Origin of the sequence: Williamsia muralis NBRC 105860 (genome assembly GCF_001598915.1) — a bacterium.
In the GTDB taxonomy this organism is placed as follows: Bacteria; Actinomycetota; Actinomycetes; order Mycobacteriales; family Mycobacteriaceae; genus Williamsia; species Williamsia muralis.
The window spans coordinates 1-57,671 of sequence record NZ_BDAP01000003.1; the positions used below are offsets into that span (position 1 = coordinate 1).

At 64.8% G+C, this 57,671-nt stretch carries 44 protein-coding genes and 5 tRNA genes (1 of these 49 running past the window's edge); 30 read left to right on the top strand and 19 right to left on the bottom strand.

The genetic code is table 11. The features are described 5' to 3' along the window. Positions 1-8,939, top strand: an 8,939-nt coding sequence (locus WIMU1_RS12070) for a type I polyketide synthase (RefSeq protein ID WP_062797662.1), incomplete at its 5' end; no start/stop codon positions are given. After that, the gene (gene acpS, locus WIMU1_RS12075) at positions 8,936-9,346 is read left to right on the top strand and encodes a holo-ACP synthase AcpS (RefSeq protein ID WP_062797664.1); all 411 of its coding nucleotides are present in this window, start codon (positions 8,936-8,938) and stop codon (positions 9,344-9,346) included. The genes WIMU1_RS12070 and acpS, both read left to right, overlap by 4 nt. Before the next feature lie 16 nt (positions 9,347-9,362). Here acpS and WIMU1_RS12080 read toward each other — a convergent pair whose 3' ends face one another. Together WIMU1_RS12080 and bcp are read right to left on the bottom strand one after the other, a co-directional pair. Then, on the bottom strand, positions 9,363-10,061 hold the full coding sequence (locus WIMU1_RS12080; RefSeq protein WP_084248217.1) for a TetR/AcrR family transcriptional regulator: 699 nt from the start codon (positions 10,059-10,061) through the stop codon (positions 9,363-9,365). Positions 10,062-10,079: 18 nt separating this feature from the next. Further along, positions 10,080-10,553, bottom strand: coding sequence for a thioredoxin-dependent thiol peroxidase (gene bcp / locus WIMU1_RS12085; protein WP_062797666.1), 474 nt, complete (start codon positions 10,551-10,553; stop codon positions 10,080-10,082). Positions 10,554-10,697: 144 nt separating this feature from the next. On the opposite strand from bcp, the gene WIMU1_RS12090 reads away from it, so the two are divergent. Next, positions 10,698-10,919, top strand: a complete 222-nt coding sequence (locus tag WIMU1_RS12090) for a DUF3618 domain-containing protein (RefSeq protein WP_099385042.1) — start codon at positions 10,698-10,700, stop codon at positions 10,917-10,919. Between the two features lie 22 nt (positions 10,920-10,941). Here WIMU1_RS12090 and WIMU1_RS12095 read toward each other — a convergent pair whose 3' ends face one another. Both WIMU1_RS12095 and WIMU1_RS12100 read right to left on the bottom strand, forming a co-directional pair. Next, positions 10,942-12,351 carry a chloride channel protein gene (locus WIMU1_RS12095; RefSeq protein WP_062797668.1) on the bottom strand — a complete coding sequence of 470 codons (1,410 nt, stop codon included), beginning with the start codon at positions 12,349-12,351 and terminating at the stop codon, positions 10,942-10,944. A 148-nt stretch (positions 12,352-12,499) separates the two neighbouring features. After that, positions 12,500-12,572, bottom strand: a tRNA-Lys gene (locus tag WIMU1_RS12100). Positions 12,573-12,808: 236 nt separating this feature from the next. Here WIMU1_RS12100 and WIMU1_RS12105 point away from each other — a divergent pair. Beyond that, positions 12,809-13,987 (top strand): L,D-transpeptidase, encoded by a 1,179-nt coding sequence (locus WIMU1_RS12105; RefSeq protein ID WP_062797670.1) that lies wholly within the window; start codon positions 12,809-12,811, stop codon positions 13,985-13,987. Between the two features lie 462 nt (positions 13,988-14,449). Here WIMU1_RS12105 and WIMU1_RS12110 read toward each other — a convergent pair. The 7 genes from WIMU1_RS12110 to WIMU1_RS12140 form a co-directional block, all read right to left on the bottom strand. Next, a tRNA-His gene (locus WIMU1_RS12110) sits at positions 14,450-14,525 on the bottom strand. A gap of 85 nt (positions 14,526-14,610) precedes the next feature. Next, positions 14,611-15,210 carry an oligoribonuclease gene (gene orn, locus WIMU1_RS12115; protein ID WP_023960479.1) on the bottom strand — a complete coding sequence of 200 codons (600 nt, stop codon included), beginning with the start codon at positions 15,208-15,210 and terminating at the stop codon, positions 14,611-14,613. A gap of 63 nt (positions 15,211-15,273) precedes the next feature. Then, on the bottom strand, positions 15,274-16,077 hold the full coding sequence (cmrA, locus tag WIMU1_RS12120) for a mycolate reductase (RefSeq protein WP_062797671.1): 804 nt from the start codon (positions 16,075-16,077) through the stop codon (positions 15,274-15,276). A 27-nt stretch (positions 16,078-16,104) separates the two neighbouring features. Beyond that, positions 16,105-16,611, bottom strand: coding sequence for a nitroreductase family deazaflavin-dependent oxidoreductase (locus WIMU1_RS12125; protein WP_062797673.1), 507 nt, complete (start codon positions 16,609-16,611; stop codon positions 16,105-16,107). Between the two features lie 24 nt (positions 16,612-16,635). Next, the gene (locus WIMU1_RS12130) at positions 16,636-18,681 is read right to left on the bottom strand and encodes an NADPH-dependent 2,4-dienoyl-CoA reductase (protein WP_084248220.1); all 2,046 of its coding nucleotides are present in this window, start codon (positions 18,679-18,681) and stop codon (positions 16,636-16,638) included. Between the two features lie 41 nt (positions 18,682-18,722). Then, complete coding sequence (locus tag WIMU1_RS12135) at positions 18,723-19,280, bottom strand: PadR family transcriptional regulator (RefSeq protein ID WP_030163788.1); 558 nt, start codon at positions 19,278-19,280, stop codon at positions 18,723-18,725. A 94-nt stretch (positions 19,281-19,374) separates the two neighbouring features. Further along, the gene (locus WIMU1_RS12140) at positions 19,375-19,773 is read right to left on the bottom strand and encodes a DUF6188 family protein (RefSeq protein WP_062797677.1); all 399 of its coding nucleotides are present in this window, start codon (positions 19,771-19,773) and stop codon (positions 19,375-19,377) included. A 101-nt stretch (positions 19,774-19,874) separates the two neighbouring features. Between WIMU1_RS12140 and WIMU1_RS12145 the strand changes: the two genes are divergently transcribed. Continuing rightward, complete coding sequence (locus WIMU1_RS12145) at positions 19,875-21,239, top strand: phenylacetate--CoA ligase family protein (protein WP_062797678.1); 1,365 nt, start codon at positions 19,875-19,877, stop codon at positions 21,237-21,239. A 21-nt stretch (positions 21,240-21,260) separates the two neighbouring features. Here the strand turns inward: WIMU1_RS12145 and WIMU1_RS12150 are convergent. Further along, positions 21,261-21,334, bottom strand: a tRNA-Arg gene (locus WIMU1_RS12150). A gap of 89 nt (positions 21,335-21,423) precedes the next feature. Between WIMU1_RS12150 and WIMU1_RS12155 the strand changes: the two genes are divergently transcribed. The 5 genes from WIMU1_RS12155 to WIMU1_RS12175 all read left to right on the top strand — a co-directional run bounded on the left by WIMU1_RS12155 (position 21,424) and on the right by WIMU1_RS12175 (position 31,548). Continuing rightward, the gene (locus tag WIMU1_RS12155; protein WP_084248221.1) at positions 21,424-23,550 is read left to right on the top strand and encodes a bifunctional copper resistance protein CopD/cytochrome c oxidase assembly protein; all 2,127 of its coding nucleotides are present in this window, start codon (positions 21,424-21,426) and stop codon (positions 23,548-23,550) included. A gap of 141 nt (positions 23,551-23,691) precedes the next feature. Then, complete coding sequence (locus WIMU1_RS12160) at positions 23,692-24,135, top strand: single-stranded DNA-binding protein (protein ID WP_062798492.1); 444 nt, start codon at positions 23,692-23,694, stop codon at positions 24,133-24,135. Between the two features lie 156 nt (positions 24,136-24,291). Then, the gene (gene ettA, locus WIMU1_RS12165) at positions 24,292-25,965 is read left to right on the top strand and encodes an energy-dependent translational throttle protein EttA (protein WP_030163760.1); all 1,674 of its coding nucleotides are present in this window, start codon (positions 24,292-24,294) and stop codon (positions 25,963-25,965) included. 52 nt (positions 25,966-26,017) lie between these two features. Further along, entirely contained in the window at positions 26,018-30,856 is a 4,839-nt protein-coding gene (locus tag WIMU1_RS12170) for an NAD-glutamate dehydrogenase (protein ID WP_062797680.1), read from the top strand. After that, the gene (locus tag WIMU1_RS12175) at positions 30,856-31,548 is read left to right on the top strand and encodes a DUF8185 domain-containing protein (protein ID WP_062797682.1); all 693 of its coding nucleotides are present in this window, start codon (positions 30,856-30,858) and stop codon (positions 31,546-31,548) included. The genes WIMU1_RS12170 and WIMU1_RS12175 overlap by 1 nt, the downstream gene beginning before the upstream one ends. Before the next feature lie 15 nt (positions 31,549-31,563). Here the strand turns inward: WIMU1_RS12175 and WIMU1_RS12180 are convergent, their stop codons facing one another. Both WIMU1_RS12180 and WIMU1_RS12185 read right to left on the bottom strand, forming a co-directional pair. Then, positions 31,564-33,147, bottom strand: a complete 1,584-nt coding sequence (locus tag WIMU1_RS12180) for a glycoside hydrolase family 13 protein (RefSeq protein WP_062798494.1) — start codon at positions 33,145-33,147, stop codon at positions 31,564-31,566. Between the two features lie 129 nt (positions 33,148-33,276). Further along, a complete protein-coding gene (locus tag WIMU1_RS12185) occupies positions 33,277-33,729 on the bottom strand; it encodes a globin (protein ID WP_051721101.1) in 453 nt (150 codons plus the stop codon). A gap of 154 nt (positions 33,730-33,883) precedes the next feature. Between WIMU1_RS12185 and WIMU1_RS12190 the strand changes: the two genes are divergently transcribed. The 3 genes from WIMU1_RS12190 to WIMU1_RS12200 all read left to right on the top strand — a co-directional run bounded on the left by WIMU1_RS12190 (position 33,884) and on the right by WIMU1_RS12200 (position 35,360). Continuing rightward, positions 33,884-34,555, top strand: coding sequence for an HNH endonuclease (locus WIMU1_RS12190; protein WP_030163752.1), 672 nt, complete (start codon positions 33,884-33,886; stop codon positions 34,553-34,555). Between the two features lie 93 nt (positions 34,556-34,648). Next, positions 34,649-34,900 carry an aa3-type cytochrome oxidase subunit CtaJ gene (gene ctaJ, locus WIMU1_RS12195; protein ID WP_023960425.1) on the top strand — a complete coding sequence of 84 codons (252 nt, stop codon included), beginning with the start codon at positions 34,649-34,651 and terminating at the stop codon, positions 34,898-34,900. Beyond that, entirely contained in the window at positions 34,887-35,360 is a 474-nt protein-coding gene (locus tag WIMU1_RS12200) for a DUF5130 family protein (RefSeq protein ID WP_030163749.1), read from the top strand. Before ctaJ ends, WIMU1_RS12200 begins: the two co-directional genes overlap by 14 nt. A 73-nt stretch (positions 35,361-35,433) precedes the next feature. Here the strand turns inward: WIMU1_RS12200 and pepN are convergent, their stop codons facing one another. Then, entirely contained in the window at positions 35,434-38,001 is a 2,568-nt protein-coding gene (gene pepN, locus WIMU1_RS12205; RefSeq protein ID WP_062797684.1) for an aminopeptidase N, read from the bottom strand. A 169-nt stretch (positions 38,002-38,170) separates the two neighbouring features. On the opposite strand from pepN, the gene WIMU1_RS12210 reads away from it, so the two are divergent. After that, positions 38,171-38,782 (top strand): mycothiol-dependent nitroreductase Rv2466c family protein, encoded by a 612-nt coding sequence (locus tag WIMU1_RS12210; protein WP_062797686.1) that lies wholly within the window; start codon positions 38,171-38,173, stop codon positions 38,780-38,782. Here the strand turns inward: WIMU1_RS12210 and WIMU1_RS12215 are convergent. Continuing rightward, positions 38,770-39,816, bottom strand: a complete 1,047-nt coding sequence (locus tag WIMU1_RS12215) for a M48 family metallopeptidase (protein WP_062797688.1) — start codon at positions 39,814-39,816, stop codon at positions 38,770-38,772. The two genes, WIMU1_RS12210 and WIMU1_RS12215, sit on opposite strands and share 13 nt — an antisense overlap. Before the next feature lie 88 nt (positions 39,817-39,904). Here WIMU1_RS12215 and WIMU1_RS12220 point away from each other — a divergent pair, with 88 nt between their 5' ends. From WIMU1_RS12220 to sthA, 4 genes are all read left to right on the top strand, one after another. Beyond that, entirely contained in the window at positions 39,905-40,378 is a 474-nt protein-coding gene (locus WIMU1_RS12220) for a ribose-5-phosphate isomerase (RefSeq protein WP_062798496.1), read from the top strand. Between the two features lie 15 nt (positions 40,379-40,393). Then, positions 40,394-41,191, top strand: a complete 798-nt coding sequence (locus WIMU1_RS12225; RefSeq protein ID WP_062797690.1) for an Fpg/Nei family DNA glycosylase — start codon at positions 40,394-40,396, stop codon at positions 41,189-41,191. A 64-nt stretch (positions 41,192-41,255) separates the two neighbouring features. Then, positions 41,256-42,104 carry a PE-PPE domain-containing protein gene (locus tag WIMU1_RS12230; protein WP_120802752.1) on the top strand — a complete coding sequence of 283 codons (849 nt, stop codon included), beginning with the start codon at positions 41,256-41,258 and terminating at the stop codon, positions 42,102-42,104. Positions 42,105-42,209: 105 nt separating this feature from the next. Continuing rightward, positions 42,210-43,646: a Si-specific NAD(P)(+) transhydrogenase gene (gene sthA / locus WIMU1_RS12235; RefSeq protein ID WP_062797691.1), complete on the top strand. Its 1,437-nt coding sequence runs from the start codon at positions 42,210-42,212 to the stop codon at positions 43,644-43,646. A gap of 67 nt (positions 43,647-43,713) precedes the next feature. On the opposite strand, the gene WIMU1_RS12240 is transcribed toward sthA, so the two are convergent. Beyond that, a complete protein-coding gene (locus WIMU1_RS12240; RefSeq protein ID WP_062797693.1) occupies positions 43,714-44,391 on the bottom strand; it encodes a L,D-transpeptidase in 678 nt (225 codons plus the stop codon). 259 nt (positions 44,392-44,650) lie between these two features. Continuing rightward, a tRNA-Gly gene (locus tag WIMU1_RS12245) sits at positions 44,651-44,724 on the bottom strand. Between the two features lie 180 nt (positions 44,725-44,904). Between WIMU1_RS12245 and WIMU1_RS12250 the strand changes: the two genes are divergently transcribed. From WIMU1_RS12250 to clpX, 5 genes are all read left to right on the top strand, one after another. Beyond that, positions 44,905-44,978: transfer RNA gene (locus WIMU1_RS12250), tRNA-Pro, on the top strand. A gap of 31 nt (positions 44,979-45,009) precedes the next feature. Continuing rightward, positions 45,010-46,374, top strand: coding sequence for a trigger factor (gene tig, locus WIMU1_RS12255; RefSeq protein ID WP_062797694.1), 1,365 nt, complete (start codon positions 45,010-45,012; stop codon positions 46,372-46,374). Positions 46,375-46,535: 161 nt separating this feature from the next. Next, the gene (locus WIMU1_RS12260; protein WP_062798500.1) at positions 46,536-47,141 is read left to right on the top strand and encodes an ATP-dependent Clp protease proteolytic subunit; all 606 of its coding nucleotides are present in this window, start codon (positions 46,536-46,538) and stop codon (positions 47,139-47,141) included. A 73-nt stretch (positions 47,142-47,214) separates the two neighbouring features. Next, positions 47,215-47,844 (top strand): ATP-dependent Clp protease proteolytic subunit, encoded by a 630-nt coding sequence (locus WIMU1_RS12265; RefSeq protein ID WP_030163730.1) that lies wholly within the window; start codon positions 47,215-47,217, stop codon positions 47,842-47,844. Between the two features lie 203 nt (positions 47,845-48,047). Further along, entirely contained in the window at positions 48,048-49,325 is a 1,278-nt protein-coding gene (clpX, locus tag WIMU1_RS12270) for an ATP-dependent Clp protease ATP-binding subunit ClpX (RefSeq protein WP_030163729.1), read from the top strand. 9 nt (positions 49,326-49,334) lie between these two features. On the opposite strand, the gene fdhD is transcribed toward clpX, so the two are convergent. After that, positions 49,335-50,156, bottom strand: coding sequence for a formate dehydrogenase accessory sulfurtransferase FdhD (gene fdhD / locus WIMU1_RS12275; protein ID WP_062797696.1), 822 nt, complete (start codon positions 50,154-50,156; stop codon positions 49,335-49,337). A 67-nt stretch (positions 50,157-50,223) separates the two neighbouring features. Here fdhD and mobA point away from each other — a divergent pair, with 67 nt between their 5' ends. The 7 genes from mobA to WIMU1_RS12310 all read left to right on the top strand — a co-directional run. Then, entirely contained in the window at positions 50,224-50,853 is a 630-nt protein-coding gene (gene mobA / locus WIMU1_RS12280; RefSeq protein WP_062798501.1) for a molybdenum cofactor guanylyltransferase, read from the top strand. A 52-nt stretch (positions 50,854-50,905) separates the two neighbouring features. Next, positions 50,906-53,581, top strand: a complete 2,676-nt coding sequence (locus WIMU1_RS12285; protein WP_062797698.1) for a valine--tRNA ligase — start codon at positions 50,906-50,908, stop codon at positions 53,579-53,581. After that, a complete protein-coding gene (gene folC, locus WIMU1_RS12290; RefSeq protein ID WP_062797699.1) occupies positions 53,578-54,990 on the top strand; it encodes a bifunctional tetrahydrofolate synthase/dihydrofolate synthase in 1,413 nt (470 codons plus the stop codon). The genes WIMU1_RS12285 and folC overlap by 4 nt, the downstream gene beginning before the upstream one ends. Beyond that, positions 54,987-55,403, top strand: coding sequence for a DUF4233 domain-containing protein (locus WIMU1_RS12295; RefSeq protein WP_030163723.1), 417 nt, complete (start codon positions 54,987-54,989; stop codon positions 55,401-55,403). The genes folC and WIMU1_RS12295 overlap by 4 nt, the downstream gene beginning before the upstream one ends. Before the next feature lie 139 nt (positions 55,404-55,542). Continuing rightward, on the top strand, positions 55,543-55,929 hold the full coding sequence (locus WIMU1_RS12300; protein WP_023960389.1) for a hypothetical protein: 387 nt from the start codon (positions 55,543-55,545) through the stop codon (positions 55,927-55,929). A 35-nt stretch (positions 55,930-55,964) separates the two neighbouring features. After that, positions 55,965-56,378 (top strand): nucleoside-diphosphate kinase, encoded by a 414-nt coding sequence (gene ndk, locus WIMU1_RS12305; protein ID WP_030163720.1) that lies wholly within the window; start codon positions 55,965-55,967, stop codon positions 56,376-56,378. Positions 56,379-56,721: 343 nt separating this feature from the next. Then, positions 56,722-57,671, top strand: partial view of a translation initiation factor IF-2 N-terminal domain-containing protein gene (locus WIMU1_RS12310; RefSeq protein ID WP_062797701.1) — the 5' portion only. The gene runs 2,518 nt beyond the window's last position; the window shows 950 of its 3,468 coding nt (coding positions 1-950); its start codon is at positions 56,722-56,724; the stop codon falls past the right edge of the window.

Sequence of the window (57,671 nt, forward strand, 5' to 3'; positions counted from 1 at the left end):
ACGCACACAACGCCGAAGAATCGGTACCTGCCGACCATGCTCTCGCCGCGGCGCCGGTGTCGGTGCCGGGCATCCTGCTTGCTCAGCTGGCGGCCATCAGTGCCACTCGCAAGCAGGGACTCGACCTCGGCGAGCTGACCCCTGTTGCGGCGATCGGACACTCGCAGGGTGTGCTGGGCACCGAGGCGATCAAGGCCGCAGCCGAGGATGGCGGACTGGGCGACGGCGCACTACTGGCCGTAGCGCATCTCATCGGCGCGGCGGGTGCTTTCATCGCCCGTCGGCGAGGCCTCACCTCCGACGCTGCCGGAAGCCCGATGCTGTCGGTCGCGCAGGTCGATCCGGCCCGCATCCAGACACTCGTCGACGACTACGCGCTGACGCTGCGCGAATCGGACCGTGAATCGGCGCCTGTGCTCTCGATCGTCAACGGACGACGCTCCGTGGTCCTCTCAGGAGCTCCGCGCCACCTGTCGGCGTTTGTCAGCCAGTGCGAGACGCTTGCCGCCGCAGAGGCCGCCGAACGCAAGAAGAAGACGACCGGCGGCACCGCCTTCGCGCCGGTCTTCGATCCGCTGTCGGTGTCGATCGCCTTCCACCATCCGGCGCTCGAGGCCGCCTGTGATCTCGTCGCCGACTGGGCTGCCGTGTGCGGCATCGACCCCGTGGCCGCACGACGACTCGCCGCGGCAGTGCTGGTCGACAAGGTCGACTGGGTCGACGCCCTCGACGACGTCGTCAGTGCCGGCGCCAAGTGGATTCTCGACCTGGGCCCCGGCGACGTCGCCACCCGGCTGAGCGTTCCCGTGGTCCGCGGGCAGGGCGTCGGCCTGATCTCGGTGAGCCAACGCGGTGGGCAGCGCAACCTGTTCGCGCCCGGAGGCATCCCCGACGTCCAGCGCCCGTGGAGTACTTACAGCCCCAAGATCGTTCAGCTTCCCAACGGTCGCCACGTGGTGGAGACCGCGTTCACCCGTCTCACCGGGCGATCGCCGATGCTCCTCGCCGGAATGACGCCGACAACGGTCGACCCCGCGATCGTGGCCGCGGCCGCCAATGCCGGACACTGGGCCGAACTGGCCGGTGGCGGGCAGGTGACCGAGGGCATCTTCGCCGACAACGTCGCCAAGCTGACCGAACTCCTCGAGCCGGGCCGTCAGGCGCAGTTCAACACCCTCTTCCTCGACCCCTACCTGTGGAAGCTGCAGATCGGCGGCAAACGCCTCGTGCAGAAGGCACGTGCAAACGGCGCGCCGATCGACGGTGTCATCGTCTCGGCTGGTATCCCGGAGCTCGACGAGGCCGTGGCGCTGGTGTCCGAACTCGCCGACGCGCAGATCCCGTACATCTCGTTCAAGCCCGGCACCATCGGACAGATCCGTTCGGTGATCCGCATTGCTGCCGAGGTACCGCACTACCCGGTGATCGTCCAGATCGAGGGGGGCCGCGCAGGAGGCCATCACTCCTGGGAGGATCTCGACGACCTCCTCCTGGCCACCTACGCCGAGCTGCGCGCCCGCCCCAACGTGGTCATCTGCGTCGGCGGCGGAATCGGGACAGCCGAGCGGGCCAGCGAATACCTCACCGGAGTCTGGTCAGCGGCCCACGACTACCCGCTCATGCCGCTCGACGGCATCCTGATCGGCACCGCCGCCATGGCCACCAAGGAGGCGACCACGTCGCCGGCGGTCAAAGAACTCCTGGTCAACACCCCGGGCTGCGACGAGTGGATCGGCGCAGGCTACGCAACAGCCGGAATGGCCTCGGGCCGAAGCCAGCTCGGCGCCGACATCCACGAGGTCGACAACGCGGCGTCGCGATGTGGCCGACTGCTCGATGAGGTGGCCGGTGACGAAGAGGCCGTGCAGGCTCGTCGCGACGAGATCATCGAGGCGCTCACCGGAACGGCGAAGCCGTACTTTGGCGATGTGGCGCAGATGACCTACCGCCAGTGGCTCGAGCGTTATGTCGAGCTCGCCGTGGGTGAGGCCACCGGGGCAGCGACATGGGCCGACGTCACATGGCGTCAGCGCTTCATCGAGATGCTGCAGCGCGCCGAAGCTCGTCTCAACGATGCCGACCGCGGTCAGATCCCGACGCTGTTCGGTCACACGTCGGCCACCGACAATGCCGGTGCAGCCATTGATGCGCTGGTCGCGGTGTACCCGGCTGCCGACACCGACGTTCTGCACCCGGCCGACCTGATCTTCTTCCTCGACCTGTGCCGTACGCCCGGCAAGCCGGTCAATTTCGTCCCGGTCATCGACAAAGACGTGCGTCGCTGGTGGCGCAGCGACTCCCTGTGGCAGGCCCACGATCCGCGCTACGGCGCAGACGAGGTGTGCATCATCCCGGGACCCGTCGCCGTCGCAGGCATCACCCGCGTCGACGAACCGGTTGGCGAGTTGCTCGACCGCTTCGAAGCCCAGGTGGTCACCGATCTCCACGGCATCGGCGTAGAGCCCTTCCCGGTCAGCGCGCGACTTCGTGCGGGCCTGGTCGACGTGGAAGGCGTGCTCGGCACCGTCGTCGAGTCGCTGAGCGTGCAGTGGTCCGGGCGCCTCGTCGCGAATCCTGTTGCTTTGCTTGGTGACCGGGATGCGTGGGAGTTCCCCTCCACCGAGCGTGGTGAGCACGAACCGACCGGGGCCGTCCTCGAGCGCACCTCCGACGGAGTCGTCCTGACCGTGCCGATCGGCAAGGCCACCGTTGCCATCCCGATGACCGTCGACGAGTCGATCCTCGACGGTGGGTCACCCAAGGTCACCATCGAAGGTGCCGCAGGCGCGATGCGCCAGATCCTGGCTGTCGCAGCCGGTGGATCCCTGGCGTCGGTGACCGATGGCGCGGCCACACGCACCGTCACGTGGGACCCGGACCTGGTCGCCGACCACGCCGCGGTCACCGCGTACACCCTTCCCGAGCATCTGAGTGCTTCGGTCCCGCAGGGCGTCACCGGGTTCGCCAACCCCGACACGCTGGTCGGATTGTGCTGGCCCGCCGTCTTCAGTGTCATCGGATCAGCGACGACCCAGTCCGGCGAGCCTGTGGTCGAAGGCCTACTCGATCTGGTCCACCTCGATCATGTTGCGTCCACCGTCGGCGAACTGCCGCGCGTGGCAACAGATTTGACGGTCACCGCAGCGCTGTCGGGTGTCGTCGACACCGACCTGGGCCGTGTGGTCACCGTGGTGGTCACCATCTCCGACGCCGACCGCCAGATTGCCGAGATGACCGAACGGTTCGCCGTACGCGGACGCACCGGCGACGGCGAATTGACCGATCCGAGCCGGGCCGGTGGTGCACTGAGCGCCAAGTCAGGCGAGGCGACCCGCAAGAAGATCCGCGAAGTCACCATCGCAACCCCGTCGCGGATGCACGGATTCGCCCTCGTCTCAGGCGATCACAACCCTATTCACACCGACATGTCGGCAGCGAAGATGGCCGGTCTGGGCAGCCCTATCGCTCACGGCATGTGGCTGTCCGCGGCTGCACAGCACGTCGTGACCGCCACAGACGCCAAGAACCCCATCCCGGTGCCTCGCGCACTGCTCGGCTGGACCGCTCGTTTCCTGGGCATGGTTCGCCCCGGTGACGAGGTCACCATCCGCGTCGACCGCGTTGGTATGGACGCCGGCCGCGACGTCATCGAGGTCAGCGCGAAGGTCGGCGACCTGCTCGTGATGAACGCCACCGGCCTCCTCGCGCCTGCCAAGACCGTCTACGCGTTCCCCGGGCAGGGCATCCAGAGCAAGGGCATGGGACTCGACGCACGGTCGCGTTCCAAGGCTGCCCGCAAGGTCTGGGACCGGGCGGACAAGCACACCAGGGATGCTCTCGGCTTCTCGATCCTGGCCGTGGTCCGCGACAACCCGACCACACTCTCGGCAGGCGGCACCACCTACCACCACCCTGACGGGGTGCTGTTCCTGACGCAGTTCACACAGGTGGCCATGGCCACTCTGGGCGTCGCGCAGATCGCCGAACTCAAGGAGTCGGGCGGTTTCGTCGAGAACGCCATCACCTGTGGTCACTCGGTGGGCGAGTACAACGCGCTCGCCGCGTGCGCCGGGGTGCTGCCGTTGGAGGCTGTCCTCGAGGTCGTGTTCCAGCGTGGCGAGGCCATGCACCACCTGGTCCCGCGAGATGCGAAGGGCCGCAGCGATTACCGCATGGCCGCGATCCGGCCGAGTCAGTTCGGACTGGCCGACGCCGATGTCATGGACTGGGTCTCGCAGGTCGGCGAACGCGCCGGTGAGTTCCTTGAGGTCGTGAACCTCAACCTGCTCGGCTCGCAATACGCGATCGCAGGCACGGTCCGAGGACTCGAGGTGCTGGAGGAGGAGATAGAAGAACTCCGTGCCAAGGCGGGCGGCAAACGCTCGTTCATCCTGGTTCCCGGGATCGACGTCCCGTTCCACTCCACCGTGTTGCGTGCGGGTGTGCCCGACTTCCGGCATCGTCTGCAGGACCTGCTTCCCGAGCACATCGACCCCGACATCCTCGTGGGCCGATACGTACCGAACCTGGTCCCACGCATGTTCAACCTGGGCCGCGACTTCGTCCAGGAGATCGCCGACCTGGTGCCCTCCGAGCCCCTCGACGATGTGCTGGCCGACTGGGATACGTGGAGTGCCAAGCCCGGTGAGCTGACCCGCGTACTGCTGATCGAGCTGCTCGCGTGGCAGTTCGCCAGCCCGGTGCGCTGGATCGAAACACAGGATCTGCTGTTCACCCCGGTCGAGCGTGGCGGAGCCGGAGTGGAGCGGTTCGTCGAGGTCGGCGTGAAGTCGGCTCCGACACTCAGTGGCCTCGCCGGCAACACCCTCAAGCTGGACGACTACCTTCAGTCCGCCGTTCAGGTGCTCAACATCGAGCGTGACTCCGACGTCATCCTGGCGAAGGACAGCGCACCGGATGTGGAGGAAGACGAAGCACCTGCCGTCGAGGCATCAGCTGCCGCAGCGGCGCCTGCCGCCGAAACAGCGGTCGCGGCACCGGCTCCCGTCGCGGCCCCCGCGGATTCGGGTCCCCGTCCCGAGGACATCTCGTTCGGCCCGTCCGACGCGGTCGACGCTGTCATCGCGCTGTGGACGAAGATCCGCATCGATCAGATCGGCGCTGCGGACACCATCGAGGCACTGTGTGACGGTGTGTCATCCCGGCGCAACCAGTTGCTTCTCGACATCGGCGGAGAACTGGGTCTCGGTGCCATCGACGGCGCCGCAGAGGCCGAGATGCCCGCGCTCGCTTCGACGGTGAACGCGCTGGCCCGCGGCTACAAGCCGCTCGGTTCGGTGCTCACCGACGCCGTCGGCGACCAGATCCGCAAGGTGTTCGGACCGGTTGGCAAGCGCGCGTCGTACATCGAAGACCGCGTCACCTCGGTGTGGCAACTCGGCCCCGGCTGGGCGCTGCACACCAGCGTTGCGGTCGCTCTCGGTAGCCGCGACGGCGTCAGCGTCCGCGGTGGCGACTTGGGTGACCTGGTCTCGGAGGCGCCTTCGAACGCCGACGGTATCGACGCCCTGATCGATGCTGCGGTCGCGAAAGTCGGCTCCAACAAGGGCATCTCGGTGAGCAAGCCTGCCGTCGGCGGGGGCGGCGGAGGCGGAATGGTCGACGCTGCAGCTCTCGGAGAGCTCACCGAGCAGTTCACCGGGCGCACCGGCGCTCTGGCCTCGGCCGCGCAGACCATCCTGCAGAAGCTCGGCCTGGCGGACGAGCCCGAGCTCGCTGCACCTGCCGAGGACAACACCGCGGTGCTCGAACGTGTCAGCGCCGAACTGGGTTCGGATTGGCTGCGTGTGGTGGCCCCGGCATTCGACGAGCGCCGCGCGGTGCTCATCGACGACCGATGGGCCAGTGCTCGCGAGGACCTGGCACGGCTGTGGCTCGAGGACGAGCACGTCATCGACAACGAGTTCTACGACATCAGCGGCAAGTTTGTCGGCGCGGGCGAGACCGTCTGCCATCAGGCCACCTGGTGGCAGGGCAAGGCGCTCGCGAACGGACACCAGGTGCACGCTCGGGTCTACGCGCAGATCGCCCACGCGGCCGAAGATCCGCAGCCCGAGACCTACGCCGACGACATCGCCGTCGTGACCGGAGCCAGCAAGGGTTCGATCGCTGCCGCAGTGGTCGAGCAACTGCTCGCCGGCGGGGCCACCGTGGTCGCGACGACCTCGCGTCTCGACGACAACCGGCTGGCGTTCTTCAAGTCGCTCTACCGTCGCAGTGCCCGCGGAGACGCGGCGCTCTGGGTTGTCCCGGCGAACCTGTCGTCGTACACCGACGTCGACGAGCTGGTCGAGTGGATCGGTAGCGAGCAGACCGAGAACCTCGGCGGCAAGACCGGAGTGCTCAAGCCGGCGCTCAAGCCGACTCTGCTGTTCCCGTTCGCCGCACCGCGGGTCGCCGGCGACCTCACCGACGCGGGCGGCCGCGCCGAACTGGAGATGAAGGTGTTGCTCTGGTCGGTGGAGCGGCTGATCGCCGGTCTCGGCGACATCGCGGCTGACCATCATCTGGCGGCTCGGCTGCATGTGGTGCTGCCAGGCTCGCCGAACCGCGGGATGTTCGGTGGCGACGGCGCTTATGGCGAGTCCAAGGCCGCGCTCGACGCACTGGTGAAGCGCTGGGCCGCGGAGGATTCGTGGAACTCCAAGGTCACCCTGGCGCACGCGTTGATCGGGTGGGTCACGGGCACCGGGCTGATGGGCCACAACGATGGACTCGTCGAGGCTGTCGAGGCCGCAGGTGTGAAGACCTGGTCGACCCACGAGATGGCCACCGAGCTGCTCACGGCGGTGACGCCCGAGAGTCGGGTCCAGGCCAGGACCGAACCGTTGCAACTCGACCTGACCGGTGGACTCGCCGACGCCACGCTCGACATGAAGGCGTTGGCACAGGCCCAGGCGGATGCGCTGGCCGCAGTTGACGACGAGGACGAGTCCGACGAGCCGACACTGGCCGCACTGCCTGCCCCGGCCCGGGCGCCCGAGTCGACCACCCCTGCGTGGGGCAAGATCGACGCGCGCCCGGAGGACCTGGTCGTGATCGTGGGTGCCGGTGAACTCGGACCGTACGGCAGTGCACGGACCCGGTTCGAGATGGAGGTCGAAGACGAACTGTCGGCGGCCGGCGTTCTCGAATTGGCGTGGAGCACAGGCCTGATCACGTGGGAGGCCACACCGAAGCCCGGTTGGTACGACGCCGAGTCGGGCGACCCGGTCGCCGAGTCGGAGATTGCTGATCGCTACCACGACGCCGTGGTCGAACGCTGCGGCATCCGCCGGTACGCCGACGACGGCGACATGATCGACAACTCGTCACCGTTGCTGACCTCGGTGTACCTCGACAACGATCTGACCTTCTCGGTGGCGTCGGAGGGGGAGGCACGCTCCTTCCTCTCGGCTGCGCCGGACAAGACCAAGATCAAGGTCGACCCGGACAGTGGCGAATGGCAGGTGACACGTCAGGCGGGCACCGAGATCCGCGTACCGCGTCGATTCAAGCTCACCCGCACCGTGGGTGGCCAGATCCCGACCGGGTTCGATCCCACCCGCTGGGGTGTGTCGGCCGACATGGCCGAGTCGATCGATCGGGTTGCGCTGTGGAACCTGATCGCCACTGTCGACGCCTTCCTCGCTTCCGGTTTCGAACCGTCGGAATTGATGCGGTGGGTGCACCCAGGCCTGGTTGCCAACACCCAGGGCACCGGCATGGGCGGCATGACGTCGATGCGATCGCTGTACCTCGACACCTTCACCGGTGAGGCCAAGGCGAACGACATCCTGCAGGAGGCACTGCCGAACGTTGTTGCAGCACACGTGGTCCAGTCGTACATCGGTAGCTATGGCGCGATGATCCACCCGGTGGCCGCCTGCGCCACCGCGGCGGTGTCGGTCGAAGAAGGTGTCGACAAGATCAAGCTGGGCAAGGCGTTGTTCGCGGTCGCCGGTGGGTTCGACGACCTCGGTATCGAGGGCATCGTCGGGTTCGGCGACATGTCGGCCACCGCCGAGACGGCCACGATGGAGGCCAAGGGCATCGATGCCCGCAGGTTCTCCCGGGCCAACGACCGTCGTCGCGGCGGATTCGTCGAGTCGCAGGGTGGCGGAACGATTCTGCTGGCCCGCGGTGACGTGGCCGCCGAGATGGGTCTGCCGGTTCTCGGTGTGGTCGGATGGGCGCAGAGCTTCGGTGACGGCGTGCACACGTCCATCCCGGCCCCCGGCATCGGTGCACTCGGAGCCGCTCGCGGACACCAGGATTCGGGTATCGCCCGGTCGCTCCGTCAGCTCGGTGTCAGTCCTGACGACGTGGCTCTGGTGTCCAAGCACGACACGTCCACCAAGGCCAACGACCCCAACGAGGCGAACCTCCATGAGAGGCTCGCCGAGGCGATCGGTCGTAGCGACGGTGCGCCGTTGTTCGTGGTGTCGCAGAAGTCGCTGACGGGCCACTCCAAGGGCGGTGCGGCAGCCTTCCAGCTGATCGGTCTGTGCCAGGTGTTGCGCGACGGCGTCATCCCTCCCAACCGCAGCCTCGACTGCGTCGACGAGGTGATGGCCGAGCACAAGCATCTGGTGTGGCCTACTGAACCGTTGCGATTCGGCGAGAGGTTCGCCCTCAAGGCCGGCCTCTTGACGAGCCTGGGCTTCGGGCACGTGTCCGGTCTCATCGCCGTGGTGCACCCGGAAGCTTTTGTGGCCTCGCTTGATCCGGCTGAGCGTGAGCGTTACCGCGCCGCGGCAACCGAACGTGCGCGGCTGGGCCAGCAGCGTCTGCTCGAGGCCATGTGCGGCGGCAAGCCCGCCTACCAGCGGCCCCCGAACCGCCGGTTCGACGACAGCTCCTACGAGGGCGATCAGGAAGCGGCAATGCTGCTCGACGCGGAGGCTCGTCTGTCGGCGAACGGAACCTACGGCGGATGACGGTCATCGGAGTGGGGATCGACCTCGTGTCGATCCCCGGCTTCGCCGAGCAGTTGAAACAGCCCGGCACCACATTCGCAGATCGGTTCACGGTGGGGGAGCGGCGTGATGCCGCCTCGGGCACCGGGGACGAGGCGAGGCATCTCGCGGCCCGGTGGGCGGCGAAGGAAGCGGTGATCAAGGCATGGTCGGTGAGTCGTTTCGCGCGCTCGCCCCTGCTCCCGCTGATCCGGCATGGCGACATCGAGGTCGTCACGGATGCATGGGGCCGGCCGGCCATTCGACTGGGCGGTGAGATCGGTACGCACCTGGCAGGAACAGTGGTGCACATCTCGCTGACCCATGACGGCGACATGGCGGGTGCGGTCGCGGTGATCGAAGAGGCTCCGCAGTCGCAGACTCAGTAGTTCCTGCGCCTGTGAATCACCGTGCGTTGCGGTTGTTCTCAGGATCTTCCAGGAGCATGTAGCGTCCCAGCATGCGCTTGAGTTCGGTGACCGTCGCGGAGTGGTTCTGACCTTCTTGCACCGAGAAGCTGAGCAGCGAGTACGCCGTGTGCACCAGGAGTTCGGACATCAGCGCCCGACGCCTGCGATCGGGGGTCAGTGGGGCGATGATCCGCGCGACCAATTCCGCCAGCGCACGCTCGTGCACGGTGGCAGTGGCACGAGTGGCAGGCGTCGACTGCACAGCGAGCCACACCGCGCGGCGGGACGGATCGTCGTGCCACAGCTGCGCCAGGTGATCGATGAACTTCTCCAGTAGGCGAGGCCAGTCCAGAGACGGAACCTCCGCGGCGAATCTGGCCAGTTCGCTCTGTACCCCGGCAGCGTCTTCTCGATCGAGTTCGCAGACCACGACGTACTTGTTCGCGAAGTACTGATAAAGCGTCCCGATCGGGACGTCGGCGCGCTGCGCGATGTGCTCACACGTCAGCGACTCGAAGCCCACCTCGATCAGCAGGTCGCGCGCAGCGGCAAGCATCGCATCGAACCGCAGTTGGCTGCGTTGCTGCGTGGGCCGTTTGCGCGGAACGAGTGGTTCGGAACTGAGCAACCGAGAGACACCGGTCTTGAGGGCGCCGGAATCCCCGGTGCCGGTACCGGACTGCCGCTGGGCCATGGCCACAGGTCGCTTCGGCTAGACCGAGAGGTCGCGGCGAAGTTTCGCCACGTGCCCTGTGGCGCGCACGTTGTACTGTGCCACAGCGATTTTGCCCTCGGCATCCACCAGGAAGGTGGATCGGATCACTCCGGTGACGGTTTTGCCGTACATCATCTTCTCACCGAACGCACCCCAGGCCGTGAGGACTGCCTTGTCCGGGTCGGACAGAAGCGGGAACGTCAGCTCCTCCGCGTCGCGGAACTTGGCCAGTTTTGCGGGCTTGTCCGGAGAAATGCCGATGACCTCGACACCCGCGTCGTTCAGCTCGCCCAGGTTGTCACGGAAGTCGCAGGCCTGCTTGGTACAGCCCGGAGTGCTGGCAGCGGGGTAGAAATAGACGATCACCTGACGTCCCCGATAGTCGTCGAGCGAGACGGTGTTCCCGTCGGCGTCCGGCAGGGAAAAGCCTGGGGCCTTGTCGCCCACTGCGAGTCGTGTGTTCTCAGTCATCGGGTTCAGGCTAGCCGAGGACGCAATTCGTGTGGCGGAACACTGGCAACCCGGGCTGTGAACTACCGTAGAGCCCGAGAACTGACCGGCCGCTCCGCGCCTTCGTACGAGCGCGGGGAGTGGACTTCACCGATGGAGGACCTTGTGGGACGCGATACCGACGACATCGAGCGCGAGATCGAACGGGCCCGCGACGAACTCGCCGAGACCCTCGACGCGCTTGCGACCCGTGCCAATCCTCAGCGGCTGGCCGAAGACGCCAAGGCCACTGCGCTCGTGACCCTCCAGAAGCCGGCGGTCGCGGGAACGCTGATCGCGGTCGGAGTCGTCGTGGTCGCGATCGTCATCAAGAAGATCGTCTCCTGAGCATCTGACCGACTGAGCAGCTTCAGTCGAGCGGCCGGGACCCCGACCGCTCGACCGAAGCCGCTTCCCGGTCCTCGCGCTGAGCGCGATAGATCGAGTCCCCGCTCCGCAGCACCAGCAGGTAGGCGATACCCACGGCGACCATCCCGCCGGGGAGCAGGGTGTAACCGCCGGTCATCTCGGCCACCATCAGCATCACCGCTATCGGCACACGGGCGATGGCGCCGAAGCAGGCCATCATCGCGACGATGACAAACGCCGCCGGCGCCTCGGGTACGCCGGGCGCGAACGGCTCCAGCAGTCGCCACAGCGCCGCGCCGACGAATGCGCCGATCACCATGCCCGGACCGAAGATGCCTCCGGCGCCTCCGGACCCGATCGACAACGACGTCGCGAGGATCTTGGCGAAGGGGAGTGCCAGCACGATCCACAGCGGCATCGAGGCCAGTGTCTCCGCGCTCATCGCTTCCTGCACCCAGCCGTACCCGCTGCCCAGTATCTCGGGCATCGCCAGGGCGAGCAGGCCCACCAGGAGACCGCCGACGGCGGGTTTGACGATCCGATTGCCGGGCAACCGGGCGAACACGCTGACCGTGCCGTAGAAGAAGCGGCTGTACAGGATTCCCACGCCGCCCGCGAGTAGTCCGATCACGGCGAACCAGATGAGCTGTGTGGGTGACTCGAGTCTGTAGTCGTCGGCCACGAATCCGAACAGCGGATCGTAGCCCTCGACCGCGCCGAATACGCTGTAGGCGGTGACAGACGAGATCAACCCGGGGATGAGCGTCCGGAACTCGAAGTCGTTGCGGTACAAGATGGCTCCCGACAGCACCGCGCCACCCAGAGGGGCGCCGAAGATTGCCCCGATGCCTGAGCCGATCCCGATCGCTACCGCGATTCGGCCGTCGTCGTCGGTCAGATTCAGCCATCGCGTGAACAGCGACCCGAATCCTGCGGAGATCTGTGCTGCCGGTCCTTCCCGGCCCGCAGATCCGCCGGAGCCGATGGTCAACGCGCTCGCGACCATCTTCACCCCCACCGCCCGCATGCGGATGCTGCGCGGACCGGAATGGACGGCCTCTATCGCGGCATCGGTGCCATGCCCTTCTGCCTCCGGTGCGAACCGTGCGACGAGAACGGCCGAAGCAAGCGCGCCTCCGGCGACGACGAGGGGGATTGCCCAGGGCCGACTGAAACCGTCTGAGTGGCCCGTGTCGCCGTCGCGTCCGGCCTGGGGAGGTTCGTAACCGCCGAGGCCTTCCAGGAGGAGTCGGCCGGCCAGCTCGAGCATCTCGAAGAAGACCACCGCGCCGAGTCCGGCGACCACGCCGATGGAGATGCCCAAGACCAGCCACCTGACGGCATAGCTCGAACGTTCGAGTCGGCTACCGATTCTGGCGCCGAGCGCTACGACAGCAGCCCCTCGCGTCATTGGGATGACAGTAATGGGAAGAGCGTGTCCAGGTGCGACAGTTGATGATCGATCACGTGCGACCGGTCAGGTGGCTGTCGATTGTTCAAATGATCTTTGGCCGTTGCGGCCCGAGCAGGAATTGAAGTGGTGCAGTCAATCCGAGAAGTGCGCCATCAGGGACTCGAACCCCGAACCCGCTGATTAAGAGTCAGCTGCTCTGCCAATTGAGCTAATGGCGCGCGTTGTTGCGACTTGGAACGTTAGCAGGACTCATGCGGAAAACGAAAATCGCGTGGTCGCAGAGGTGAAAACGGTCCGTTTTGACCGCTCGTCGCGTTTCCTGTCCGTCACACATTGCCCGTAGACTCTCCTCAGTTGGTTGGTGCCCACTCGTTGGGCTTTAGGGGATGTTTGGAGTGTGATGGGGTTCACGCAGACCTCGGTAGGACAAGGGGCTCGAAAGTCCACTGTTTTCATGGTTTTCCTGATCGCACTCGCCGCGGTGATGTCGGCGTGTGCCTCCGATGCCCCAACGCCCAAGTACAGCGATCAGGTTGTCAGCACCACACCGTTCGACGATCTCCTGCAGCCGGCGGTGAAGATCACCGGTTTCGCGGACAAGCCCGTGGTCGACGGTGATGTGGGGTTCTCGCCCGGTGCGCCCGTGAAGGTCACCGCGAGCGACGGGCGTCTCACCGACGTCCAGATCACCAACTCGGCGGGCGCACCGGTGCCGGGCACGCTGTCGCCGGACAAGAAGAGCTGGACCGTGGCCCCCGGGTCGTTCGGCTACAACAAGACCTACACGCTGACCGCTGACGCCAAGGGCATCGGTGGAAGCACCAAGGCGACCACCTCGTTCACCACGAGTTCGCCCAACAACCTCACCCAGGCCTACCTACTGCCAGAGGACAATTCGACTGTCGGCGTCGGGATGCCGGTGTCGATCCGATTCGATGAGGCGATCCCCAACCGCAAGGCTGCGCAGGACGCGATCACGGTCCGTACCGACCCACCTACCGAGGGCGGCTTCTACTGGCTCAGTGACACCGAATTACGCTGGCGCCCGGCGCAATTCTGGAAGCCCGGCACCAAGGTCGATGTCGCGGTCAACACTTACGGGATCGACCTGGGTGACGGTCTCTTCGGCCAAGAGAACATGAAGACCAAGTTCACGATCGGTCGCGAGCTCATCGCCACCGCCGATGACAACACCAAGACCATCACCATCACGGAGAACGGCAAGGTCATCAAGACGATGCCGACGTCGATGGGCAAGGATTCCACGCCCACCGACAACGGCACGTACATCATCGGTGATCGTCTCGACCGAATCGTGATGGATTCGTCCACCTACGGTGTCCCCGTCAATTCTCCGGCCGGGTACCGGCTGGACGTCGACTACGCGACCCAGATGTCGTGGAGCGGCATCTACATCCACTCCGCGCCGTGGTCGGTGTACGCGCAGGGCAGCGAGAACACGAGCCACGGATGCCTCAACGTCAGCCCGGAGAACGCGCTGTGGTGGACTCAGAATTCGTTGCGTGGGGACGTCATCACCGTGAAGAACACTGTGGGTCCCGAGCTGTCGGGCACCGACGGCCTCGGTGACTGGAACATTCCGTGGGAGACCTGGAAGCAGGGCAACGCCTGAGGCTTAGCGCGTCCCCGTCATGGGGGCGGCTGGATCGACTCCGAGGCGTGAGCCCGCCTGGTGATCGCTTCGCGCGGGGAGTAGTCCCACCGCGCCTGCGTCGTCGGAGCTGCTAGGTGCACGCCTTGCGGTGGCTCGCACTTGGTGACGGTCGCGTGTGTACCTCGGACCTAAGACGCCGGCCCTGTCCTCCTCAGGGCATTACGTACGTGAGAGGCCGACCTGCGGCCTCCGCGGCCTTCTCCGGGCCCGTATCCGTCGCGCTGTGACGCCGGCGAGGGTCAAGGCAGCCACACGCCACTGAGTTGTCGTGTTGGACATCCTGCTTGGTGAGGCGAGCCGAGAATCAATAGCGCGGCGAAGATATGGCCGCCCGATGGTGCGATGTCGGCAGCGGTCGAGAACTGCTGGAAATACAAAGGCCGGTGCTTGCGCGATCAGCGCTCACACCGGCCCTCGTGTTGGGGTGGACGACGGGACTCGAACCCGCGACAGCCAGAATCACAATCTGGTGCTCTACCAACTGAACTACGCCCACCATCGATTCCGCGTTAGCGGAACCAGGGACTTACTCTAGCGGCTCGCCGGTCCGGAATTCCAATCGGTTACCCGGCCTGTCGCCATCAGGCCGGACCGAGCGTTTTGGTCACTTCCTCGATGGCCGACGATTCGGGCCCAGGAGGGGCGACAAACGCTGTTGCCCGGTAGTACTTGAGCTCCCGGATCGATTCCCGGATGTCGGCCAACGCACGGTGTGCCAGGCCCTTCTCTGGCTGTCCGAAGTAGATGCGCGGGTACCACCGGCGGCACAGCTCTTTGATCGAACTGACGTCGACCATCCGGTAGTGCAGGTACGCGTCGAGTTCGGGCATGTCCCGGGCGATGAAGCCGCGGTCGGTGGCGATCGAGTTGCCGGCAAGGGGGACTGCGCCGGCGGTGTCGATGTGCTTGCGCAGGTAGTCGAGGACCTGCTTCTGCGCCTGCTCGATGGTCACTGTGGACGCACGCACTTCTTCGGTGAGTCCGGATGCTGCATGCATCTTCTTCACCACCGCAGGCATGGCCGCCAGGGCGTCGTCGTCGGCGTGGATGACCACGTCGACTCCGTCACCGATGATGTTGAGTTCGCTGTCGGTGATCAGGGCTGCGATCTCGATGAGCTTGTCGCTGCGCAATTGCAGCCCGGTCATCTCGCAGTCGATCCACACAAGTTTGTCTTGCACCCCACAACCCTAGTTGAGCGGTTCGTGGCGTCATGCCCTGACCTGCGCCCGCCCGGGGCGGACCTAGTCGCCGAGCTTGCGGTAGAACGAGCCGACGATCGGTGCGGTGAACTTTCGGGGGGTGTAGCCACCGGCAACCGACATCGCCTTGGAGAGCGCCCCGGGGACCACGCGCATCTTGTTTCGCTTCAGGGCGTCGAGGCTGAGTTTCGCAACTGACTCGCTCGAGTTCCACATGAAGTCGGGGACCACACGATCGACGATGCTTGCCTCTTCGGGCGTCGGAGTGTGGGTTCGCACAGGTCCCGGCGCCAGCAGAGTCACGTGCACACCTTGGTCTGCCACCTCACCCCGGACCGATTCGGAGAGGGTGTTCACAAACGCCTTGGTTGCCGCATAGGTGGCGTTGTTCGGGATCGGCATGTTGCCCGCCGCCGAACCGACCATGAGGATCCCGCCGGCTTTGCGTTGCACCATCTGCGGCAGAACCGCGAGTGTGAGGTCGTGCACGGCAACGGTATTGAGCCTCACCTGTGCTCGCTCGTATTCTGGGTCCAGCTCGGACAACGGTCCGAAGGTGGCGATGCCCGCGTTGTTGCACAAGATGGAGATCTCACGGTCGCGGAGCTCGTTGCAGAGAGTGTCGGTCGCGGTCGGATCAGAGAGATCGGTGGCACGCACCTCCACCTCGACACCGAACGTCGCGCGCAACTCGGTCGCGGTCGCGATGAGGATTTCCTCGCGGCGGGCAGCCAAGATCAGGGAGTGCCCGCGTCGGGCGAGCTCGGTCGCGAGTGCTGCGCCGATACCCGACGATGCGCCGGTGACGACTGCCCTGGCTGACGGTGTCGGATGGGGGATAGGCATGGCGCCGATCGTATCGGGAGGATGCCTTCAGGTGGCCGACAGCCGGAACATGCGGATGTCTCGCGAGGTCTTGCTGCGATAGATCGCGTAATTGCGCGCCACTTTTTCGAACTCGCGATAGAGGCGTTCCTTTTCGCTGCCCTCGACAAGCGTGGCAGTCGCCGCGATCTCGGTTCCGTCGATGTTCACCGACGCCGAGGGGTTCGCGAGGAGGTTCGCGGTCCAGGCGGGATGGTGGGCCTGTCCGAAGTTGGACCCGACCACGTAGAGGTCGGGGTCCTCGCGGTAGTAGAGAAGGGGCGATACCCGGTGTTGCCCGCTCTTCGCGCCGATGGTCGTCAGCAACATGGTGGGGGCCCCGACCGGACCGGCGATGGTGAACCGTCCTCTGCTACGGATCAGAAGTCGCCGGTCCAGCGGAATCATCCTGCGTGCCAACCACGTTCCGGGTGAGGTGGCCGCCACCGCGAACATGACCCGGTTCAGCGGCGAGCTACTCGAGCCCCAACGCCTGTCGGGAAATGGTGCGGTCACGGCTTCACCCTTCGTGGTTTGGCTTCAGACGATACTTGCGGCGACCTCGGTGCCCTGGCGGATCGCCCGTTTCGCGTCGAGTTCGGCGGCCACGTCGGCGCCGCCGATGACGTGGGTGCTCACACCCGCGACGGTCAGCGGGTCGACGAGCTCGCGCACCGACTCCTGACCGGCACACACCACCACGGTCTCGACGTCGAGCACACGCGTGGTGCGCTCGCCGCCTTCCTCTTTGGGAGCGAAACTCAGGTGCAGACCCGCATCGTCGATCTTGTCGTAACTGGCGCCGGAGATCTGCTCGACGCCTTTCATCTTGACTGTTGCACGGTGCACCCAGCCTGAGGTCTTGCCCAGCGTTTTACCCTGCCGGCCCGGTTTGCGCTGCACGAGATACACCGTGCGGGCAGCAGGGGTGGGACGTGGTTTGCCGACAAACCCCGGCACGCCCAGGTCGTCGGTGATGCCCCACTCTTCTGCCCATTCCTTGACGTTCAGGGTGGGGGAGTCGTCGACGGTGAGGAATTCGGTGAGGTCGAAGCCGATACCGCCGGCTCCGATGACAGCAACGGTCTTTCCGATTGCCTTGTGGCCGAGCACAGCCTCCGCGTACGACATCACCTTGGGGTGGTCGATACCGGGGATGTCGGGCATGCGCGGGGTGACGCCGGTCGCCACGACGACGTCGTCGAACTTCTCGTCGATCAGTTCTTCAGCGCTGACCCAGGTGTTCAGGTGGACCTGCACACCGGTCGCCTCGAGCTGGGCTGTGAAGTATCGGATGGTCTCGGAGAACTCTTCTTTCCCGGGAATCCGCGCTGCGATCGAGAATTGACCGCCGATGTGTTCTCCCGCCTCGTACAGGTGCACCTCATGCCCCCGCTGTGCGGCGGAGACCGCAGCCGACAGTCCGGCCGGTCCAGCACCCACCACGGCGACGCGCTTGGACTTACGGGTGGTGCCGAGCGTCAGCGTTGTCTCGCGTCCTGCGCGGGGATTGACCAGGCATGACACCTTCTTGCCGACGAACGCATGGTCGAGGCACGCCTGATTGCAGGCGATGCACGTGTTGATCTCGGCGGCTCGCCCGGCCTCCGCCTTGTTGGCGAACTCGGGGTCGGCCAGTAGAGGGCGCGCCATCGAGATGGCATCGACTCGTCCACCCTCGAGGATCTGCTCGCCGAGTTCGGGGGTGTTGATGCGGTTGGATGCGATGAGCGGAATCGACACCTCTTCGCGCAGGCGCTCGGTGTAACTGACAAACGCCCCACGAGGAACGGACGTCACGATGGTGGGTACCTGCGCTTCGTGCCAACCGATGTCGGTGTTGATCGCGTCGACACCGTGCTCTTCGAGTTTGCGTGCCAACAGGGCGATCTCATCCCACGTCTGGCCGTCTTTGACGAGGTCGGCAATGGACTGGCGCATGATCACCATGAAGTCGGGGCCGACTCGTTTGCGGATCTCTTTGACGATCTCCACAACGATTCGCTGGCGGTTCTCGGTGCTACCACCCCATTTGTCGGTGCGGTCATTGGTGCGCTTGCACAGGAACGTGTTGAGCAGGTAACCCTCGCCGCCCATGATCTCGATACCGTCGTAACCAGCCTCGCGAGCGAGCTTCGCGCAGCGCCCATAAGACCAGATCGCATGCTTGATGAGGGCGTCGTTCATCTTGATCGGCTGAAACGGGTGCACCGGTGATTTTTCCCAGCTGACACTGAACTTGAACGGTGTGTACCCGTACCGGCCGGCGTACAGCACCTGCATCGCGATTTTGCCGCCCTCTTTATGCACCGCACTGGTGAGGCGTCGGTGGCGGATCACGTCGAGCTTGTTGGTGAGTTTGCCCGCGAACGGCGACAGCAGGCCCGCACGGGTCGGTGCGATTCCGCCGGTGATGATCAGTGCCGCACCGCCTTTGGCTCGTTCGGCGTAGTAGGCGGCGAGCTTGTCGACGTCCCAGAGGCGATCCTCCAGACCGGTGTGCATGGAACCCATGATGACGCGGTTCTTGAGTTCGACCTTGTTGATGGTCAACGGCTCGAACAGTTTTGGGTACGGGTTGGTCACGGGTGGAACCTTTCTTGTCACGGGGGCTGGCCGCGACGCTTTCAGTTGCTGGGTGGTTCGTCGAGCTGAGCGCTCAACGCGCCGATCACTTCGTCACACCACTCGATGAACCCGATCTCGATACGCACTCCACCGCGCAAGACCAGGTATTGCTTGAGCTTGCGGAAGTTGAGGGCGTCGGGGTCGGGGTAGTCGTTTTTCTCGAATTCCTGGTAGAGCCTCAGTCGGCCTTCGTGCAGGTCGCGATGGCGCTTCAGTTCTGCGATGAGTCCGGGTAGGTTGCCGAACTCGGCGGCCCTGATCTTGACGCCCAGTTCGTCGCGTAGCTGCTGAGGTTCGGTGGGGGAGCTGACCCACTCCCTCAGCGCCACACGCCCTTTGGCTGACAGCGTGTAGACCTTCTTGTCCGGTCGGCCGTCCTGCGCAACGGATTCGAAGCTCACCAGACCGTCGGTGTGCAGCTTTTTGAGCGTCCGATAGATCTGCTGATGTGTGGCCGACCAGAAATGGCCGATGGACCGGGTGAACTGTTGCCCGATTTCGTAACCGGTGCCCGGACGCTCGGCGAGCGAGGTCATGATCGCGTGTTCGAGTGCCACGTCAGCACCATACCCGTGCAACTGCGCGCTATGCAACAGTGTTCATATGCCAGTTTCTACTAGGTCTGAACTGCGAAACAGGCGCTACTGCCGTTCAGTGGGCGGCGTGATGGTGCTCGATCACGCGAATTTCACCGGACCGCTCGCACGTTGCGTACCCCTGCCGTTTCGCGAACAGCTCCCACGACGGCCCTTCCGGGTCTGCCGGAACGTCGATGCTGCTGCCGTCGCCGAACTCCATGTGCAGGTCCCCGTTGTCAGTGCATTCGGCCACCGAGCATCTACTGCCCAGCATGGTGAACAAGGGACGTTGCTCGGGGATCACGTTGGCCGGATCGATGTCGTCGTGGTCGATCCCTCGTCCTCCGATGGGTGGTGAGGTCAGTGAGAAAGGCGACCACAGCACCAGCTCGCAGTGACCGTCGAAGAAGAACGTCAAGTTGTCGTCGAATGTGAGTCGTTCGACGTGATGGCCTTGTATCCACAGGTGCACGGCTACCTCCAAGTGGTGTACGTCACATTCGACTGTCGCGCACATACGCGAGTTAGGCAAGAAGAACGCCGGTCAGCAGTTGCTCGTGACAGTGTCGATTCGTGACTGAGCTGGATGACGATCTGAAGGCATTGCAACGCGACATACGCAATGCGGTGCGTGAAGCACCCGGTGGGATCGACGAAAGACAACGGCGACGACTCGACGAGCTTGTCGCACACGTCCGGCAATATTCACCGTACTTCGGGCGGCTCTACCGGGATCTTCCCTGGTCCGGTGCGCCGATCACGGACTTGCCGATCACGTCGAAAACCGAGCTGATGGACTCCTTCGACGAATGGGTGACCGATCCGCGGGTGACTCTGGATGGCGTACAGAAGTTTGTCGGCGACCAGGCCTCGGCAGGTTCGGCGTTCCTCGGCGACTACCTCGTGACGACCACGTCGGGCACCACCGGGCATGTCGGCTATTTCGTCACCGAGGAGTTCGCATTTCGTGTCACGCGGGCACTGGGCACGCGGGAACGCAGGATGTCGGTGGTCGAGACCGCGCGATTCCTCCGACGTGGCCGCCGTACCGCCGTGATCGCGGCGACGAGCGGTCACCACATGGCGCGGGCTCTGCTCGCCCGTCAGCAGGTCCAGGCCGGAGAAAGGCAGTTGGCGAGATTGCTTCCGGTGGACACCCCCATCGGTGAGCTCGTCGACCAGCTCAACGCCTTCGATCCCGCTGTGCTGAGCGGTTATTCGAGCACGTTGTTGCTTCTCGCCGAAGAACAGGCTCGACGACGATTGCACATCAGGCCGGTCATCGTGCGCCCGATTGCGGAAGGAATGACCCCAGAGATGGCGAAGCGACTTCGTGATGCCTGGCAGGCGCCGGTGGTCAACAGTTACGGGGCCAACGAATGCATGTTCATCGCACGCGAATGCGGCCTGGGCTGGCAACACCTGAACGCCGACTGGGTTGTTCTCGAACCGATCGACCGAGACGGGAGACCCACGGCCCCCGGCGTCGCATCACACTCGGTGTTGCTGACGACCCTGTTCCGTCGGGTGCAACCAATCATCCGGTACCAGCTGGGCGACAGCATCACCATGAAATCGGATGCGTGTGAGTGCGGCAACCGCCTTCCAGCGTTTCGGGTGTCCGGCCGCGTCGCCGAGTTCCTGCATGTCGAATCGTCGGGCGGGGTGAGGGAGTTCGCTCCCTCGGAGATCGGCGCTGCACTCGGTGCCGTGACCCGTTGGGCCCAGTACCAATTCGTCCGGACGTCCGCGACCAGGGTCGGAGTGCGTGTTCGCCCGGTCGTAGGTGATGACCGTGCGGTGGTCGCTGCGGAGATGGTGGCCGGACTGACGACATTCTTCGTCGAGCGGGGCGTTCCGGAAGTGACGGTCTTCGACACCGGAGAATCGCCGCAGCAGAGCCCGGGGGGCAAATATCTGCGAGTGGTGTCGCAGTGAACATGCGACATCAGATCTCGGTGCCCCCGGCAGGACTCGAACCTGCGACCTAGAGATTAGAAGGCTCTTGCTCTATCCACCTGAGCTACGGAGGCGTGCCGACTTGTCGGCGCAGGCGAGTATATCGGCCGGTGCAATCGCGGGCGGACGCAGCTCACACCCGTGTGGTGCCTACCCTGGTGGGATGAGTACGACTACAGCCGATTCGATCGACATCCGCCGCAGCGGGGCGGCGAGCATCGGCTGGGTTCTGTCCTGGGTCGCGGCGGCTGTGGCCATCGCGGTCACGGCCATCTCGGCGAGCGTTGTGCTCGATCTGGCCGGCGTCGGTGATCCCGGCGCCCTGACCCGGTACGGGCTGCCCACCGTCCAGACGATCGGGGAGGTCGGGGCCGTCGTGGCTGTGGGCGGCACGCTGTTCGCGGCGTTCTTCGTCCCCCCGCAATCGGACGGGGTACTGGATGTCGGCGGCTACCGAGCCATACGATTCGCCGCGGTCGGGGCCCTGGTGTGGGCGATCGCCGCGTTGCTGATGATCCCGCTCACAGTGTCTGACACCTCGGGTTTCCCGCTGTCGGAAACGATGTCAATCGACCGTTTGATCACCGCCCTCGACCAGATCGCCGATGCCCGTTCCTGGCTGTGGACCGCGATCTTCGCGTTGATCTGCGCCGTCGTAGCCCGCATCGCCCTGCGCTGGACCTGGACGCTGATCGCATTGCCGCTGGCTCTGCTGACACTCATGCCCACCGCTCTTGCCGGGCACTCGTCAACCGGCGGCAGCCACGATTACGCCACCAACAGTCTCATCCTGCACATCGTGGGTGCCTGTCTGTGGATGGGTGGACTCTTCGCGGTCCTCGTCTATGCGCGCGGAGGCGGTCGTCACACGACCCTGGCAGTCCGGCGATACTCGCGCATAGCGTTCTGGTGTCTTGTTGTCGTCGGTGCCAGCGGAGTGATCAATGCGTTGATCCGAGTGCACCTCGACCAGTTGTTCACCGAGACATACGGCCAACTCGTTGTGGCGAAGACCGTCGCGCTGGTTGTACTCGGCGGCTTCGGGGCCTGGCACCGACGCCACACGATCTCGACATTGTCGGCGACGGAGAACCGGACACCCTTGATCCGGTTCGCCCTGGCCGAGTTGTTTGTCTTTGCGGCGACCTTCGGCCTCGCGGTCGGACTGTCCCGCACGCCGCCACCGGCCAACGTCAACCCGGCCGATATGCCGGCCACCGAATTGATCCTGGGCTACCGACTGGATGAAGCGCCGACCATCGGGCGGATATTCGTCGACTGGCGCTTCGATCTGCTGTTCGGCACGCTCGCCATCGTCATGGCGGTTGTGTACCTGCGAGGCGTGTACCGGCTGCGCAAACGTGGCGATGCGTGGCCGATCGGTCGCACAATCGCCTGGATGCTGGGGTGCGCCGCATTCCTCTTCGCCACGTCGTCGGGCCTCGGAAAATATGCGCCGGCGCTGTTCAGCGTCCACATGGTGGCGCACATGATGTTGTCGATGCTGGTGCCGGTGCTACTGGTTCTCGGCGGCCCGGTGACACTGGCGTTGCGCGCCATACCGCCCGCGGGCAGGACTGCTCCTCCGGGGCCACGCGAGTGGATTCTCGCCGTCCTGCACAGCCCGTACTCGCGCTTCCTCACCCACCCGCTGGTCGCGTCGGTGCTGTTCGTCGGCAGCTACTACGTGCTGTATCTCGGCGGCCTGTTCGAGATGCTGGCCGAATATCACGCAGCGCACGTGGCGATGAACTTGCACTTCCTGATCAGTGGCTACCTCTTCTACTGGGTGGTCATCGGCATCGACCCGTCGCCGAGGACCCTGTCACCGGTGGCAAAACTCGCCATGGTCTTCGGGTCGCTCCCGTTCCACGCCTTCTTCGGTGTCGCCCTGATGAGCACCGACAACGTCATCGCGCGGTCGTACTACAACAGCCTTCTGCTGCCGTGGAATCCCGATCTGCTGAGTGACCAGCGGCTCGGTGGGGGCATCGCCTGGGCGGCCGGCGAGATACCGCTGGTGCTGGTGATGTTGGCGCTGCTGGTGCAGTGGAGCCGACAGGACCAACGTCAGGCGACTCGGTTCGACCGACGGGAAGATCGCGACCACGATTCGGAGTTGGCGAGCTACAACGCGATGCTCGCCCAGCTGGCCGGTAAGCCAGGTGGGCCGGGGCAGGCCGGGGCGAAGGCGACAACCGCAGTAGCGGACGACCACGACATCGAAGCGGACGGCGGCGAGGTTGTCGACGTGGACGCGAGCGAGACAGGTCCTGGCGCCCGTAAGTGACGTTTTTTGCGCCGGTTGTCCACAGCACTGAAATGGTCCACAGGTAGGTGCTCGAGACCCACTGACGTGTCCGCTCGATGGCACATGCTGAACCCACAGAGATCCGCGCCGTTCTTCGGCGCACATCATGAGGGGGAGAACATGTACGAGACCTACACCACCGTGATCGGGACCGCGATCACGAACCCACGTCGCCGACAGACCGCGGCCGGCGAAGATGTGCTGTCGTTCCGGATGGTGTGCAACCCCAGACGCGTTGACAAACGAAGTGGCGAATGGGTGGACGGGCCCGCGTTGTACCTGACTGTCAGTTGCTGGCGCCGACTGATCGACGGGGTCGCGCCGGTGGTCGCCAAAGGCCGGCCGATCATCGCGCACGGTCAGCTCAAGACAAATGAATACGTGTCAGAAAACGGCGAACGGCGGTCAGACCTGGAAATGACCGCAACGGCGGTCGGGCTCGACCTGACCCGCTGCCGGGTCGCGTACGAGGGATCGTCAAGGGTGACGAGATCCACCGATGCGCCCCAGACCGGGGTTACCGCGCCGACAACAGGCGATTCGGGCGAGGCGGCTGCGGCTTGAGCTGCCTCGGTGCCGCGCAGACGCCGAGAAGGGTCGCCGCGACCGACCGGAGATCACCGACCCACTACGCTGGTGATGTTGCGGACGGCCTTCTCGGCGGCCGACCGGCGAGAAACCGCGGTGGACACCTGCGAGCACAGTGAGAGAGGCCAGAGCGTGCCAGAATTTATCTACACAATGAAGAAGGTGCGTAAAGCGCACGGCGACAAGGTGATTCTCGATGACGTCACCATGTCCTTCTACCCAGGCGCCAAGATCGGTGTGGTCGGGCCCAACGGCGCCGGCAAGTCGTCGATCCTGAAGATCATGGCGGGCATCGATCAACCGTCCAATGGCGAGGCGTTCCTCGATCCCAATGCGACGGTCGGCATCCTCATGCAGGAGCCCAAGCTCAACGAAGAGAAGACGGTTCGGCAGAACGTCGAAGAAGGCATGGGCCTGATCAAGGAGCAGCTCGACCGCTTCAACGAGATCGCCGAGCTCATGGCCACCGACTACTCCGACGAGCTCATGGAAGAAATGGGCAAGCTGCAGGAGGCGCTCGACCACGGCGATGCGTGGGACCTCGACTCCCAGCTCGAGCAGGCGATGGACGCACTGCGGTGCCCGCCGGCCGACGAGCCGGTCACCCATCTGTCCGGTGGTGAGCGTCGCCGCGTCGCGCTGTGCAAGCTGCTGCTGCAAAAACCCGACCTGCTGCTCCTCGACGAGCCGACCAACCACCTCGACGCAGAGAGTGTGCTCTGGCTCGAGCAGTACCTGGCGGCGTACCACGGCGCCGTCTTGGCCGTCACCCACGACCGCTACTTCCTCGATCACGTTGCGCAGTGGATCTGCGAGGTCGACCGCGGCAAGCTGCACCCCTACGAGGGCAACTACTCCACCTACCTGGAGAAGAAGGCCGAGCGTCTCGAGGTCCAAGGCAAGAAGGACCAAAAGCTCCAACGCCGCCTCAAGGAGGAACTCGCCTGGGTGCGGTCGGGCTCCAAGGCGCGCCAGACCAAGAACAAGGCCCGTCTCGGCCGTTACGAAGAGATGGCTGCCGAGGCCGACAAGATGCGCAAGCTCGACTTCGAAGAGATCCAGATCCCGACCCCGCCGCGCCTCGGTGACGTGGTGGTCGAGGTCAAGAACCTCGACAAGGGCTTCGACGGCCGCGTGCTGATCAAGGACCTGTCGTTCACGCTGCCGCGCAACGGAATCGTCGGCGTCATCGGCCCCAACGGTGTTGGTAAGACAACTCTGTTCAAGACGATCGTCGGACTCGAAGAACCCGATTCCGGCATCGTGAAGGTCGGCGAGACGGTCAAACTGAGCTACGTCGACCAGAACCGCTCGAACATCGACCCGAAGAAGAACGTGTGGGAGGTCGTGTCCGAAGGACAGGATTTCATCACCGTCGGCCAGAACGAGATGCCCTCGCGCGCCTACGTCAGTGCATTCGGCTTCAAGGGTCCTGATCAGCAGAAGAAGGCAGAAGTGCTCTCCGGTGGTGAGCGCAACCGTCTGAACCTGGCCCTGACTCTCAAAGAGGGCGGCAACCTGATCCTGCTCGACGAGCCCACGAACGACCTTGACGTGGAGACGCTCGGTTCGCTGGAAAACGCACTCGAGCTGTTCCCGGGTTGTGCAGTGGTCATCTCGCACGACCGGTGGTTCCTCGACCGCACCTGTACCCACATCCTGGCCTGGGAAGGCAACGTCGAAGAAGGCAAGTGGTTCTGGTTCGAAGGCAACTTCGAGGCCTACGAGGCGAACAAGATCGAGCGCCTCGGCGCGGACGCGGCCCGACCGCATTCGGTCACCCACCGAAAGTTGACGCGCGACTAGAGTTGTTTCATCGCCCACCGCGGTATCCGCAGAACTCCGAGAGTGACGGCTCATGACCGGATCAACGAAAACGGACCTGGCGGATTCGCGGGGCGACGATTCCTCGGGAGCGATCAAAGCGCTTCTGCCGCAGGCTGTGGCCCCCTATTTCCACGGGCCGGGCAGTGTCGACGAGACCACGTGGGATGAGCTGGGGCCGGAGCAACGGTCCCAGCTCAGCGCCCACGTGACCATCGCCTACACGCGCGCGGACGGCGTTGCGGTCACCGACGTCGCGTTCGACGGCAGCGCGGTGTCGGTGTCGATGGTCACCGATGACATGCCGTTGCTGGTCGAATCGGTGGTCGCAGCACTCGAGGCCTCAGGACTGATGGTGGTCCGCATCGACCATCCGATCATGCTCGTCGTCCGCGACGACAGCGGCGAGCTGCGAGAGATAGTCGATTCCGACAAGCCCAGCGACACGGTCCGAACCGGCCAGCAGGTCGAATCGTGGATCCATGTCGATGCCGTTCCACGGGTGTCGCCCATCGACATCGATGTGGTGAGAACCGAACTCGACACCGTGATCGCCCGCATCGCCGATGTGCACGACGACCGCGCGCCGATGCTCGATCTGCTGACCGGGCTGGCCGACACCTACTCGTCCTATCTGACGACAACCCTTCCCGACGGGCTCGACCGGGGTGCGGGAGAAGATTTCGCGCGTCTGTTGCGGTGGTTGGCGGAGAACAACTTCACCCCGTTCGGTTACCTGCATTGCGACGGGGCGGGGCCCGATCGCACGCCGCTCCGATCCTCGGGCCTCGGCGTATGGCGCACCGCAGAGGTCGAGCACAAGGCGACCCACGGGGCGGGTGCAGTCACCGTTCAGCAGCTGTACCTCCCGACGCGCATCCAGCGATCCAACTTTCCGAGTTTGATCCAGATCGACGACTACGACGACAACGGCCACCGTGTCGGCGAGCACGTCTTCGTGGGCAGGTTCACGCCCACCGCATTGCACGAGAACATCTTCGACATCCCCGTGTTGGACACCAAGGTGGGTGAGGTCCTGGCGGCCGCCGAGGTCGAGGCCGAGTCGTACACCGGTATGGCGATGCTCGAACTCCTGCAGACGTTCCCGCGGTCAGAGCTGTTCTCCCTGCAGGCCGGCGAGCTCGCCCGAACACTCACCGAAGTGCTCGAGGCGGTCCCCAATCGCCAGCTTCGGGTGTTCCTGCGTCCGGACCCGGCTGGCGAGATCGTCTCTGCCCTGGTCTATCTGCCGAGAGACCGTTACACCACGCGGTTACGTGAGACATTGCAGAACGAGCTGCTGAGTGAGTTGGGCGGCGACGCACTGGAATACACGGCAAGGGTCAGCGAATCGCCCTTGGCTCTTCTGCATGTGGCGATGCGCATCTCTTCGTCCGCGTGCGCCGAGCTCGGGGATTTGGCCGTCGGATCACCGGGTCAGGTGGCCATCCAGGACAGACTCATCGCAGCTGCGCGAGGCTGGGATGAACGGCTGAGGCAGGTGGCGGCCAACAGCTCCGGAGTCGCCGGCCCGGAGGTGGTCGCGTTTTACGCTGCAACCCTTCCTGACAGTTACAAGGACATCCGGGCTCCGTCGGAGGCCTATACCGATATCGATGTGGTGCAGGGCCTCGACGACGGAGCGTTCGAGGTGCGGCTGCACCGTCCGGTCGGCGAAGACGCTGAATCCGCGGAAAAGAGCCCGGCGCAACAACATTGGCGGTTCGCCTTCTATCTGTGCGGCCGGTCGGCGACTCTGACCGAGGTGTTGCCCGTGCTGCACAGCCTCGGCGTCAACGTTCTCGACGAACGGCCGTATGAACTACGACGCCCTGATGGCCAGACGTGCCACATCTACGAGTTCAGTCTCTCGCTCGCCGAGGGTATGGCGGTCGACGAACAGACCACCGACGACGTCGAACATCGGTTCACCGACGCATTCGCACAGATCTGGCGCGGCGATGCCGAGGTGGACGACTTCAACGAACTCGTGTTCCGCTGCGGCCTGACCTGGCGTGAAGCGGCAGTGTTGCGTGCCTACTCCAAATATTTGCGTCAGTGCGGTTCGTCCTACAGCAACAATCACGTGGCGTCGGTTCTGGGCGCACACCCCGCGATCACCAAGGCGCTCGTCGAGTTGTTCGCGGCGTCGTTCGATCCCGACACAGCTGACGATGACCGGCGGTCAGAGGTGCTCGACAGTCTGTCGGCCGACGTCGGGTCGATCATCAGCCTCGACGTCGATCGCATCATCAGTGCCTACATCTCGGTGATCTCGGCGACCGTGCGTACCAATTACTACGTCGCCGCTGAACATGGTTCTACGCGGAACGTCCTCGCTTTCAAATTGCGTCCCAGAGACATTCCGCAGACGCCGGAACCACGTCCGCTGTATGAGATCTACGTCTACTCGCCCCGGGTGGAGGGCGTCCACCTGAGATTCGGGTCGGTGGCTCGCGGCGGATTGCGTTGGTCGGATCGGCGTGAGGACTTCCGTACCGAGATCCTCGGGTTGGTCAAGGCGCAGGCAGTGAAGAACGCGGTCATCGTGCCGGTTGGTTCCAAAGGTGGATTCGTGGTCAAGCGGCCGCCGTTACCAACGGGGGATTCCACCGCGGATCGGGATGCCTACCGCGCAGAAGGAGTGGAGTGCTACCGCCACTTCATCTCAGGACTGCTCGACCTCACCGACAACATCGACCAGAAATCGGGGGACGTCACCGCGCCCACCCGGGTGGTACGCCGCGACGATGACGATCCCTACCTCGTGGTCGCCGCGGACAAGGGCACCGCCACGTTCTCCGACATCGCCAACGATGTTGCGGGGCAATACGGATTCTGGCTCGGGGACGCGTTCGCCTCCGGCGGTTCGGCCGGATATGACCACAAGGCGATGGGCATCACGGCCAGAGGCGCCTGGGAGGCGGTCAAACGTCACTTCCGAGAGATGGGCGTCGACACCCAGACCGAGGACTTCACGGTGGTGGGCATCGGCGACATGAGCGGCGATGTCTTCGGTAACGGCATGTTGCTGTCAGAGCACATTCGATTGACCGCGGCGTTCGACCACCGTCACATCTTCATCGATCCCGACCCCGATGCGGCGAAGTCGTTCGCCGAACGGCAGCGTTTGTTCGAACTGCCGCGTTCGTCGTGGGCCGATTACAACACCGAGTTGATCAGCGAAGGTGGCGGCGTGTGGTCGCGCGACCGCAAGTCCATCAATATCAGCCCTCAGATCGCGAGGGCCCTGGGAGTGCCCGAAGACGTCTCGACGCTCTCGCCCCCGGAACTGATCCGCGCCATCCTGCTCGCTCCCGCCGATCTGCTGTGGAACGGCGGTATCGGAACGTATGTGAAGGCGAGCACCCAGTCGCATGAAGCGGTGGGCGACAAGGCGAACGACGCGATCCGCGTGGACGGGAACGAGCTGCGCGTCAAGGTCGTCGGCGAGGGCGGCAACCTCGGAGTCACCGAACTGGGCCGTATCGAGTTCGATCTGAGCGGTGGACGCATCAACACCGATGCGATGGACAATTCGGCCGGCGTCGATTGCTCTGATCACGAGGTGAACATCAAGATCCTGCTCGACTCCCAGGTGTCGGCCGGTGAATTGGCTGCTGAGGATCGAAACCCGTTGCTGGAGTCCATGACCGAAGAAGTCGGCGACCTCGTGCTGGCCGACAACGTGTCACAGAACGCCGAGCTGGGGACCAGTCGATCGCAGGCGGCCGAGTCGGCCGAGGTCTACGCGAGGTTGCTCAAGGAGCTCGCCGGCCGTGGGGTCAACCTGAAGCTCGAGGCCCTCCCTCGCCCGGCCGAGCTGATCAAGCGCGGTGAGTCCACCGGGCGTCATGGTCTGACGTCGCCGGAGCTTGCGACGTTGATGGCGCACGTGAAGTTGGCGCTCAAGTCCGACATGCTCGACGGTGACCTGCCGGACAATGACGTCTTCTCACCGCGTCTGATGACGTATTTCCCTGTGCCGCTGCGAGAGCGGTTCGCCGAAGGGATTGCCAACCACCCGCTGCGTCGCGAGATCGTCACGACGGCAGTGGTGAACGACCTCGTGGACAACGCGGGAATCACCCATGTGTTCCGTCTGTGTGAGGGGAGTGGATCCACGTCGCTCGATGTGGTGCGCTCATTTCAGGCGGTCACGCAGATATTCGGTTTGCACGGGTTGTGGCAGGACATCGCGTCGGCGCCCTGTTCTGTCCCGACCACCGACGCCATGATCACCTACGCGCGACGGCTGCTCTTTCGCGCGTCGCGCTGGATGATCGCGGGTCGGCCGCAACCTCTCGCGATGGCAGCCGAGGTGACGCGCTACGCCGCACTTGTCGCCGAACTGTCGCCCCAGTTGCCGGGTTGGCTTCGTGGCAGTTCCGCCGAGGGGGTCGAGCGTCGCGCCCAGCGCTTGCGCGATGACGGTGTGCCCGCCGAGATCGCCGAGGCCGTCGCCGTCAGCCTGCACCGGTTCTGCCTTCTCGACATCATCGACGCGGCCGAGATATCGGACCGAGAGCCTGCCGAGGTGGGGGAGTTGTACTTCGAGGTGATGGATCATCTCGGCGTCGAGGATCTGTTGACCGCGGTGTCCGATCTGGACCGCAAAGACCGCTGGCACTCGCTGGCCCGGCTGGCGTTGCGGGACGACCTGCACAGCACGCTGCGATCGCTCTGCCTGGTGATCCTGGACTCGGCCGAGCCCGACGAGTCACCTGCCGAAAAGATCGCCGACTGGGAACTCAGCAACTCCTCGCGCCTCGCCCGCGTGCGGACGACCCTGTCCGACATCGCCGAATTGGGCGAACTCGATCTCGCGACGCTGTCGGTGGCGGCTCGACAGCTCAGGAGTTCGATCCGCTGATGGCGACGTTGACACTGGCGGCCCGCGACCGCACCGATCTGGCCGTGTTCGCCGGCCGGGCTCTGCGCGCCGATGATGTCGCGGTTCTCCGCATCAAGAAGCGTCCCGATGGCCTGCTGGGAATCTGGGTGAACACCGGCTTCGATGTGCTGGCCACCCGGGTGGTCGCGGGATCCATCGAGGGTGACGACGTGGTCTGCGGCGCAACCGAATTGCGCACCGCGCTGAGGCGGGAGGCGGACAATCCGGAGACCGCGTCGGTCGACACCGGATTCCCTCTCGACAGTGCTTGGCGCGGTGCCCTGCCCGCCGTCGACGGATTCGTCCACGTCGATGACGTTCCGGCCCGGGTACTGATCCAGCTGTCGCGTACCGGGGCGGAGGTGGCCCGCACCCAAGGCAGCGGCCACGGACCGCCGACCTCACTGCTCGACCAGCAGGTGCTCGACGTGACAGGGGAGACGACAGAGGAGGTCGTCAACGTATCGATGCGGTCGATCTTTGCGCTGACGGCAATGGGTTTCGTGCGGCAGGCCGACAATCACGACGTCACCGAGACGTCGGACCTCGAACTCATCGACGCCGACGAAGTCGTCCGAGTGCGTTGCACCCCGGTGTGGGCACGACTCGACGCCCGATTCGGGTCGGTCTATCAGCGGCGCACGATGGCGTTTTCGCTCCAGGTCAACTGAGCCCGGCGGGTTGGCTCAGACCAGCCACGCCGCGGCGTTCGGTGGGAGCTTCCCGTCCACCAGGGGGCTGCTGCTGAGCAGCAGCTCTCCGGGTGGTAGTCCGATGGGGTCCGGCCCGGCGTTGAGAGCACACACCAGTTTGCCGAGCGAGCGGCGAAATGCCAGGCACCCGGGAGGTGCGCCGTACCATTCGATGCTCTCTCCGGCGAACTCCGGACGGGTCTTACGCAGCTCGATCGCGAGCCGGTAGAGCGACAGGGTCGACTCCAGATCTTCGAGTTGCGACTCGACGGTGAGGGTCGACCACTCCGGCGGGATCGGCAACCAGGTCTTGGTGTTGCTGGAGAACGCGAAGGGGGGTGTCTCCCCTTCCCAGGGCAGGGGAATTCGGCAGCCGTCTCGACCACGCTCGGTATGGCCGGAGCGTTCCCACACCGGATCCTGTAGTGCCTCGTCCGGCAGCTCGGCATTTGGCAATCCGAGTTCGGCGCCGTTGTAGATGAATGCCGCACCCGGCAAGGCCAGTTCGACGAGGATCATGGCGCGCGCGCGGTCGAGCCCGGCGCGTGGATCGGTGTCGTCGGCGTACCTGGTGACCTCGCGCTCCACATCATGGTTCGACAACGTCCAGGTGGGTGTGCCCGACACTGTTGCAACGGCTTCGAGGGAATGTTCGATGGCTTCGCGGATCTCCTCGGAATCGAAACCCACCTTTGCCAGGCGGAAGTTGAAGCCGAGGTGGAGCTCGTCAGGGCGCACGTATTCGGCGAATCGGGTGTTGTCCTTCACCCAGATCTCGCCGACGGTCATCGCATCGGGGTAGTCGTCGAGCACTTCGCGGATCCGGCGGTGGATGTCGTGCACACCGTCGTTGTTGAACCGCGGATCGTCGTCGTCGTTGGTGAGCAGGCCGAAAGCTTCGTGGTCCATGTCCGGGAGGCCGTCGGGTTTGGCCATGCCGTGTGCCACATCGATCCGGAATCCGTCCACTCCACGGTCGAGCCAGAACCGCAGCGTGCGCTCGAGATCGGCGAACACTTCTGGGTTGTCCCAGTTCAAGTCGGGTTGTTCGGGTGCGAACAGATGCAGATACCACTGTCCGGGCTCGCCGTCGCGTCCGGTGGTGCGTGTCCATGCCGGACCGCCGAAAACGCTTGGCCAGTTGTTGGGCGGCTCGTCGCCGTTCTCTCCCTTGCCGTCGCGGAAGATGTAGCGTTCGCGCGCCGGGCTCCCGGGCTCGGCGGAGAGGGCTTCGACGAACCAAGCGTGCTGGTCGCTGGTGTGATTGGGCACCAGATCCATGGTGATCTTGATGCCCCGCCCGTGTGCCTCGGCGATGAGCAGGTCGAGGGCTTCGAGACCGCCGAACAGCGGGTCGACATCGCGCGGATCGGACACGTCGTAGCCGTGGTCGGCCATCGGTGACTTCATGACGGGGCTCAGCCAGATGGCATCGATGCCCAGCAGTTCGAGGTAGCCGAGCTTGTCGATGACACCGGCCAGATCGCCGACGCCGTCTCCGTTGTTGTCCGAGAACGAGCGCGGATAGATCTGGTAGAAAACCGCGTTCTGCCACCACAGTGGATAGTCCGACTGCACATGCTGCTGAACCTGGTGTGGCGCACCGGTTTCAGCGGCTGAAAGATCGTTCTTCTCGTCACTCACCCGCATCATCTTGCCTCACGATCGTTGTTTGCCCGCGATCACGGGGCCGCTCCGCGAGCCAGGTCAGATAGGTGTATTCACCATGGATTGAGCCGCCATCTCCATGTATTCGGTGAGCGCCTGCCGGTGAGGCGGGTCGAGCCGGGTGGAGTCGATGGAGGCGATGGCTGTGTGCATGCATCTGAGCCAGGCGTCCCGTTCGAGGGGGCCGACACGGAAGGGGTTGTGTCGCATCCGCAGCCGGGGATGCCCGCGCTCGTCGGAGTAGGTGCGGGGCCCGCCCCAGTATTGGATGAGGAACATGCGCATTCGGCGTTCTGCCGGGCCCAGATCTTCCTCGGGGTACAGCGGCCGGAGGATCTCGTCGGCTGCCACTTCCCGATAGAAGCGCGCCACGAGGTCGACGAACGTCTGCTCGCCGCCCACCGCGTCGTAGAACGTGCGGACCGGCTCCGTCTGCGTGGAACCGGCGTCGCCGGCCGGGTCCGTCTGCGATGAATCAGTCACGGGAACCATTGTTCCAGAGCCGGGCCCACACGCGCATATCCCGCGATACGCAGAGTTCACGCAAAAGACCAGCTGCAGCTGGTCTTATTGTCGTGCATTTCTGCCATATCCGTGTTGAACTGAATCGTTCCCATCGAGGTCGGTTGGTTGGCCGGGAGGTTAGATGTCGCGTACGAAGTCGCAGCGGGAAAAGGTCCACGCGGGGTCTGAACGCGTGCCCCATCACCCCGGTAACTCGTCTGTGACCACCTTGACGCCGGGGTCTCGCGGCACCTCGGTGGACGCCATCGGCGGGCCGCCTGCGCGGATGAACACACGGTGGGGAAAACACCGGGTACTCCTTCTCAACGCCACCTACGAACCCCTCGCGGCGATCTCGATACGCAGGGCGATAGTCCTGGTGCTGCGCGAACGGGCCGACGTCATCCACGAGGATGGTGCCGGCCCTCTCATTCATTCGGCAGAAATGGCGCTCGCGGTGCCGTCTGTGATCCGGCTCCGCAACTACGTGCGGGTGCCGTACCGGGCGGTGGTCCCGATGACCAGAGCAGCATTGATGCAGCGCGATCGATCCCGCTGCGGCTATTGCGGCGGTAAGGCGGACACGATCGACCACGTCGTCCCCCGGAGCCGCGGGGGCACCCACACGTGGGACAACTGCGTCGCGTGCTGCGCCTCCTGTAACCACAAGAAGGCGGATCGGCTGCTCGGCGAACTCGGTTGGACGCTCAAGGCAACACTGAGCGCACCCAAGGGGCGCCATTGGCGTCTTCTCGCCACCGTCAAGGACTTCGACCCCGCGTGGTCGCGGTACCTCGACTCGGGTGCTGCGTAAGAGTCCGACGCGCCACTGCGACCTCGGCGAGGCGTCCGGGAGCGGCGTCCGCTAAGTTCTCAGATGAAAGACGACTGCTGAAGGGCGGATGTGGTGGAAGACCTGATTGTGGCGATCGGTTTACCGGTCGTCATCCTCACTATTATCTCGGTTGTGCTGGTGGTCGGTGCGATGACCCTCACTTTTGGCGTCAAGTACCCGAAGGTGCAGCCCTACACGATCGACCAGAAGTGGGAGCACGAACCGCTGCTGTTCAGCGCCACCGACGTCACACCGGTTGCGCCCGGCTACCACGGGCATGGACATGACGATCTGATCGGAGGCTCGGCAAGTGGCAAGTGGTGAAATCGTAAGGGCGAACATCGACCCTGACACCCTCCCCATGGGTGCCACGGTGACCGGTAGCGGGCGCGTCTCGGCTGCCCGGTTCCCCGGCGCCGCACCGGCCACGCCGCCGTTTCGGCGTGACGAACTGGTTGCGCTCGACGATGCATTGTCGGACGCCACGGATCGGACGGGCATCCGCTTCTCGATCTACATCGGTGACCTCGGACCGGACGCGTTCGCAGGCGCCTCGGCGGTGCTGCCGAGCGTGCCCGAACCCGAACACGCAGCGTTGATCGCGGTCTCGCCGAACACCAAGGACGTTGTGGTCATCTCCGGTCGGGAAGTTGCTCCGCGGCTCAACGACCGGGTGGCTCAGCTGGGCGTGACAGCCGCCATCGCCGGTATCCGCGCGGGCGATCTCGTCGACGGACTGATCTCGGCGGTCCGAGTCATCGCTTCGGCGGTCACCATCCGCTGATCTGATACCTACACAAGGGCGGGGCAACCACTGTGGTTGCCCCGCCCTTGTGTGTCTGGCCTGTGTGACCGTCTCAGCTCTTGTCGAACTCCCGTGCGCGCAGGGCCCGGGCCACGGTGTCACGGCCTTCGGAGATCAGTCGACGCAGGGCCGGGGGATGGTCGGCGGACAGCAGCTCGTCGGCCAGTGCCAACCCGTTCTCGTCGGCGGCCCAGTTCGGGTACAGACCGACAACCACCGTCTGGGCTACCTCACTGGAGCGTCGCTGCCACACCTGCGGGACCGCCTCGAAGTACTTCTGGGTGTACGGCGCAAGCAACTCGCCCTGCCCCGGACGCACGAAGCCGGCGATCACGGACCGACCCAGAGTGTTCGAGAGGGTGTCGTCCTCGACCGCCTTGGACCAGGCGTCGGCCTTTGCCTCGGCGAGGGGACGGGCTGCCAGGGCCTTGGCAGCCTGCCGGCCGCCTGCCGAGGTGTTGTCTCGTTCGAGTTCTGCATCGATGACAGGTGTCGTCGACGGATCGGTGTCGATGGCACCGGCGGTCGCCAGGGCGTTCACGATCGACCAGCGCAGGTCGGTGTCGACGGTGAGACCGGGTAGCCCTTGATCGGCGGGGTCCGAGTCGAGGAGCGCCTGCACGATCTCCGCCTGTCCGGGACCCAGGACGCCAGAGAGCAGCGTGTTGACGAAGGCCAATTGATGGTCCGAGCCCGGTTCGGCAGCGCGCGCGAGTTCCAGCAGCCGCGCGCTGAAACCTGGCCAGCCTTCCGACTTCGCCCAGTGCGGGTCCGCGTAGGCGTCGATCGCGGTCTGCGCCTGCAACAGTACTCGTTGCACCACACCGATTTCGATCTCCGAGCCGATACCCTCCTGGACCAGGGCCACGAACTCGCGTGCTCGCATCTCCGCCTGGCGAGTCATCTCCCACGCTGCCGACCAGACAAGCGTGCGCGGCATCGATTCACTGATGTCGCCCAATCGGCTGGTGGCCGTGGCCAGTGAGTCGGGATCCAGCCGCACCGAGCAGTACGTGAGGTCGTCGTCGTTGAGCAGGATCAGTCGGCCGCGATCAACGCCGATGAGGTCGTCGACCGCCGTGCGGCCACCCTCGACATCGAGTTCCACTCGCTTGGTCCGGACCAGCTTTCCGTCGACGTCGTCGTAGATGCCGACGGCCAGTCGGTGCGTGCGGGTCTCGCCGGCGCCCGGCGCGGCGCCATCCTGGATGATCTCGAAGCGGGTGAATGCGCCGGCATCGTCGAGGTCGAAGTCGGGCCGCATCACGTTGATGCCGGTGGTCTTCAACCACTGCGATCCCCAGTCGGAAAGGTCACGGCCAGAAGACTTCTCGAGTGCCCCGAGAAGATCGCCGAACGTCGCGTTCCCGAACTTGTGAGCCTGGAAGTAGTCGCGGAGACCGGCGAGGAAGTGGTCGAGGCCGACGTACGCGACAAGCTGCTTGAGTACCGAAGCGCCTTTGGCGTAGGTGATTCCGTCGAAGTTCACCTCGACGGCGGCGATGTCGGGGATGTCGGCTGCCACCGGGTGTGTCGACGGCAACTGATCCTGTCGATACGCCCAGGACTTCTCGACGTTGGCGAACGTGGTCCAGGCGTTCTTGTACTCGGTGGCCTCGGACTGGCACAGCACCGAAGCGAATGTCGCGAACGATTCGTTGAGCCACAAGTCATCCCACCACTGCATGGTGACGAGGTCGCCGAACCACATGTGGGCCATCTCGTGCAGCACGGTCTCGGCGCGCCGCTCGTACAGATACTTCGTGACCTTCGAACGAAAGACATAGTCCTCGAGGAACGTGACCGCGCCCGCATTCTCCATCGCGCCCGCATTGAACTCGGGAACGAAGAGCTGGTCATACTTGCCGAACGCGTAAGGAATGCCGAAGTTCTTGTGATAGAACTCGAATCCTTGTTTGGTCTCGGTGAACAGTCGCTCGGAATCCATGAACTCGGCCAGCGACGATCGGCAGAAGATCCCGAGGTCGATGGTGCCGTGCTCATCGGTGTACGAGTCGGTCCACTGCGCGTAGGGACCCGCGATGAGAGCCACCAAGTATGTGCTCAGCAGGGGCGTCGTGGCGAAAGTGTGCTTGCCGGGCGCAGTCTCGGTTCCCGCGCCGTTAGAGATCACCTTCCAGTCCGCGGGCGCGGTCACCGTCACGTCGAACGTTGCCTTCATGTCCGGCTGATCGAAGCACGCGAACATGCGTTTGGCGTCGGCCGTCTCGAACTGTGAGTAGAGGTATACGGAGTCGTCGGTGGGGTCGACGAATCGGTGCAAACCCTCACCGGTGTGTGAATAGACACAGTCGGCGACGACCTCAAGTGTATTCTGTTCCGCCAGTTGAGCAAGCGCCAGCCCGTCCTCTTCGGTGTAGGCCGACAGGTCCACCGGCTCCCCGTTGAGCGTGGCGCTGTGCACCTTCTCGGCGATGAGGTCGACAAATGACGACGACCCGGGTTCGGCCGAGAATGCGATGGTGACCGATGAACGGAACGTCTTCTCGCCCGGTTTGCCCGATCCGTCCGTGAGGTCGAGGTCGATCGCGTAGTTGGAGACCGAGATGTTCGCCGAGCGCTCGCTCGCAAGATCACGGGTCAAGTTTGGTGCCGCCACGTTGCCTCGCCTTTCCGATTGCCATTTGTGTACTCACCCACCGTATGGCCTGTCCGTGCGGGGGCGCGCGACCACGGGCGGGAATGCAAGCGGACACCGGTTGTTGTCACCTTCAGGTGGTTAATCTGCTGACGAACCGACTGTCCCCGGATGAAGGAGTGATCTGCGCATGACCGACTCGACTGATCGTGTTGATTTCTGGTTCGACCCGTTGTGCCCCTGGTGCTGGATCACCTCGCGCTGGATCCTCGAGGTGGAGAAGGTTCGCACCATCGAGACCAGTTTTCACATCATGAGTCTGGCGGTGCTGAACGAGGGCAAGGACATTCCCGATGAGTACCGCGAGGGGCTCAAACAGGCGTGGCGTCCCGTTCGAGTGATCGCCGCGGCGCAGGCCGAGCGCGGCGACGAGATCCTGGCGCCGCTGTACACCGCCATGGGGACACTCATCCACAACAAGGGCAACAAAGACTTTGACTCGGTGATCGCCGAATCGCTGGCCGAGGTGGGTCTTCCCGCGGAATTGGCGGCGGCCGCCGACGAGACGACCTTCGACGACGCGATCCGTAAGAGTCATCACGCCGGCATGGACAAGGTGGGAGACGACGTGGGAACGCCGACGATCCACATCAACGATGTCGCCTTCTTCGGCCCGGTACTCTCGCGGATCCCACGCGGGGAAGATGCGGGCAGGGTGTGGGACGGTGCGGTAGCGCTCTCGAGCTACCCGCACTTCTTCGAACTCAAGCGCAGCAGGAACGAAGACCCTCAGTTCGACTGAGGCGCAGGTCCCTCCTGGCGGGGCTGTTGGTCGATGTCGTCCTTCGGGAGGCCGGCCGGCGGCCCCGCCGGTGTGTGGAACGGGGGATACCCCGGGGGACCTTGCACCACGGGAGGGTGAGGTCCGGGTGGTGGCAGCATCTGCACATGTCCGCTGCCGATGCCCCGGACGAGATGTTTCGGACGAAAGAACATCCGGCCGGGCGCGGTCCGGTTACGCAGGGCGGCGGCGCGCCAGGTCAGCACGGGATGGCTGGAGCGCAGGTTTGTCAGCCAGGTGAAAAACCCTTTCTCGTGGGTCGCCCGGTCGGCGAACTCATCGAAGTCCACCGAGGTCAACATGTACTTGCCCGCGGCGAGCACGCCGATTGCGCCTGGCGAACCCGACGGCTGGTTGTAGTACCCGTGGTTGTCGGCCGTGTACTCCATCGATCTCGACAGGGCCTGCCCGAGAATCGGGATGTTCATCCCCACGATCGACCCGAGTTGACGCCAGTAGGACACGTGGCCTGCGGCGATGTGCCCGACCTCGTGGCCGATGATGAAGCGCAGCGACTCGGGGCTGCGGGCCTGACCGCCGATCTCGAAAAGATCTGAGTACACCACCACGAAGCGCCGGAAACCATGACCGGACGCGTAGGCGTTGATGGTTCCGTTGCCGAGGACCACGTAGGCGTCGGGTACGTGTTCGAGCCCGAAACGGCGCGCGGCCTCGACCACCATCTGGTACCCCTCCGGGAACTGGGTGGGGCTCATCTTCACTCCGTTGACCCGCGGCATCGCGTACGTGAGGCCGCGGATCAAATACAGCAACAGCGGCGCGACGAGGATCAGGATGAACCAGGTGTCGAGCGAACCGCTGGCCACGAGCACGACACCGATCACGTATGCGCCCACACCGATGACGAGGACGAGGACCAGCATCGGGATCTCCCACGGATGGCGCCGCGGCTGACCGGCATATGGCGCGGGCGCCAGCCAGTGGGTGACGGGCTGCGGCGGCGCCGGAAACTGCGGTGGATACACGAGACCAATCTAGGGGAATGCGGCTCATGCAATGGTGACCGTGAACGATCTGTGGTCGGGCACAGATCCGGTGGTGGACTCTGACAGACTGTTCGCCATGCGCGTGTATCTAGGTGGCGACCATGCCGGCTTCGAACTCAAAGGCCAGATCTCTGAACACCTCACGTCCGGTGGGCACGAGGTGATCGACTGCGGGGCGCACGAATACGACGCCGTGGACGACTACCCGGCGTTCTGCGTGGAGGCCGCCCGCCGCACCGTCGCAGACGAGGGGAGCCTCGGCATCGTCCTCGGCGGCAGTGGCAACGGCGAGCAGATCGCGGCGAACAAGGTTCCCGGTGCCCGATGTGCGCTGGCCTGGAGCGTGGAGACCGCCCAGCTGGCGCGGCAGCACAACAACGCTCAGCTGATCGGCATCGGCGGCCGCATGCACAGCAAAGAAGAGGCCTTGGCGATCGTGGATGCTTTCGTCACCACGGAGTGGTCCGGCGAAGAACGTCATCAGCGTCGGATCGACATTCTCTCCGCATACGAGCGCACCGGCACCCCACCGGCCCTGCCTGCCGACTGACCGCAGGGTCGGGCCGTGCCGGAAGGGCATACGCTCCACCGTCTGGCGCGACTGCACCAGCGGAAGTTCGCCAGGCAGACGGTCACTGTCACCAGCCCGCAGGGCAGATTCGCCGCCGCAGCAGCCCGACTCGACGGCCAGGTGTTCTCCCGGGCAGAGGCTTGGGGCAAGCACCTGGTCCATCGGTACGCCGGTGGAGAACTGGTGCACATCCATCTCGGTCTGTACGGGTCGTTCTCCGACGGTCCCTCTCCGTTGCCGCCGCCGGTCGGCCAGGTCCGGATGCGGATGGAGACCGACGAGTACGGAACCGACCTTCGCGGGCCCACCGCCTGCGAGCTGTTCACGCCGGCCGATCTCGCTGCGCTGACGTCTCGGCTCGGACCGGACCCTCTGCGCAAAGATGCGGACCCGGAACAGGCATGGAACGCGATAGCGAAGTCACGCAAGCCAATTGGTGCACTGCTGATGGATCAGAAAGTGCTGGCCGGGGTTGGGAACGTCTACCGGGCCGAAGTGCTGTTCCGTGCATCGATCAACCCGTTCCGCGCTGGTAACGATGTGTCCCGCGACGAATGGGATGCGGTATGGGCGGACCTGGTGACCTTGATGACTGTGGGAGTCCGGCGAGGCAAGATCCACGTCATCCGGCCCGAAGACGATCACGGCGCACCGTCGTACGGTCCCGGCCGACCCCGGACGTATGTGTACCGCCGTACCGGTGAACCCTGCCGCATCTGCGGCACGCCGATCCTGATGACCGACATGGCCGCACGCAAGGTCTACTGGTGCCCGGTCTGCCAAGCCGACTGAGCGTCGCGGACCCGAATTGGTGTCGACACAGCAAGGCCTCAGGTTGACCCGGCACGATGGGGCGATGACCACTGTGACGATCCTGGCGGTCGGGGGTACGGGCGAGACCCATCGGAAGGACCCGCGTACGGCGGTGTCCGGAATGCTGGCCCAGGTGACAGATCGACTCGATGAGCGGTTCGACTGCCGGTGGGTCCGATACCCGGCCAGTTACGGACCCGTGCCCCGACGCAACGGGATCAGTTATCGGGAGAGTGTTGCTGCCGGTGTCGACAACTTACGCGCCGAAATGGCACGGGCATCCGGGCCGGTGATGCTGATCGGCTACTCGCAGGGTGCGGTGGTCATCCGACAGTTGCTGGCGACCACACACGCAGATGTGGCCGCTGTCGGTTTTGTCGCCGATCCGTATCAGCCGCCCGGCGTGGTCGCGGGCTGCGATGGTTTCGGGTTGGCCGGGCACGGGCCGGATCTGCCCGAGGGGCTGCCGGCGTTCTGGATCGGCCATCCGGGTGACGTGATCTGTAACGCAAGCGACGATTCGTTACTGCGCGACCTCGCCGATCTGACCGCTACGTTCTCGACGAGAGATGTACGGGGCTGGTTCGCCGGGTTGTGGCACATACTGCGCAGCAACAGCTTTCAGAACGCGGCGAGGACATCGCTGCATCCTCGACAGTGGCGGCGGGACCTCCGGCGACTGCGTGTGCTGGCAATCGAGTTGACCGGTTATCTTCCGACGCGGGTGCGTCTCGGGAGGCTGGTCATCGCCAATCGGCGAGGTGGACGCCACATCGCCTACGGGTTCGAGCCGTTCGATCCCGACGGGCTCACCGGGTGCGAGATGCTGAGTCGTTGGCTTCAGGCCCAGGCCACTTTATTGCCGGACACCGTTCGTCACGACGTCGCCTGACTGCCACCCGGGGACCCTCCGCCATAACAATTCACTCGTCTGAAATGTGCAGGGGTCCGAGGTGGGTGACACTGATCCCGACGTATCAACGCTGGGAGAAGTCACGTGGACCATTACGACCTTGTTGTCATCGGCTCCGGCCCGGCTGGGCAGAAGGCTGCCATTGCCGCCGCCAAACTCGGTAAGCGTGCGGCGGTGATCGAACGGCGCAACATGGTGGGCGGGGTGTGCATCAACACCGGCACCATCCCGTCGAAGACGTTGCGCGAAGCCGTCCTCTACCTCACCGGCCTGAACCAGCGTGAACTGTACGGCCAGTCGTATCGGCTGAAGACCGACATCACCGTAGGCGATCTGTCGGCCCGCACCGCCCACGTCGTCGGTAGGGAAATCGACGTCATCCAGAATCAGTTGTCGCGCAACAGGGTTGCGTTGTTGCTCGGTAGCGCGGCCTTCATCGGCCCGAACGAGATCGAGATCACCACCGGCGACGGCGACCACAAGAACGTGACGTTCGACCACGCCGTGATCGCAGTCGGTACCCGTCCCGCGCGTCCCGACACGGTCGAGTTCGACGGCGTCACCATCGTCGACTCCGACCAGATACTCGGGATGGACCGGGTCCCGACGTCCATGGTGGTGGTGGGCGCCGGGGTCATCGGCATCGAGTACGCGTCCATGTTCGCCGCGTTGGGCACCAAGGTCACCGTGGTGGAGCAGCGTTCGAGCATGCTGGACTTCTGTGACCGTGAGGTGGTCGAGGCCTTGCAGTACCAGATGCGTGACCGCGGCGTCACGTTCCGTTTCGGAGAGTCCGTGCAGATGGTCGAAAAGCACAAATCGGGCAGTGTGACCGTTCTGGCGTCGGGCAAGAAGATCCCGTCCGACACGGTGCTCTACTCGGCGGGACGTCAAGGTGTCACCGACGAACTCAACGTGGCCGCAGCGGGTCTCGAGGCCGACAAACGTGGCCGCTTGACGGTCGACGGCAGCTTCCGGACAACGGTGAGCCACATATACGCGGTGGGAGATGTGATCGGCTTCCCCGCACTTGCCGCGACCGCGATGGAACAGGGGCGGCGCGCAGCGTACGACGCGTTCGGGGAGCCGGTCGGCGAGACCGATTCATCAAAGCACCCGATCGGCATCTACTCGATCCCGGAGATCAGTTACGTCGGCAAGACCGAAGACCAACTGACCGCGGCGAACGTTCCGTTCGAGGTGGGCGTCGCCCGATACCGCGAACTCGCGCGCGGAACCATCATGGGCGATGCCTACGGGATGTTGAAGCTCCTCGTCGACGCCCAGGACCGAAGTATTTTGGGGGTGCACGTATTCGGTTCCAATGCAGCCGAATTGGTCCACATCGGCCAGACGGTCATGGGTTGTGGTGGCACCATCGACTACCTCGTCGACGCGGTCTTCAACTACCCGACCCTCGCCGAGGGATACAAGGTTGCCGCTCTGGATGCGGTGAACAAGATGCGGGCCATCGCGCGTGTCACCGGCGTCGGCAACGGGTACGAGCTGGGCGCGGAGTAGACGGCCGGGACAACAAAACCGGCGCCGAGATTGTTCTCGGCGCCGGTTTTGTCGGAATCAGAAAGGTCTAGCTGCCGGGGACGTACTGCCCGCCGATGGTGCCCTGCACCACGATCGGGGTGCCCTCGGGGAAGTTCTCGTACACGAACTGCGCATTTTCCGGGCTCAGGTTGATGCAGCCGTGGCTCACGTTGGTGTTGCCCTGCTGAGCGACCGACCATGGCGCGCCGTGGATGAAGATGCCGTCCCAGGACATGCGAATCGCCCACTCGACGTAGGTGCGGTAGCCGTTGGGGGAGTCGACCGGAACGCCGTACGTGGACGAGTCCATGTACATGTCCCGGTACTTCTCCTTGGTGTAGTAAGTGCCGTTCGGCGTCGGGTTCTCGTTCTTACCCATCGAGATCGGCATCTTGCGTACGACCTTGCCGTCGTGCCAGACGGTGAGTTCGTGCGTGGCGTCGTCGGCCAGGGCTACCCAACCGGTCTGGGTGGCGACCGGGGGAGCAGGCTCTGCAGGCGGCGCGGGCGCGGGTTCCGGGATCGGTTCCGGCGCGGGCGGCTGCGGAGCGGGAGTGTAGATGCCCGGAATGGTCGGCAGCGGCACGCCGGGCAGGCCCGGAATGGTCGGAGCCGGCTGCGCGAATGCGGTGGCCGGAATCATCAGCGCCATGACGATCACGCCTACAACGGCGGTCAGGAGGCGGATGACGCTGCGCCCGGAGGCAAACTTACTGGTCGACACTAGTTGGACCCTAACTTCGGCGACAGGCTTATACGCTCCCCGAAAGCGCGGATTAATAGTTGCACGCGTAGGACGGCCAGCCAAACGCAAAAGGCCTAGTTGTGGCGCGTGTCTACCGGTGTGGCACCAGTGAATGTGGCGTGCCTCACTTGTATTCACGCGGGCTTCGACCACGCGGCGGCGGCGGCGCGTTCGCCAAACCTGGCGCTCGAACGACAGAAGCCCTCGTCAGCAACGTGCTGACCAGGGCTTCTGAGGGTGGAGCGGGTGACGGGAATCGAACCCGCGTAGCTAGTTTGGAAGACTAGGGCTCTACCATTGAGCTACACCCGCGTGCACACGATTTCGGTGGGATCGCCACCGTCGTCGTCTGCGAAAAGGACTGTACCGCCTCCGGCCCGCGGATCGAAAATCGCCTCGCCGCCATCACCGGTTTAGGTGGAGACCGACACGGCACGTAGTATTTGCGTTCGGTTCCGCAGGCGGTGACAGACCCCTGCGGGCGGACCTACACGGGATGTGGCGCAGCTTGGTAGCGCATCCGCTTTGGGAGCGGAGGGTCGCAGGTTCAAATCCTGTCATCCCGACTCACGTGAGAAGGCAAGACAAGGGAGTCAAGTGAAGAGCACCGTCGAGCAGATCAGCCCGACGCGGGTCAAACTCAACGTCGAGGTCCCGTTCGCGGAACTCGAACCGGATTTCGCCCGCACCTACAAGACGCTGGCCCGCGACATCCGGATCCCCGGATTCCGGCCCGGCAAGGCCCCGGCCAAACTGATCGAGGCCCGAGTCGGCCGCGACGCAGTGCTCGCCCAGGTCGTCAACGAGGCGATCCCGGGCAAGTACAGCGAGGCCGTCGCAGAGACGGAGATCAAGGCGATCGGTCAGCCCGAGATCGACCTCTCGGAACTCGCGTACGGCGAGAGCATCACGTTCACCGCCGAGGTCGACGTGCGCCCGGACATCGATCTGCCGGATTACTCGACCCTCGAGGTCGAGGTCGAACCGGTCAAGGTCGACGACGAGGCTGTCGATGAGCAATTGCAGTCCCTGCGCGCACGTTTCGGCACCCTCACCGGTGTGGAGCGGCCCGTCGCCGACGGCGACTTCGTGTCGATCGACCTCTCCGCCACGATCGACGGCAAAGAGGTCGAAGAGGCAGCCACGAGCGGTCTGTCGCACGAGGTGGGCTCCGGTGAGCTCATCGACGGACTCGACGAGGCCCTCATCGGTCTGAATGCCGGCGAAGAGAAGACCTTCACCAGCACTCTGGTCGCCGGTGAGCACAGCGGCGATCAGGCCGAGGTCACCGTCAAGGTCCTCACCGTCAAGGAACGCGAGCTGCCCGAGGTCGACGACGAGTTCGCCCAGCTGGCGAGCGAGTTCGACACCGTGGACGAGCTGAAGGCGGATCTGCGTGAGCGTGTCGCACGGTCGAAGAAGATGGAGCAGGCCAACGCGATCAGCGAGGCGCTCGTCGCCAAACTGACCGAGTCGGTCGAGATCCCGCTTCCCGAGGCCGTCGTCACAGCCGAGGTCGACGGACAGGTCCACCAGGTGGTGCACAGCCTCGGACACGACGAGGCGGCTTTCGAGCAGCTGCTCGAGGCGCAGGGCACCACCCGCGAGAAGTTCGAGGCCGAGACACGCGAGGCGGCCGAGAAGTCGGTCAAGACCCAGCTGTTGCTCGACGCCATCGCCGACCAGCAGGACACCGAGGTCGGCCAGGACGAGCTGATGCAGCAGATCATGTTCCAGGCCCAGCGTTACGGCATGCAGCCGGCGGAGTTTGCACAGCAGCTGCAGCAGGCCAATCAGGTGGGCGCGGTGTACGCCGAGGTCCGCCGGAGCAAGGCGCTGTCGTCGATCGTGCACCTGGTGACCGTCAAGGACACCGAGGGCGAGACCGTCGACACCGAAGAGTTCTTCGGTAAGCCGACGTCCGACGAGGACGCCGACACGTCGGCATCCGATGAGTCGTAGCTGGTAAAACGCCAGCACAATTTCTGCTGTCAGCGAATAGGGGCGACGCCGGGCCATCGGCGTCGTCCCTATTCGTTAGGGTCGAAGACAGCAATCAAATGACTGTGAGTCCGTTGAACGAAAACCCCGGAAGTCTTTCCGGGACGTCGAAGGTAGGTACCGTGACTGAGCCGAAGATCCACACGCCCGCGCTCTCCGGAGCAACCGCGAGTTCGGGTATCGGTCTGAACTTGTCCGACTCGGTCTTCGAGCGTCTGCTGCGCGAGCGGATCATCTTCTTGGGCACCCAGGTCGATGACGAGATCGCCAACCGCTTGTGCGCGCAGATCTTGCTGCTGTCGGCAGAAGATCCGACCAAGGACATCAACCTCTACATCAACTCGCCCGGCGGTTCGGTCACCGCGGGCATGGCGATCTTCGACACGATGCAGCTGGCACCGTGCGACATCTCCACCTACGCGATGGGCATGGCGGCGTCGATGGGGCAGTTCCTGCTCGCCGCGGGCACCAAGGGCAAGCGTCACGCCCTGCCGCACGCGCGCATCATGATGCACCAGCCGTCGGCCGGTATCGGCGGAACAGCGGCCGATATCGCCATCCAGGCCGAGCAGTTCGCGTTGACCAAAAAAGAGATGAACAAGCTCAACGCCGAGTTCTCCGGGCAAACCCTGGAACAGATCGAGGCGGACGCCGATCGTGACAAGTGGTTCACCGCCGAGCAGGCCAAGGAATACGGGCTCGTCGATCACGTGATCACGCGCGCCTGATCGTGTCCATGGCCGAGCTCCGCTTCGCTACGGCTCCGGCCCCTCGCACACTCATCGGAAAGAACCTGGAACCATGAACAATCTTTCACCCCAGTCGCGGTACATCCTGCCCTCGTTCATCGAGCACACGCCGAACGGCGCTCGCGAGTACAACCCCTACGCCAAGCTCTTCGAAGAGCGAATCGTGTTCTTGGGCACGCCGATCGACGAGACGGTTGCCAACGACATCATGGCCCAGCTCCTGGTGCTCGAGTCGCAGGATCCTGATCGCGACATCATCATGTACGTCAACTCGCCCGGCGGCAGCGTTCCGGCGATGCTGGCCATCTACGACACCATGCAGTACGTGCACTGCGACATCGCGACCGTCTGCCTCGGCGAGGCTGCCTCGGCTGCGGCCATCGTCCTTGCCGCCGGAACACCGGGTAAGCGTGCGGCGCTGCCCAACGCCACCGTTCTGATCCACCAGCCCCGCACCGGCGGTGCATACCAGGGCCAGGTGTCCGACCTCGAGATCCAGGCGGCCGAGATCGAGCGGATCCGCAAGCGACTCGACGACATCCTCGCCGGACACACCGGACAGCCGGCGGACAAGATCCGCAAGGACACCGATCGCGACAACATCCTGACCGCGCAAGCGGCCAAAGAGTACGGGATCATCGACGAGGTTTTCGAGTACCGGAAGAAGTCAGGAAAGAAGTAGCGCCGCGCTCGGCCCGCCGTCCTCGGCGGCGGGCAAGAGCGGTCGTGGGCAGGCAAAAAGGCCCGCGACATTTGGCTTTATCGGTCGAAGTTCCGCCGACGTACGGGTACGGTCGTGGTTACTGTGCTCCGCATGGGCTGGGGCGGACCACCGGACTTCACGTCTTTGGAGCATCAGGGTAAGGGAAGTAGGTACAGCAACAGATGGCACGTATCGGAGATGGTGGCGATCTGCTGAAATGTTCTTTCTGCGGAAAGAGCCAAAAACAGGTCAAGAAGCTGATCGCTGGACCCGGCGTGTACATCTGCGATGAGTGCATCGACCTGTGCAACGAGATCATCGAGGAAGAGCTGGCCGAGACCAGCGATGTCAAACTCGACGAACTCCCCAAGCCCATGGAGATCCGGGATTTCCTGGAGAACTACGTCATCGGTCAGGACACTGCCAAGCGCACCCTGGCCGTCGCGGTCTACAACCACTACAAGCGCATACAGGCCGGCGACCGCAAGGACTCGCGCGGCATGGAGCCCGTGGAGCTCGCGAAGTCGAACATCCTGATGCTCGGTCCAACCGGCTGTGGAAAGACCTACCTCGCACAGACCCTAGCGAAGATGCTGAACGTTCCGTTCGCCATCGCCGACGCCACGGCGCTCACCGAGGCCGGCTACGTGGGCGAGGATGTCGAGAACATCCTGCTCAAGCTCATCCAAGCGGCCGACTACGACGTCAAGCGGGCCGAGACCGGCATCATCTACATCGATGAAGTCGACAAGATCGCCCGCAAGAGCGAGAACCCGTCGATCACGCGGGACGTCTCGGGTGAAGGCGTGCAGCAGGCATTGCTCAAGATCCTCGAGGGCACGCAGGCCTCGGTACCTCCGCAGGGCGGCCGCAAGCACCCCCATCAAGAGTTCATCCAGATCGACACCACAAACGTGCTCTTCATCGTGGCCGGCGCATTCGCCGGACTCGACAAGATCGTGTCGGATCGAATCGGTAAGCGCGGCATCGGATTCGGCACTGAGGTCGCCAAGAACGACGACGACAGTGCTGACCATTTCGCCGAGGTCATGCCCGAGGACCTGATCAAGTTCGGTCTGATCCCCGAGTTCATCGGCCGACTGCCGGTGATCGCATCGGTGACCAACCTCGACAAGGAATCCCTCGTCAGCATCCTGTCGCAGCCGAAGAACGCGCTCGTCAAGCAGTACGCGCGACTCTTCGACATGGACGGTGTGGAACTCGAGTTCACCGAGGACGCTCTCGAGGCCATCGCGGATCAGGCGATCCACCGTGGCACCGGTGCTCGTGGTCTCCGGGCCATCATGGAAGAGGTCCTGCTCCCGGTGATGTACGACATCCCGAGCCGCGATGATGTCGCGAAGGTGGTTGTCACGGGAGAAACCGTGCGCGACAACGTTCTTCCCACCATCGTTCCCCGCAAGCCGCGGCGCGACGAACGGCGCGACAAGAGCGCCTGAGCCGCTGGGCTATTCGAGAACGCGGTGACCGGCCGAGTACACGTTCATCGATTCTCCGCGGAGAAATCCGACGATCGTCAGGTCGTTGTCGTTGCCCAGATCCACCGCAAGTGACGATGGCGCGGACACCGCCGCGAGTATCGGTACCCCGGCCATGACGGCTTTCTGCGCGAGCTCGAAAGACGCGCGGCCGGACACCATCAGCACTGTTGCCCGTAAAGGCAACAATCGTTGTGTCACAGCCCATCCGATCACCTTGTCGACGGCGTTGTGGCGACCTACGTCTTCGCGCACCGCGAGGAGTTCGCCGTCGGTGGTGAACAGCGCGGCTCCGTGTACTCCGCCGGTCGCGTCGAACGTCTTCTGCAGCGACCTCAACTGCTCTGGCATGGTGAAGAGCGTGTCGACGTCCACGGTCGAGGGATCGTCCTCCAGCCGGTAGTTGGATGCCAGTCGAACAGCGTCGAGGGATGCCTTTCCGCACACACCGCACGATGAGGTGGTGTAGAAATTTCGCGTCGAACCCGCGGGAAGCGGCCGGTCGTCGCGCAGGCTGACGTCGAGCACGTTGTAGGTGTTGCGGCCTTGGTCGTCGACGCCGTCGCAATATCGGATGGCGCTGATGTCGTCCGCGCCGTCGATGAGTCCCTCGGTCATCAGGAAGCCGTGTGTGAGGTCGATGTCGGACCCAGGTGTGCGCATCGTGACCGAGAGCGCTTCTCCGCCAACACGAATCTCGAGGGGTTCCTCGACCGCGAGCGAGTCGGCCCGCGAATCGGTGTTGCCCGGCCGGATCCGGCGGACCCGCGTACGACTGGTCACTCGTCCCATGACGACCATCATCACCCTGTGCTCCCGTTTTCGCCCACGCGCCCCCGTGCTCGCGTTAACTGTCTCCATGGAGCATGAGCGAGTAGGCGCAGTTGTCCTGGCCGGTGGCGCGTCCAAGCGGATGGGCAGCGACAAGGCGGCACTGGAATGGAACGGCGAATCGATGCTCGGCCGGATCACCCGGATCGTGGGGGAGCGATGCGACCCGGTTCTGGTGCTGGCCCCGGAGGGATCGCCCGCCTATCAGGGCTTGCGGGCCGGCCACGATGGTATCGACGGCACCGCTGACAGCAGCTCCGCGGACGTCACATGGGTGACCGGTGAGGCCGAAGGCGCCGGCCCGCTCGGTGGTCTCGCCACCGGATTGGCCGCAGCCGCCGAACGTGGCCGCGACATCGTCTTCGTCTGCGCCACGGATATGCCCCTTGTCACCGCTGAGATGGTCGATGAACTGCTGCGCGGGCTCACCGACGCCGATGATGCCGCCATCGCCGTCGACTCGCAGCGGGCTCACCCACTGGCCGGGGTGTACCGCACCCGTGCGGCGGCCACGCTGGACGAGTTGGTGCAGGGTGGCGAACGCCGGATGCTGGCCGCAGTGGACGCCCTGCGAACCAACCGGGTGACGCTGAGCGATCCGACATGGTTGACCAACGTCAACGCCCCCGAAGACCTGCACCGATTGCGTGTTCCCTGAGCAGGAGACCTGCACTTTCGTCTCTTCACCACCGACTGCCTAGAATTGGCCGGTGACCGAATCGTCCCAGCACTCCGACAGCACTCCCGAAGCCCTGCCCAAGACCTGGGACCCCGGCGTACACGAGGGACGGCTGTACCGGAACTGGGTAGAGGCCGGATACTTCACCGCGGACCCGTCCAGCGACAAGCCGCCGTTCTCCATCGTCCTGCCGCCACCGAACGTGACGGGTTCGCTGCACATGGGACACGCCCTCGACCACGTCCTGATGGACGCCATGTGCCGTCGTCGGCGGATGCAGGGGTACGAGGTGCTCTGGCTCCCGGGTATGGACCATGCCGGTATCGCGACGCAGACCCTGGTCGAGCGTCAGCTGACGGGGCAGGGCATCGACAAGAACGACATCGGGCGTGACGAGTTCATCGACCGGGTGTGGAAGTGGAAGGCAGAATCCGGCGGCGCGATCGGTGCCCAGATGCGCAGTCTCGGCGACGGCGTCGACTGGAGTCGTGAACGTTTCACCATGGACGACGGGCTGTCCCGGGCAGTGCAAACCGTGTTCAAGAAGATGTTCGACGAGGGTTTGATCTACCGCGCCGAGCGACTCGTGAACTGGTCGCCCGTGTTGCAGACCGCGATCAGCGACATCGAGGTGAAGTACTCCGACGTCGAAGGCGAGCTCGTCAGCTTCAGGTACGGCTCCCTCGACGACAACGAGCCCCACATCGTCGTGGCGACCACGCGAATGGAGACCATGCTCGGTGACACCGCGATCGCGGTGCATCCGGACGACGAGCGTTACAAACATCTGGTCGGCACCGAACTGGACCACCCATTTGTCGATCGCCGCATCCCGGTTGTCGCGGACGACTATGTCGATCCGGATTTCGGAAGTGGCGCAGTCAAGATCACGCCCGCGCATGACCCGAACGACTTCGCACTCGGAGCGCGACACAACCTGCCGATGCCGACGATGATGGACGAGTCGGGTCGAGTCGCGGGTACCGGAACGCAATTCGACGGCCTCGATCGCGCCGAGGCACGGGTCAAGGTCCGTGAGGTGCTGGCCGAACAGGGTCGCATCGTCAAGGAGGTGCGCCCTTATCTGCACAGCGTCGGTCACTCCGAACGAAGCGGCGAACCGATCGAGCCGCGTCTGAGCATGCAGTGGTGGGTGCGGGTGGAGTCGCTGGCCAAGGCAGCCGGCGACGCGGTACGCAACGGCGACACAGTGATCCACCCTGCTTCGCTCGAACCGCGCTGGTTCGCATGGGTCGATGACATGCACGACTGGTGCATCTCGCGCCAGCTGTGGTGGGGGCATCGGATCCCGGTCTGGTACGGCCCGGACGGCGACATGGTGTGCGTGGGCCCGGGGGAGTCGGCGCCGGAAGGGTACGTGCAGGACAATGACGTCCTCGACACCTGGTTCTCGTCCGGACTGTGGCCCTTCTCCACCATGGGGTGGCCCGAGGAGAGCGCCGAGCTGGCCAAGTTCTATCCCACGTCCGTGCTGGTCACCGGGTACGACATCCTGTTCTTCTGGGTCGCCCGGATGATGATGTTCGGTACGTACGTCGCCGGGGCCATCGGCGAGCAGATCGGCGCGGACGCTCCGGTCCCGTTCCGGAACGTCTTCTTGCACGGCCTCGTTCGCGATGAGCACGGCAGCAAGATGTCGAAGTCCAAGGGCAACGGGATCGACCCGCTGGACTGGGTGAACCAATACGGTGCCGATGCACTGCGGTTCACACTCGCGCGAGGTGCGAACCCCGGCGGCGACCTGTCCGTCGGCGACGATCTCGCGCAGTCCTCGCGCAACTTCGCCACCAAGTTGTTCAACGCCACCAAGTTCGCGTTGATGAACGGGGCGAAGGTCGGGGAGCTGCCGCCGCGTGCAGATCTGACCGACGCAGATCGGTGGATTCTCGGGCGGCTCGACGAGGTGCATGCCGAGGCGGACGCGGGTTTCGAGGCCTACGAGTTCTCCAAGGCCTGTGAGGCGCTGTACCACTTCGCCTGGGACGAGGTGTGCGACTGGTACCTCGAACTGGCCAAGGTGCAATTCGCTCGCGAAGACGAAACCGTCTCGGCCACAACAAAGATCGTTCTCGGAACCGTGCTCGATTCTCTGCTGCGAATGCTGCATCCGGTGATGCCGTTCGTCACCGAGGTCCTGTGGCAGACCTTGACCGGCGGCGAATCCGTGGTCATCGCCGACTGGCCCACCGCATCAGGTGAACCGGTCGATCGCGACGCACACCACCGCATCGAGGACACCCAGCGACTGATCACCGAGATCCGCCGGTTCCGTAGCGACCAGGGACTCAAGCCGTCGCAGCGAGTCGCGGCCGAACTCATCGGACTCGAAGCCGCAGACCTCGTCGCACAGCGCGACTACATCGACTCACTGGCACGACTGAGCAGAGCGGAGCCGGGCTTCGCGGCGACCGCGACCATCGAGGTGCGCCTGCGGTCGACGACGGTCACGGTGCAGATCGACACCTCCGGCACGATCGATGTGGCTGCGGAGAAGCGTCGTCTGGAGAAGGAGTTGGCCGCAGCGGAGAAGGAGCTGGCCACCACCACCGCGAAGCTGGCCAACGAGCAGTTCATGGCCAAGGCGCCCGACCACGTGAAGGCGAAGATCGAGACCCGGGCGCAGGTGGCCGAAGAAGAGATCGTCCGCATCAAGGCCAAACTGGCCGAACTGGATTCGCGGTCGTGACGGGCCCCCAGGTACCGACCGCGGAGGACCTCGCCGAACTCGGTGAGGTGGAGGCGCAGCTCGACACCCGCTGGCCCGAGACGAAGATCGAACCGAGCTTGGCCAGGATCTCCGCTCTGATGGATCTGCTCGGGTCGCCGCAACACGGCTATCCGGCGATCCACGTGGCCGGAACGAACGGGAAAACCTCGGTCACGAGGATGATCGACGCGCTGCTCACCGCTCTCCATCGGCGTACCGGCCGCATCACCAGTCCGCACCTGCAGTTGGCCACCGAACGCATCTCCATCGATGGGGAGCCGATCTCACCGCGTGTCTACGTGGACACCTACCGAGAACTCGAGCCCTACATCGACATGATCGACGATCGGTCGCTCGCGGCCGACGGCCCACGGATGAGCAAGTTCGAGGTCCTCACCGCGATGGCCTACACAGCCTTCGCCGAAGCGCCGGTGGATGTCGCGGTGGTCGAGACAGGCATGGGCGGCAGGTGGGATGCCACCAACGTGATCAACGCTTCGGTGGCCGTGATCACCCCGATCGCGATGGACCACAGCGACTATCTGGGTGACACCCTCACGGCCATCGCGGGGGAGAAGGCCGGGATCATCAAGAAGGCACCGGATGCACTGGTGCCGACCGACCCGGTGACCGTGCTCGCCGTCCAGCAGCTTGAGGTGGCCGACGTGCTCCTGCGCGCCGCGGTCGAGGCCGACAACTTCGTGGCCCGTGAGGGCTCGGAGTTCGCAGTCCTCGAACGCCGGACCGCCGTGGGCGGACAGATGCTCACACTGCAGGGCCTCGGCGGCGAATACTCCGAACTGTTCCTGCCGCTGCACGGAGCCCATCAGGCGTCGAACGCGGCGCTCGCACTCGCGGCGGTCGAGGCCTTCTTCGGCGCCGGTGCGGACCGGCAACTCGACATCGAGGCGGTGCGCGCCGGCTTTGCCGCAGTCACCAGTCCCGGACGGTTGGAACGGGTGCGTTCGGCGCCGACTGTCTTCCTCGACGCGGCGCACAACCCGCACGGTGCCGCTGCGCTCGCGGCCGCATTGGACGAGGAATTCGACTTCCGGCGGCTGATCGGCGTCATCAGCGTGATGGCGGACAAGGACGTCGCAGGATTACTCGCCGCTTTCGAGCCGGTGTTCGACGCCATCGTGCTCACCCACAACGGTTCCCCGCGGGCGATGGACCCGGAACAACTGGCCGACGTGGCCATCACTATCTTCGGCGAGGATCGGGTTCAGGTTCGCGGCTTCCTGCCCGATGCGGTCGAGACCGCCATCGAACTGGCCGAGGAGAACCTCGACGAGGCCGAGGGCATGTCGGGAACCGGCGTGGTGATCACCGGCTCGGTGGTGACGGCGGGCGCTGCTCGCACCCTCTTCGGCAAGGACCCGGCATGAGCCCTCAAAACCCTGACCCACCAGCGCGATTCACGCCGCCGACGGTCGATCCGTGGCGTGGTCTACGGGGTGTGATGGCCGGAACGCTCATCCTGGAAGCAATAGTGGTGATGCTGGCATTTCCGATCGTCGTCCGGGTCGGCGGTGGACTGACGGCGTGGTCGGCTGTGTATCTCGGTGTGCTGACGCTCGCTCTCATCCTGGGTTCGGGGCTGCAGGGCAGAAGCTGGGCGCTTCCGTATGACCTTGCGCTGCAAGTGATCACCGTGGCCGGGTGGATCGTCCACTGGTCCATCGGGGCCGTCGGTGTGGTGTTCCTGCTGGTGTGGTTGTACATCGCCTACATCAAGCGGGACGTTCGTCTTCGAATGGAACGCGGCTTGCTGAACGGGCAAGAGCCGATCACCGACTGACGCAGGTCAAATCGTGTTGTCCGGTAACGATTTTTGTTGTTGCCGGAACGTGACCTGAAAACTCGCATTTCGGGTTCCGTGGAGCCATCGACGCTGACAAGATCGCACACACACGTAACCGTCGAAAGGCCCATCTTTTATGTCTCGTCTCGCATCCGTTCCTGCCGTACTCGCAGCCGGCGCCGCCTGCATCGTCGCGGGGACTGCACTCGGTGCGGGCTCGGCATCGGCTGTCGCGGGCCCACCCATGCCGGTGGGTGGCAGTCAGTTCAGTTACACCGCGACCCATGCTCTGACTCAGCGGGCCGCGGACATGGACCTGCCGGAGTTCGTGGCGTCGCTCCCGGTGCCCGCCGAGTACAAGCCGGCGAACCTGGCACTGGCCGCGCGTTTCGACGTCGCGGTACAAGAGGCGCTTGCGTCGCCGGGCGGCTGTATCCAGGTGGTCATCGATCCGGCGCCCACCACGGGTGGCGTGTTCAGCTACGGGTTCTTCGGAGTCGACGGCGCGTACTGCCAGCCGTAGGGCAGTGCCCTCGACCGGCGGGCTAGGCTGACCGGGTGACTGAACGGACTCTGGTACTCATCAAGCCCGACGGTGTGAAGCGCGGCCTGGTCGGCGACATCATCGGCCGCATCGAGCGCAAGGGCTTGACCCTGGTGGCTCTGGAACTCAAGACCGTCAGCGACGACGTCGCTGCGGGACACTACGCGGAGCACGAGGGCAAGCCCTTCTATCCTTCGCTGCTCGAATTCATCACGTCGGGCCCCCTGGTCGCGGCAGTGCTCGAGGGCCCGCGCGCCGTGGCTGCCTTCCGGCAGATCGCCGGCGGAACCGATCCGGTCGAGAAGGCCGTTCCCGGGACGATCCGCGGGGACTATGCGCTCAGCACCCAGTTCAATCTTGTCCACGGGTCGGACTCGCCCGATTCGGCCGAGCGCGAAATCGGTCTCTGGTTCCCTGACCTCGGCTGATCGGACTCGCTGTCGGCCTGTGTGCCGGCGATGTCGGAGGTCTGGACCGCCGGGCCACAGTTGTGTGGGATACTGACAGAGGTTGTCGAGCCCTCGCGGGCGTCGACTGCCAGATGATCAGTTCGGGTGCTCGGTCCCCACTCATGTGGTTTTCACATGGCGTGGTGTGGACATCGTGGCGCTCGACATCAGTCAGTCATCACGCCAGGCATCGCCGGTGAACGCGGGGTCATCCCCGCCGACATAGGGCGAAGCGAGACCTACAATCCCGGCGCAGTCCGGGTAAATAGCACAGCCCTCGCGTGGCCGCGTTTATCCGCGCCCGGGGGCTTGAGGAGAATACGTGGCCGACACGCAGTCGCCGGACGAACTGAACAGCACAGGTTCGGCGCAAGAATTCCCGCACAAACTACGAGTGCACGCGCTGGCCAGGATTCTTGGCCTCAGCAGCCGCGAGGTGCTCGCGCACCTCGCCGAGCTGGGCATCGCGGCTCGCAGCCCACAGTCGAGCATCGTGCGCAGCACTGCCATCGCGGTACGCGACCGGATCAATCCGCCACCCGCCGACGAGTCGGTGGAGGGCGACGATGCCATCACCGCCGATGTCGACGCCCCGCCGGCCGACCCCCAGCCGGCCGACGTGCCGGTCGAGACCGAGCCCTCGGCGGAGGTATCGGCTGCGCCTGTCGCCGAGCCGACACCAGAGGATGTCTCCCCACCCGAGGACGCCGAGGTCGCTGCGGCGGCAACTGCACCCAGTGAGGACGCGCCGGCCGAGGCCGAGCCCGCTGACAAGGCGCCGGAGTCGGCACCACGCGAGAGGTCGATTCCCAGTCTCTTCTCCGCGGTGGAAGAGGAGCAGCCTCGGCACACGCCGACGACCTCTGCCGGGGCCGGGGCAGGATCGCCGCTCTTCCTGTCGGCAGAACAATCAGCTCCCATCCCGCAGAGCACCAAGGACTCGGTCGACGCGGACGCCGACACCGATACCGACGATTCGGACGACGAGAGCGAGTCGGGTTCGCGGAAACGGCGTCGCGGTCGTCGTGGTCGCGGTCGTGGACGCGGTGACCAGGCCGGCGGTGACTTCGGCGACGACGATTCGGACACGGACGCCACCGATTCGGCCGGAGAGTCGGCGCGGGAGACCCAGGACGGCGCCTCGGCAGACTCTGACGACGCCTCCGACACCGACGACGAAGCCGCCAAGCCCGAGACGAAATCGGGCAACAGGCGAAAGCGGAGTAGGCCGAAGAAAGCCCGGCCCGACTCCGAAGGCGACAACGAGCAGGG

Coding starts and splice junctions, on each gene's coding strand:
- acpS (WP_062797664.1), top strand. CDS start 8,936: ATGACGGTCATCGGAGTGGGGATCGACCTCGTGTCGATCCCCGGCTTC.
- WIMU1_RS12080 (WP_084248217.1), bottom strand. CDS start 10,061: ATGGCCCAGCGGCAGTCCGGTACCGGCACCGGGGATTCCGGCGCCCTC.
- bcp (WP_062797666.1), bottom strand. CDS start 10,553: ATGACTGAGAACACACGACTCGCAGTGGGCGACAAGGCCCCAGGCTTT.
- WIMU1_RS12095 (WP_062797668.1), bottom strand. CDS start 12,351: ATGACGCGAGGGGCTGCTGTCGTAGCGCTCGGCGCCAGAATCGGTAGC.
- WIMU1_RS12105 (WP_062797670.1), top strand. CDS start 12,809: ATGGTTTTCCTGATCGCACTCGCCGCGGTGATGTCGGCGTGTGCCTCC.
- cmrA (WP_062797671.1), bottom strand. CDS start 16,077: ATGCCTATCCCCCATCCGACACCGTCAGCCAGGGCAGTCGTCACCGGC.
- WIMU1_RS12155 (WP_084248221.1), top strand. CDS start 21,424: ATGAGTACGACTACAGCCGATTCGATCGACATCCGCCGCAGCGGGGCG.
- WIMU1_RS12160 (WP_062798492.1), top strand. CDS start 23,692: ATGTACGAGACCTACACCACCGTGATCGGGACCGCGATCACGAACCCA.
- WIMU1_RS12170 (WP_062797680.1), top strand. CDS start 26,018: ATGACCGGATCAACGAAAACGGACCTGGCGGATTCGCGGGGCGACGAT.
- WIMU1_RS12175 (WP_062797682.1), top strand. CDS start 30,856: ATGGCGACGTTGACACTGGCGGCCCGCGACCGCACCGATCTGGCCGTG.
- WIMU1_RS12185 (WP_051721101.1), bottom strand. CDS start 33,729: ATGGTTCCCGTGACTGATTCATCGCAGACGGACCCGGCCGGCGACGCC.
- WIMU1_RS12190 (WP_030163752.1), top strand. CDS start 33,884: ATGTCGCGTACGAAGTCGCAGCGGGAAAAGGTCCACGCGGGGTCTGAA.
- WIMU1_RS12210 (WP_062797686.1), top strand. CDS start 38,171: ATGACCGACTCGACTGATCGTGTTGATTTCTGGTTCGACCCGTTGTGC.
- WIMU1_RS12220 (WP_062798496.1), top strand. CDS start 39,905: ATGCGCGTGTATCTAGGTGGCGACCATGCCGGCTTCGAACTCAAAGGC.
- WIMU1_RS12230 (WP_120802752.1), top strand. CDS start 41,256: ATGACCACTGTGACGATCCTGGCGGTCGGGGGTACGGGCGAGACCCAT.
- WIMU1_RS12265 (WP_030163730.1), top strand. CDS start 47,215: ATGAACAATCTTTCACCCCAGTCGCGGTACATCCTGCCCTCGTTCATC.
- clpX (WP_030163729.1), top strand. CDS start 48,048: ATGGCACGTATCGGAGATGGTGGCGATCTGCTGAAATGTTCTTTCTGC.
- fdhD (WP_062797696.1), bottom strand. CDS start 50,156: ATGGGACGAGTGACCAGTCGTACGCGGGTCCGCCGGATCCGGCCGGGC.
- mobA (WP_062798501.1), top strand. CDS start 50,224: ATGGAGCATGAGCGAGTAGGCGCAGTTGTCCTGGCCGGTGGCGCGTCC.
- WIMU1_RS12295 (WP_030163723.1), top strand. CDS start 54,987: ATGAGCCCTCAAAACCCTGACCCACCAGCGCGATTCACGCCGCCGACG.
- WIMU1_RS12300 (WP_023960389.1), top strand. CDS start 55,543: ATGTCTCGTCTCGCATCCGTTCCTGCCGTACTCGCAGCCGGCGCCGCC.